Origin of the sequence: Flavobacterium sp. ALD4 (assembly GCF_002836475.1) — a bacterium.
Lineage (GTDB): Bacteria > Bacteroidota > Bacteroidia > Flavobacteriales > Flavobacteriaceae > Flavobacterium.
Genome location: NZ_PJBJ01000028.1, coordinates 115,343 through 173,013 on the forward strand (window position 1 = coordinate 115,343; position 57,671 = coordinate 173,013).

The 57,671-nt window shown below is 32.8% G+C and carries 56 protein-coding genes (2 of these 56 running past the window's edge); 54 read left to right on the top strand and 2 right to left on the bottom strand.

The genetic code is table 11. The features are described from left to right. From CXF59_RS06930 to CXF59_RS06955, 5 genes are all read left to right on the top strand, one after another. Nucleotides 1-910, top strand: partial view of a polysaccharide biosynthesis tyrosine autokinase gene (locus CXF59_RS06930; RefSeq protein ID WP_101137102.1) — the final stretch only. 1,559 nt of this gene lie to the left of the window's left edge; 910 of the gene's 2,469 nt are visible here — the last part of the coding sequence; the start codon falls outside the window, past its left edge; the stop codon is at nt 908-910. 25 nt (nt 911-935) lie between these two features. Beyond that, nucleotides 936-1,919 (top strand): SDR family oxidoreductase, encoded by a 984-nt coding sequence (locus CXF59_RS06935; RefSeq protein ID WP_101137103.1) that lies wholly within the window; start codon nt 936-938, stop codon nt 1,917-1,919. Between the two features lie 206 nt (nt 1,920-2,125). Further along, nucleotides 2,126-2,500 (top strand): four helix bundle protein, encoded by a 375-nt coding sequence (locus CXF59_RS06945; RefSeq protein WP_101137105.1) that lies wholly within the window; start codon nt 2,126-2,128, stop codon nt 2,498-2,500. Nucleotides 2,501-2,629: 129 nt separating this feature from the next. Further along, nucleotides 2,630-4,021, top strand: a complete 1,392-nt coding sequence (locus tag CXF59_RS06950) for a UDP-glucose 6-dehydrogenase (RefSeq protein WP_101137240.1) — start codon at nt 2,630-2,632, stop codon at nt 4,019-4,021. Between the two features lie 400 nt (nt 4,022-4,421). Then, a complete protein-coding gene (locus tag CXF59_RS06955; RefSeq protein ID WP_101137106.1) occupies nt 4,422-4,886 on the top strand; it encodes a UpxY family transcription antiterminator in 465 nt (154 codons plus the stop codon). A 1,254-nt stretch (nt 4,887-6,140) separates the two neighbouring features. On the opposite strand, the gene CXF59_RS14930 is transcribed toward CXF59_RS06955, so the two are convergent. Further along, nucleotides 6,141-6,347: a hypothetical protein gene (locus CXF59_RS14930; RefSeq protein WP_157824541.1), complete on the bottom strand. Its 207-nt coding sequence runs from the start codon at nt 6,345-6,347 to the stop codon at nt 6,141-6,143. A gap of 359 nt (nt 6,348-6,706) precedes the next feature. Here CXF59_RS14930 and CXF59_RS06970 point away from each other — a divergent pair, with 359 nt between their 5' ends. The 26 genes from CXF59_RS06970 to CXF59_RS07095 all read left to right on the top strand — a co-directional run bounded on the left by CXF59_RS06970 (nt 6,707) and on the right by CXF59_RS07095 (nt 33,408). Next, a complete protein-coding gene (locus tag CXF59_RS06970) occupies nt 6,707-7,990 on the top strand; it encodes a nucleotide sugar dehydrogenase (protein WP_198554646.1) in 1,284 nt (427 codons plus the stop codon). A 31-nt stretch (nt 7,991-8,021) separates the two neighbouring features. Continuing rightward, nucleotides 8,022-8,486 (top strand): adenylyltransferase/cytidyltransferase family protein, encoded by a 465-nt coding sequence (locus tag CXF59_RS06975; RefSeq protein WP_101137107.1) that lies wholly within the window; start codon nt 8,022-8,024, stop codon nt 8,484-8,486. Then, nucleotides 8,476-9,483 carry a mannose-1-phosphate guanylyltransferase gene (locus tag CXF59_RS06980; RefSeq protein ID WP_101137108.1) on the top strand — a complete coding sequence of 336 codons (1,008 nt, stop codon included), beginning with the start codon at nt 8,476-8,478 and terminating at the stop codon, nt 9,481-9,483. The genes CXF59_RS06975 and CXF59_RS06980 overlap by 11 nt, the downstream gene beginning before the upstream one ends. Before the next feature lie 208 nt (nt 9,484-9,691). Beyond that, complete coding sequence (locus CXF59_RS06985) at nt 9,692-12,115, top strand: SLBB domain-containing protein (RefSeq protein WP_101137109.1); 2,424 nt, start codon at nt 9,692-9,694, stop codon at nt 12,113-12,115. A 100-nt stretch (nt 12,116-12,215) separates the two neighbouring features. Beyond that, on the top strand, nt 12,216-13,280 hold the full coding sequence (locus tag CXF59_RS06990; RefSeq protein ID WP_101137110.1) for a Wzz/FepE/Etk N-terminal domain-containing protein: 1,065 nt from the start codon (nt 12,216-12,218) through the stop codon (nt 13,278-13,280). A gap of 25 nt (nt 13,281-13,305) precedes the next feature. Continuing rightward, on the top strand, nt 13,306-13,725 hold the full coding sequence (locus CXF59_RS06995; RefSeq protein WP_101137242.1) for an adenylyltransferase/cytidyltransferase family protein: 420 nt from the start codon (nt 13,306-13,308) through the stop codon (nt 13,723-13,725). Between the two features lie 125 nt (nt 13,726-13,850). Then, nucleotides 13,851-14,867 (top strand): NAD-dependent epimerase, encoded by a 1,017-nt coding sequence (locus tag CXF59_RS07000; RefSeq protein ID WP_101137111.1) that lies wholly within the window; start codon nt 13,851-13,853, stop codon nt 14,865-14,867. Beyond that, entirely contained in the window at nt 14,857-16,131 is a 1,275-nt protein-coding gene (locus tag CXF59_RS07005) for a flippase (protein ID WP_101137112.1), read from the top strand. The genes CXF59_RS07000 and CXF59_RS07005 overlap by 11 nt, the downstream gene beginning before the upstream one ends. After that, entirely contained in the window at nt 16,101-17,213 is a 1,113-nt protein-coding gene (glf, locus tag CXF59_RS07010; RefSeq protein ID WP_101137113.1) for a UDP-galactopyranose mutase, read from the top strand. The genes CXF59_RS07005 and glf overlap by 31 nt, the downstream gene beginning before the upstream one ends. A gap of 4 nt (nt 17,214-17,217) precedes the next feature. Further along, complete coding sequence (locus tag CXF59_RS07015; protein ID WP_157824542.1) at nt 17,218-18,198, top strand: glycosyltransferase; 981 nt, start codon at nt 17,218-17,220, stop codon at nt 18,196-18,198. Between the two features lie 11 nt (nt 18,199-18,209). Next, nucleotides 18,210-19,346, top strand: a complete 1,137-nt coding sequence (locus tag CXF59_RS07020; protein ID WP_101137115.1) for a hypothetical protein — start codon at nt 18,210-18,212, stop codon at nt 19,344-19,346. Then, entirely contained in the window at nt 19,328-20,296 is a 969-nt protein-coding gene (locus CXF59_RS07025; protein WP_101137116.1) for a glycosyltransferase, read from the top strand. The genes CXF59_RS07020 and CXF59_RS07025 overlap by 19 nt, the downstream gene beginning before the upstream one ends. 353 nt (nt 20,297-20,649) lie before the next feature. After that, nucleotides 20,650-21,594 (top strand): hypothetical protein, encoded by a 945-nt coding sequence (locus CXF59_RS07030; RefSeq protein WP_157824544.1) that lies wholly within the window; start codon nt 20,650-20,652, stop codon nt 21,592-21,594. Nucleotides 21,595-21,597: 3 nt separating this feature from the next. Beyond that, nucleotides 21,598-22,734 (top strand): glycosyltransferase, encoded by a 1,137-nt coding sequence (locus CXF59_RS07035; protein WP_101137118.1) that lies wholly within the window; start codon nt 21,598-21,600, stop codon nt 22,732-22,734. After that, entirely contained in the window at nt 22,724-23,320 is a 597-nt protein-coding gene (locus tag CXF59_RS07040) for an acetyltransferase (RefSeq protein WP_101137119.1), read from the top strand. The genes CXF59_RS07035 and CXF59_RS07040 overlap by 11 nt, the downstream gene beginning before the upstream one ends. Before the next feature lie 110 nt (nt 23,321-23,430). Continuing rightward, the gene (locus CXF59_RS07045) at nt 23,431-24,255 is read left to right on the top strand and encodes a glycosyltransferase (RefSeq protein WP_101137120.1); all 825 of its coding nucleotides are present in this window, start codon (nt 23,431-23,433) and stop codon (nt 24,253-24,255) included. Between the two features lie 9 nt (nt 24,256-24,264). Next, nucleotides 24,265-24,816: a dTDP-4-dehydrorhamnose 3,5-epimerase gene (gene rfbC / locus CXF59_RS07050; protein ID WP_101137121.1), complete on the top strand. Its 552-nt coding sequence runs from the start codon at nt 24,265-24,267 to the stop codon at nt 24,814-24,816. Then, entirely contained in the window at nt 24,809-25,681 is an 873-nt protein-coding gene (rfbD, locus tag CXF59_RS07055; RefSeq protein ID WP_101137122.1) for a dTDP-4-dehydrorhamnose reductase, read from the top strand. The genes rfbC and rfbD overlap by 8 nt, the downstream gene beginning before the upstream one ends. Before the next feature lie 463 nt (nt 25,682-26,144). Further along, nucleotides 26,145-26,540, top strand: a complete 396-nt coding sequence (locus tag CXF59_RS07060; RefSeq protein WP_232758729.1) for an endonuclease domain-containing protein — start codon at nt 26,145-26,147, stop codon at nt 26,538-26,540. Nucleotides 26,541-26,657: 117 nt separating this feature from the next. Beyond that, nucleotides 26,658-27,704 (top strand): dTDP-glucose 4,6-dehydratase, encoded by a 1,047-nt coding sequence (rfbB, locus tag CXF59_RS07065; protein WP_101137123.1) that lies wholly within the window; start codon nt 26,658-26,660, stop codon nt 27,702-27,704. A 6-nt stretch (nt 27,705-27,710) separates the two neighbouring features. Beyond that, complete coding sequence (rfbA, locus tag CXF59_RS07070; RefSeq protein ID WP_101137124.1) at nt 27,711-28,580, top strand: glucose-1-phosphate thymidylyltransferase RfbA; 870 nt, start codon at nt 27,711-27,713, stop codon at nt 28,578-28,580. A 70-nt stretch (nt 28,581-28,650) separates the two neighbouring features. After that, nucleotides 28,651-29,595 (top strand): UDP-GlcNAc--UDP-phosphate GlcNAc-1-phosphate transferase, encoded by a 945-nt coding sequence (locus CXF59_RS07075; protein ID WP_101137125.1) that lies wholly within the window; start codon nt 28,651-28,653, stop codon nt 29,593-29,595. 283 nt (nt 29,596-29,878) lie between these two features. Beyond that, complete coding sequence (locus CXF59_RS15715) at nt 29,879-29,965, top strand: hypothetical protein (protein WP_369828542.1); 87 nt, start codon at nt 29,879-29,881, stop codon at nt 29,963-29,965. A gap of 4 nt (nt 29,966-29,969) precedes the next feature. After that, nucleotides 29,970-30,206, top strand: coding sequence for a sugar transferase (locus CXF59_RS15310; protein ID WP_157824545.1), 237 nt, complete (start codon nt 29,970-29,972; stop codon nt 30,204-30,206). Then, entirely contained in the window at nt 30,203-31,354 is a 1,152-nt protein-coding gene (locus CXF59_RS07090; RefSeq protein ID WP_101137127.1) for a DegT/DnrJ/EryC1/StrS family aminotransferase, read from the top strand. Before CXF59_RS15310 ends, CXF59_RS07090 begins: the two co-directional genes overlap by 4 nt. Nucleotides 31,355-31,554: 200 nt before the next feature. Beyond that, a complete protein-coding gene (locus CXF59_RS07095; RefSeq protein WP_232758731.1) occupies nt 31,555-33,408 on the top strand; it encodes a nucleoside-diphosphate sugar epimerase/dehydratase in 1,854 nt (617 codons plus the stop codon). 210 nt (nt 33,409-33,618) lie between these two features. Here the strand turns inward: CXF59_RS07095 and CXF59_RS07100 are convergent, their stop codons facing one another. Continuing rightward, entirely contained in the window at nt 33,619-34,359 is a 741-nt protein-coding gene (locus tag CXF59_RS07100; protein WP_101137129.1) for a tyrosine-protein phosphatase, read from the bottom strand. A gap of 166 nt (nt 34,360-34,525) precedes the next feature. Between CXF59_RS07100 and CXF59_RS07105 the strand changes: the two genes are divergently transcribed. From CXF59_RS07105 to CXF59_RS07215, 23 genes are all read left to right on the top strand, one after another. Next, the gene (locus CXF59_RS07105; RefSeq protein WP_101137130.1) at nt 34,526-35,395 is read left to right on the top strand and encodes an ABC transporter permease; all 870 of its coding nucleotides are present in this window, start codon (nt 34,526-34,528) and stop codon (nt 35,393-35,395) included. Nucleotides 35,396-35,676: 281 nt separating this feature from the next. Beyond that, complete coding sequence (locus CXF59_RS07110; RefSeq protein ID WP_101137131.1) at nt 35,677-36,954, top strand: ABC transporter ATP-binding protein; 1,278 nt, start codon at nt 35,677-35,679, stop codon at nt 36,952-36,954. A gap of 14 nt (nt 36,955-36,968) precedes the next feature. Then, on the top strand, nt 36,969-37,760 hold the full coding sequence (locus CXF59_RS07115; RefSeq protein ID WP_101137132.1) for an FkbM family methyltransferase: 792 nt from the start codon (nt 36,969-36,971) through the stop codon (nt 37,758-37,760). A gap of 72 nt (nt 37,761-37,832) precedes the next feature. After that, nucleotides 37,833-38,639, top strand: coding sequence for a hypothetical protein (locus tag CXF59_RS07120; RefSeq protein WP_198554648.1), 807 nt, complete (start codon nt 37,833-37,835; stop codon nt 38,637-38,639). Continuing rightward, complete coding sequence (locus CXF59_RS07125; RefSeq protein WP_101137133.1) at nt 38,636-39,493, top strand: hypothetical protein; 858 nt, start codon at nt 38,636-38,638, stop codon at nt 39,491-39,493. The genes CXF59_RS07120 and CXF59_RS07125 overlap by 4 nt, the downstream gene beginning before the upstream one ends. Beyond that, the gene (locus tag CXF59_RS07130; protein ID WP_101137134.1) at nt 39,494-40,426 is read left to right on the top strand and encodes a glycosyltransferase; all 933 of its coding nucleotides are present in this window, start codon (nt 39,494-39,496) and stop codon (nt 40,424-40,426) included. It abuts the gene before it with no gap. Further along, nucleotides 40,404-41,453 (top strand): hypothetical protein, encoded by a 1,050-nt coding sequence (locus tag CXF59_RS07135; RefSeq protein WP_101137135.1) that lies wholly within the window; start codon nt 40,404-40,406, stop codon nt 41,451-41,453. Before CXF59_RS07130 ends, CXF59_RS07135 begins: the two co-directional genes overlap by 23 nt. A 4-nt stretch (nt 41,454-41,457) precedes the next feature. Continuing rightward, nucleotides 41,458-42,375: a glycosyltransferase family 2 protein gene (locus CXF59_RS07140; RefSeq protein ID WP_101137136.1), complete on the top strand. Its 918-nt coding sequence runs from the start codon at nt 41,458-41,460 to the stop codon at nt 42,373-42,375. Then, nucleotides 42,375-43,298, top strand: coding sequence for a glycosyltransferase family 2 protein (locus CXF59_RS07145; protein WP_101137137.1), 924 nt, complete (start codon nt 42,375-42,377; stop codon nt 43,296-43,298). The genes CXF59_RS07140 and CXF59_RS07145 overlap by 1 nt, the downstream gene beginning before the upstream one ends. Then, a complete protein-coding gene (locus CXF59_RS07150) occupies nt 43,295-44,158 on the top strand; it encodes a glycosyltransferase family 2 protein (RefSeq protein WP_101137138.1) in 864 nt (287 codons plus the stop codon). The genes CXF59_RS07145 and CXF59_RS07150 overlap by 4 nt, the downstream gene beginning before the upstream one ends. Before the next feature lie 303 nt (nt 44,159-44,461). Next, nucleotides 44,462-45,193, top strand: coding sequence for an FkbM family methyltransferase (locus CXF59_RS07155; RefSeq protein WP_101137139.1), 732 nt, complete (start codon nt 44,462-44,464; stop codon nt 45,191-45,193). Beyond that, nucleotides 45,190-45,999: a glycosyltransferase family 32 protein gene (locus tag CXF59_RS07160; protein ID WP_101137140.1), complete on the top strand. Its 810-nt coding sequence runs from the start codon at nt 45,190-45,192 to the stop codon at nt 45,997-45,999. The genes CXF59_RS07155 and CXF59_RS07160 overlap by 4 nt, the downstream gene beginning before the upstream one ends. A gap of 243 nt (nt 46,000-46,242) precedes the next feature. Then, nucleotides 46,243-47,184, top strand: a complete 942-nt coding sequence (locus tag CXF59_RS07165) for a beta-1,6-N-acetylglucosaminyltransferase (RefSeq protein ID WP_101137141.1) — start codon at nt 46,243-46,245, stop codon at nt 47,182-47,184. Nucleotides 47,185-47,188: 4 nt separating this feature from the next. Then, entirely contained in the window at nt 47,189-48,205 is a 1,017-nt protein-coding gene (locus CXF59_RS07170; protein ID WP_101137142.1) for a glycosyltransferase family A protein, read from the top strand. Continuing rightward, nucleotides 48,206-48,838, top strand: coding sequence for a CatB-related O-acetyltransferase (locus CXF59_RS07175; RefSeq protein WP_101137143.1), 633 nt, complete (start codon nt 48,206-48,208; stop codon nt 48,836-48,838). Continuing rightward, nucleotides 48,831-49,499, top strand: coding sequence for a cytidylyltransferase domain-containing protein (locus CXF59_RS07180; RefSeq protein ID WP_101137144.1), 669 nt, complete (start codon nt 48,831-48,833; stop codon nt 49,497-49,499). The genes CXF59_RS07175 and CXF59_RS07180 overlap by 8 nt, the downstream gene beginning before the upstream one ends. Before the next feature lie 8 nt (nt 49,500-49,507). After that, entirely contained in the window at nt 49,508-50,548 is a 1,041-nt protein-coding gene (locus tag CXF59_RS07185) for an N-acetylneuraminate synthase family protein (protein ID WP_101137145.1), read from the top strand. Continuing rightward, nucleotides 50,541-51,671 carry a UDP-N-acetylglucosamine 2-epimerase gene (neuC, locus tag CXF59_RS07190; protein ID WP_369828541.1) on the top strand — a complete coding sequence of 377 codons (1,131 nt, stop codon included), beginning with the start codon at nt 50,541-50,543 and terminating at the stop codon, nt 51,669-51,671. The genes CXF59_RS07185 and neuC overlap by 8 nt, the downstream gene beginning before the upstream one ends. A gap of 642 nt (nt 51,672-52,313) precedes the next feature. Then, complete coding sequence (locus CXF59_RS07195; RefSeq protein ID WP_101137147.1) at nt 52,314-53,138, top strand: glycosyltransferase family 2 protein; 825 nt, start codon at nt 52,314-52,316, stop codon at nt 53,136-53,138. Further along, entirely contained in the window at nt 53,128-54,537 is a 1,410-nt protein-coding gene (locus CXF59_RS07200; protein ID WP_101137148.1) for a hypothetical protein, read from the top strand. Before CXF59_RS07195 ends, CXF59_RS07200 begins: the two co-directional genes overlap by 11 nt. Before the next feature lies 1 nt (nt 54,538). After that, nucleotides 54,539-55,600: a hypothetical protein gene (locus CXF59_RS07205; RefSeq protein WP_101137149.1), complete on the top strand. Its 1,062-nt coding sequence runs from the start codon at nt 54,539-54,541 to the stop codon at nt 55,598-55,600. Continuing rightward, on the top strand, nt 55,578-56,537 hold the full coding sequence (locus CXF59_RS07210; protein ID WP_101137150.1) for a hypothetical protein: 960 nt from the start codon (nt 55,578-55,580) through the stop codon (nt 56,535-56,537). Before CXF59_RS07205 ends, CXF59_RS07210 begins: the two co-directional genes overlap by 23 nt. 7 nt (nt 56,538-56,544) lie before the next feature. After that, a protein-coding gene (locus CXF59_RS07215) for a glycosyltransferase family 4 protein (protein WP_101137151.1) crosses the window boundary here: on the top strand, nt 56,545-57,671 show its 5' portion. The gene runs 22 nt beyond the window's last position; the window shows 1,127 of its 1,149 coding nt (coding positions 1-1,127); its start codon is at nt 56,545-56,547; its stop codon lies beyond the right edge, outside the window.

The window sequence follows — 57,671 nt, forward strand, 5'->3', positions numbered from 1 at the left end:
TTTAGGAATTCTGTTCCCGTTGTTGTTTGTGTTTTTTATTTTTTTTATTAATAATTCCATTCAAAACACGGACGAAATTGGAAAACTGACAAAAATTCCTTTAATCGGAGTGGTAGGTTTAAATAAAGAAATTTCGGACTTGGCTGTTTATGACAGGCCTAAATCAGCATTGTCCGAGTCCTTTAGGGCGATACGTTCTTCGCTTCAGTATTTGTATAAAAAGCAAAATGTAGGCGGTGCCAAAACATTGATGATAACATCATCTGTCAGTGGGGAAGGAAAGACATTCTGTTCCATAAATATCGCGACTGTTTTTGCGCTTAGCGAAAAAAAGACAGTTATTATAGGTTGTGATTTAAGGAAACCCAAATTATTTGACGAGTTTAATTTGTCTAATGAAGTGGGGATTGTCAACTATTTAATCAAGCAAAAAAGTTTGGAAGAAATTATCAATCATACTCAGATCCCTTATCTTGACGTGATCCTTTCCGGCCCTGTTCCTCCTAATCCGTCAGAAATGATTATGAGTGATGGAATGGGAGAATTGATTGAAGAATTAAAGAAAACGTACGATTATATCATTTTGGATACGCCTCCGGTGGGATTGGTTTCCGATGCTTTGGAACTATCCCAATATTCGGATGTTACTTTATACATTGTAAGGCAAAATTTTTCTAAAAAGGAAATGATCACTTTGCTGAACAATAGGGTAAGACGAGGGGAGCTAGACAATGCTAGTATTATTTTCAATGGTTTTGAAAATAAGGCTAAATATGGTGCCGGATATGGCTATGGTTACGGCTATGGTTACGGTTATGGCCCGTATTCAAACGGGTATACTGATGAGGATAAACCAAGAAATTTCTTTGATGCAATCAGTAGAAAATTGGGTGTTAAAAGGAAAAAATAACAGCAGGTTTTTTAAATTACTATAAATGAAAGAGGGAGTAAAAAGTAGAATATTAATTACAGGAGGAGCTGGATTTATTGGATCTAATCTTTGTGAGTATTTTTTATCTAAAGGACATGAAGTACTATGCCTGGATAATTTTGCTACGGGACACAGGCATAATTTAAAAGATTTTATTAATAATCCACATTTTAGGCTTATTGAAGGAGATATACGAAATTCTGTTGATTGCCAAAATGCGGTAAAAGACGTCGATTATGTTTTGCATCAGGCGGCGTTGGGTTCCGTGCCGCGTTCTATTAATGATCCGGTTACGACTAATGACGTAAATGTATCCGGTTTTTTGAATATGCTGGTAGCGTCTACGGATGCCAAAGTGAAGCGATTTGTGTATGCAGCTAGCTCTTCTACCTATGGAGATTCAGCTGGATTGCCAAAAGTGGAGGATGTGATTGGGAAACCGCTCTCTCCTTATGCGATAACAAAATATGTAAACGAACTGTATGCTGATATTTTTAGTAAAACATACGGCCTGGAAACAATAGGGTTGCGTTATTTTAATGTTTTTGGTCGAAAACAGGATCCTAATGGAGCCTATGCAGCGGTTATTCCAAAATTTGTGATGCAATTGATGAATCATAAAACGATTACCATCAACGGAGACGGAAATTATTCACGCGATTTCACTTACATTGAAAATGTCATTCAGATGAACGAATTAGCAATGACTACAGAAAACCCGTCGGCGGTAAATACGGTGTATAATACTGCTTTTGGAGATAGAAATACCTTAAATGATTTGGTGAATTATTTGAAAGAAGATTTAGCAAAATATGATCCTGCGATAGCGGATGCTGAAGTGTCCTATGGTCCAAATAGAGCAGGAGATATTCCGCATTCTTTGGCCAGTATTGCTAAAGCAAAAGAGTTGTTGGGCTATAATCCGCAATTTTCCTTACAGCAAGGATTGAAAGTAGCGATTGATTGGTATTGGAGTAATTTAAAGTAGATCGTTGTTGGTTAACTGTTATGATTTATGTTTGGTCAGTTATGGGTTATCCGTTAGTATATGTTGAGTTAAAGGATGGAGAATTATTTCCATTAGAGCAAAGATAACAAGGCACAAAGTGCCGAAAACCGAAAACCGAAAACCGAAAACCGAAAACCGAAAACCGAAAACCGAAAACCGAAAACCGAAAACCGAAAACTGAAAATATGAAAAGTTACAAAGATTTAGATATATACACGTTAGCGTTATCTTTATTTTTCAGAACGCATCATGTTTCATTAAGGTTGCCAAAGTATGAATTATACGAATTAGGGAGCCAAATTAGGAGGTCTTCTGATTCTGTGGTAACTAATATTGTAGAGGGATACGGAAGAAAACGATATAAGATGGACTTTATCAAGTTTTTAACGTATTCTCATGCGAGTAATTTGGAAACAATTTGCCATATAGAAAAATTAATAGTGCTTTACCCAGACCTATTGAGTGAAATGATTGTTCTTCAAAAAGAGTACGATATCTTGGGTGCAAAATTGTTTTCTTTTTTACGTTATGTTGAAAATAATTGGAATAAATTTGAATAGAGAGTTTTCTTTTGATTGTTATGAGTTATTTATAGATAAGCTATAGGATTGACTTTTACCTCTAACCGACAACAGAAAACCGACAACAGAAAACCGACAGCAGAGAACAGAAAACAGAAAATAAAAGAAATGAAAATTACAAAAATTTGTTGCATTGGAGCAGGATATGTAGGTGGACCTACAATGGCCGTTATAGCACAAAAATGCCCAAAGATCGAAGTTACAGTTGTTGACTTAAATGCAGAACGAATTGCCGCTTGGAACGATGAGGATTTGGATAATATTCCTATTTACGAACCGGGATTGGATAAAATTGTTGGAGAAGCAAGGGGAAGAAACTTATTCTTTTCTACCGATGTTGAAAAAGCAATTGACGAGGCCCAAGTTATTTTTATCTCAGTTAATACGCCCACCAAAACGTATGGGAAAGGAAAAGGTATGGCAGCCGATTTAAAGTACATCGAATTATGCGCCAGGCAAATTGCCAAGATTGCCAAAGACGATAAAATTGTAGTTGAAAAATCAACGCTACCGGTGCGAACTGCAGAGGCCATCAAAAGTATTTTAGATAATACTGGTAATGGGGTGCAGTTTCAGATTCTTTCTAACCCAGAATTTTTGGCTGAAGGAACTGCGGTGCAAGATTTGTTAAACCCGGATCGAATATTAATTGGAGGGGATGCTACTGAGGAAGGACAAAAAGCAATACAAGCACTTGTTGACGTGTATGCCAATTGGGTGCCTTTGGATAAAATATTAACTACAAACGTTTGGTCATCAGAATTGTCAAAATTGACCGCCAATGCATTTTTGGCACAAAGAATCTCTTCCGTAAATGCAATGTCAGAACTTTGTGAGAAAACGGGCGCCGATGTGAATGAAGTGGCAAAAGCCATTGGTATGGACAGCAGGATAGGGGCTAAATTCCTTAAAGCTTCTGTTGGTTTTGGAGGCTCTTGTTTTCAAAAAGATATTCTGAATTTGGTTTATATTGCAAAATCCTATGGATTGCAAGAAGTGGCTGATTATTGGGAACAGGTGATTATTATGAACGACCACCAAAAAAGACGTTTTTCCAATAAAATAGTGCAAACCTTATATAATACGGTAGCTGACAAAAAAATTGCTTTTTTGGGATGGGCTTTCAAAAAAGACACCAACGACACCAGAGAATCAGCAGCGATTTATGTTGCAGATGATTTGATCAATGAGCAGGCGCAAATTGCTGTGTATGACCCCAAAGTGTCTGCCAAAAAAGTTTTAGCCGACCTAGATAATCTCGAAACCCGAACCACAGAAAAAAACAGGGCTTGCTTGACTTCGTTTGCCGATCCATATGAAGCCTGCGCAAATGCGCATGCCATAGCCGTGCTGACCGAATGGGATGAGTTCGTGCAGTACGATTGGCAAAAAATATATGATTCCATGCAGAAGCCAGCTTTTGTTTTTGACGGAAGAAATATTTTAGATCGTTCTCAAATGGAAGCTATCGGGTTTGTATATCAGGCCATAGGTTCTTAGATTTAATGCTAACTTCCCTCTTGAAAGGGGTAGGGGGTGTGTTTTTTTTTAGCACTGCTTTTCAGTACATTAATAAAAAAGTCAATGTTAGTTGAATAATGATTTGCGTTGGAAAATCATGGAGAAGTATCGAGATCAGTTGGGTGCGTAAGAGGTTCTCTATACAATTATAGGTTATTAAAACTAGCGTTTGAATAACCTATAATCACTCGAAGTGACGCGGGAGAAAAAATGTATTGAGAACCATTTTTGATTTTAGTTTTTAAGTATTCAAGATAATTCGCCGCGGCGAATTACCCGAACTGACCAAAAACTAATTAGACCCAAAGCATTAAATTAATACAGCCAACTGGCTAACAATAGTAACGGGATTTATTATTCCAAAAAATAAAATTGCGAAATGAACTGGTATGTAGTTTACACAAAACCGAAATGGGAAAAAAAAGTAGCCGAGCAGTTAACTCAGTTCGGTGTTGAATGTTATTGTCCGCTGATCACAGTAGTGCGTCAATGGTCAGACCGAAAGAAAAAAGTGGAAGTGCCTCTTTTTAATTCCTATGTATTCGTTCAGCTGGAAGAAAAGGATAGAAACTTGGTGTTTCAATCGGCAGGAGCGGTGCGTTATTTATTTTGGTTGGGGAAACCTGCCATTGTTCGTGATGAAGAAATCAATACTATTAAAGACTGGCTTAGCACGCCAGATCAATGCGATGTTTCATTAGCTGCCTTTCAAATCGGGGATAAAATCATATTGGAATCTGGGCCCTTCATAGCGCAGGAGGCTACTGTGCAAGAAATCAAAAACACCCATTATGTTCTAGTTTTGGAATCAATGGGCTGTACCTTAAAAATGAATTTTAAATAATCTTCTCTGTTCTTTTCTTGAAAAGCTGCTTGTTAATCTATTTACCCACAAACTCCCGATTTGCGTCAGTTCGAGTTGAGCAATGATTTGCGCTAGAAAATCATTGCGAAGTATCGAGAACAGTTGAGTACTTAAAACTTCTCGATACAATTATACGATATTAAAACTAACGTTTAAATAGGTGTAACCACTCGAAGTGACGGCAGTTGTTGCGATGTTTTATTAGAGCCTTTTCAAATCGGGGACAAAATCACCTTGGAATCTGGGCCCTTCATTTCGCAGGAGGCTACTGTGCAAGAAATCAAAAACACCAATTATGTTCTGGTTTTGGAATCAATGGGCTGTACCTTAAAAATGAATTTTAAATAATCTTCTCTATTCTTTTCTTGAAAAGCTGCTTGTTAATCTATTTACCCACAAAGTCCCGATTTGCGTCAGTTCGAGTTGAGCAATGATTTGTGCTAGAAAATCATTGCGAAGTATCGAGAACAGTTGAGTACTTAAAACTTCTCGATACAATTATAAGATATTAAAACTAACGTTTAAATAGGTATAACCACTCGAAGTGACGGCAGTTGTTGCGATGTTTCATTAGAGGCTTTTCAAATCGGGGATAAAATCAACTTGGAACCGGGCCCTTCATTTCGCAGGATGCTACCGTACAAGAAATCAAAAACACCCATTATGTTCTGGTTTTGGAATCAATGGGCTGTACCTTAAAAATGAATTTTAAATAATCTTCTCTGTTCTTTTCTTGAAAAGCTGCTTGTTAATCTATTTGCCCATAAACTCTCGATTTGTGTCAGTTCGAGTTGAGCAATGATTTGTGCTAGAAAATCATTGCGAAGTATCGAGAACCTTTGAGTACTTAAAACTTCTCGATACAGTTATACGATATTAAAACTAACGTTTAAATCGGTATAACCACTCGAAGTGACGGCAGTTGTTGCGATGTTTCATTAGAGGCTTTTCAAATCGGGACAAAATCATTCTGGAATCTGGGCCCTTCATTGCTCAGCAGGCTACTGTACAAGAAATCAAAAACACCTATTATGTTCTAGTTGTGGAATCAATGGGCTGTACCTTAAAAATGAATTTTAAATAATCTTCTCTGTTCTTTTCTTGAAGTGCCAGTTATTAACTATTTGGGCACAAACTCCCAATTTGCGTCAGTTCGAGTTGAGCAATGATTTGCGCTAGAAAATCATTGCGAAGTATCGAGAACAGTTGAGTACTTAAAACTTCTCGATATAATTATACGATATTAAAACTAACGTTTAAATAGGTATAACCACTCGAAGTGACGGTAGTTGTTGCGATGTTTTGTGATGGTCGGTTCGATTGTGTCAGCTTGATTGCATCAGTTCGTACTGTGTAATGATTTGAACTAGAAAACCATTGCGAAGTATAATGAATGGTTCTGTACTGATTTCTGCCTCTGTCAAAAGTAATCCTTAGCATAGTGCGATCATATTTAAATTGCTAAAGAGAACAATAATTAGTACATCTTTCTTACATAATTCACTCTAACTGAAATTTAGGCCCTCACCTAATTAGGTGATATTTTTGTCTAAAAAAAACCATTAAATCGGCCGCTGTTATCTGGTAATGAACGACTTATCTTTCCTGTGTTTGGACAGTGATTTTCGGATGTTTTATAAAGTTAAAAAGTTAGTGAAAAGAATAATTTAATGTCGCTATATTTGCAAGTTCAATGTTTTCCCACTTTATATCACATTCTTGTGGGTGGGAACTGCGTAGCGGTGGCGTACATTTAACAATATGCTCATAAAAATGTGCAAAGAATTACTTGAAGATAGATGATTTCAAACATAAAAATAGCGGTTTTGGGTCTGGGTTACGTTGGTTTGCCGTTGGCGCGACTTTTTGCTACAAAACATTCCGTAATTGGGTTTGATATTAATGAATCCCGAGTGGCAGAATTGAAATCATGCTATGATACGACACTTGAAATCGATTCAGTTTCCCTGTCTAAAGTATTGGTAGAAAAAACAAGTTCCGCAGTTGGATTGTATTGTACTTCTGTTTTAGAAGAGGTAGTTGATTGTAATTATTATGTGGTTACAGTTCCCACGCCAGTTGATAAAAATAATCGTCCGGACCTGACTCCTTTATATAAGTCGTCTGAAACAGTAGGGAAACTATTGAAAAAGGGAGATATTGTAATTTATGAATCCACGGTGTATCCGGGGGTGACCGAGGACGAATGTGTGCCTGTGCTGCAAAGAGTATCCGGTCTACAATTCAATGTTGATTTTTTTGTGGGATATTCACCAGAGAGAATAAACCCCGGAGACAAGGAACATACGATAGATAAGATTTTAAAGGTCACTTCAGGTTCAACGGCTGAAACAGGCCAAAAAGTAAATAAACTTTACCAATCCGTAATTACGGCCGGTACATATCTAGCGCCATCCATCAAAGTGGCCGAGGCGGCAAAGGTAATTGAGAATTCGCAACGTGATATAAACATTGCTTTTGTAAACGAATTGGCTAAAATATTTCAATTATTAGATATCGATACCCAGTCTGTTTTAGAAGCCGCGGGGACCAAATGGAATTTCCTGCCTTTTAAGCCGGGATTAGTTGGTGGACACTGCATAGGTGTCGACCCCTATTATTTGGCGCAAAAAGCACAAGAAATGGGGTATCATCCCGAAATCATTTTGGCAGGAAGACGCTTAAATGATAGTATGGGTGAATATGTCGCTTCCCAGATCGTTAAATTAATGATTAAGAAGGGTATTTCAGTCAATGGAGCCACGCTGTTGATGCTTGGAATCACTTTCAAAGAGAATTGCCCCGATGTTCGGAACACTAAAATTGTGGATGTGATCGCTGCCTTAAGTGATTACGGTATCACTGTTGTCATATACGACCCCTTGGCCAGTCCTGAAGCAGTCAAAAGAGAATATAAATTAGTTACCTTAAAAACGGTTCCAGATAGAAAATTTGACGCAGTGGTTCTGGCTGTGGCACATGCTGAATTTTTAGACATGGATTTGTCGAAATTGCAAAACACAATAAGCCTGTTGTATGATGTAAAGGGAGTTTTAGGTGATAATGTAGACGGAAGATTGTAGTTTTTTTTATTAAATAATAATACCCTAAATTATGAAAATAGGAATAACATTTAGTGCATTCGATTTACTTCATGCCGGACATGTTAAAATGTTAGAAGAAGCAAAAAGGCAATGTGATTATTTAATTGTAGCCTTACAAACGGATCCAACCTTAGACCGACCGGAGAAGAACAGACCTATACAATCTGTAGTAGAAAGATACATTCAATTGAAGGCCTGCTCGCACGTTGACGAAATTGTTCCTTATGCAACAGAACAGGACTTAGAAGATATTTTACGCGCTTTTAAATTAGATGTACGTATTATAGGCGATGAGTACAGGGAAAAGAACTTCACAGGACGCAGTTACTGCGAAGAAAAAGGAATTGAATTGTATTTCAATGGACGGGACCATCGTTTTTCAAGCAGCAGTTTGCGTAGAGGAGTTGCCGAAAGAGAATCAGAAAAGAATAGTATAGGGGGGTTAAAGCCTTTAAAGATAGATTATGATAAATAAGAATTCAATCACCCACGTTATCCTCACAGGAGGTGTAGGAAGCCGCTTATGGCCTTTGTCACGCAAAAGTCAACCAAAACAATACCTTGACATTTTTGACGGTAAATCATTATTTGAAATGACAGTAGATCGCAATCGCAATATAGCCGATAAAGTGATGGTTGTGGGAAATATTGACAACTGTCATTTGAGCAGAAATATTTTAGAAAAAACAAATACAGAATATATCGATATCATCGAGTCGACGCCGAGAAATACAGCTGCAGCAATCGCTTTTGCCGCTTTTGCCGCTGATCCAGACGATATTTTAACTGTCACGCCATCTGATCATATTATTGATGATATGGAAGCTTATGAAGCGGCAATTGAAGAAGCGGTAGAAAAAGCATCACAGGGATACGTCGTCACTTTTGGTATAGTGCCAACGAAGCCGGAAACGGGATATGGGTACATAGAGCGCAATGGGGATGACGTAATTTCTTTTAGGGAAAAACCCAACCAGGTTTCAGCCCGGGATTTCATCGCCAAAGGAAATTTTCTTTGGAACAGCGGTATGTTTTGCTTTAAAGCTGGCGTTTTATTAGAAGAATTGAAAGCTTTTCATCCTGAAGTCTACAATAAATCAAAATTGGTTTGGGAAAGTAATACAAATGGAAATCTAGATTTGGATTTATCCATGGATATTCCTTCCATCAGCATTGATTATGCGGTGATGGAACGAAGCAAAAAAATAAAAGTGGTGTCAGCACAATTCGCCTGGTCTGATTTGGGTTCTTTCGAATCCGTTTATGATTACTTAGTGACCATTGGCCATAAGGTCGATGAAAATGGAAATATGGTGATTGGTACAAACAATTATACCGCTTTCATAGGTGTTAAAAACACTATTTTCGTATCTACGGATACGGCCAATTTAATTTTGAAAAAAGAATTGTCACAGGATGTCAAAAGTTTGTACGGTAAATTAGAAAGAGAAAATCCAGAGTTGTTAGAATAATATTTAAGAAGTTGTTTAGTAACAATTCCTCACGGAATTATGACATTTATCAAAATTCTTTATAGGTAGGATGAAAATTATAGTGCTTTGAATTACAAAAAACAAAAAATAGTCAGTAAAAACCTTAAAAAATAGGGTTTGCTGCTGCGAAAGTGTTCGTATGATTTTATCGATGCGACTGTTTAGATTTAAAAAATAATAGATGATTATGAGAAGAATAATTTTTGCTTTCGTTTTTTTTGCTGCTTTTTTGATGTCACATCATGCAGTAGCTCAAGATTTATTAAAATCTCAAGATTTAAGCACGGTTAATGTGGATTATCTTTCTGATGCTGATATAGCGAAAATCCAATCCCAACTTAAAAGCAATAATCTTACTATAGAGCAGGCTGAGCCCATGTTACTCGCTAAAGGGATGAGTGCTAGTGATTTTTCGAAATTAAAAAGTAAAATCACATCAAATACGGCACAGCCGAAACTAGAAAGTAATACTAAAAAAGATGGGATTGCAAAAGAGGATTTTGGACGTAAGCAACTGGAAGTTGTTAATGTTAAAGTGAAAGACAGTCTCAATGCCTTGGTTTTTGGATCTGAACTGTTTGATAATCCTACTCTTGATTTCGCACCTAATTTACAACTGGCTACTCCTGTTAATTATGTTCTAGGAGCAGGAGATCAATTGCAAATAAGTGTTTATGGAGTACAACAATACAATGCCAATATTCCTGTAACTGTTGAAGGAAACATTTCTCTTGACTACGTAGGACAACTTTCAATTGCTGGAATGACAATAGAGGCTGCATCACAAAAAATAAAAGCAGCTCTTTCTGGAGTTTATAGCACTGTGTCTTCGGGGCAATCAAAAGTGAGTATAACATTAAGCCAGATACGGACGATTCAAATCACCATAATTGGAGCAAAACAACCGGGTAATTATTCTGTTTCTTCTTTGGCAACAGTATACAATGCTTTGCATTTAGCAGGTGGTCCTGCCAAAAATGGTAGTTACCGGGCTATAGAATTGATTCGAAATAACAAAGTATATAAATATGTTGACATCTATGATTTCTTAGTAATAGGAGATCAATCAGCAAATGTGAATTTGAAAGACAATGATGTGATTCGTATCCCAGCTTATTCAAATCGGGTAACTGTGGAAGGGGCAGTGAAGCGGCCAGGTATTTTTGAAATGAAAACAGGAGAGAGTTTTAGTTCTCTTTTATTATTTGCTTCTGGCTTCAATGAATCCGCGTACACAGCTGCAGTTAATGTGATACAAAAAACAGCTAAAGAATTTAAAGTAAAAGATATCAAGCAAGATGAATTTAATAGCTACTTACCACAATCAGGAGATTTGTTTAGAGTCGCCAAGATATTAAATCGATTTGAAAACCGAATCAAAATTGACGGGGCCGTTTTTAGACCGGATACCTACTCCTTTTATGAAGGCATGCGTGTTTCTGATTTGATTGCCAAAGCGGAAGGTTTAAAAGAAGATGCCTATAGCAAAAGAGCGAGAATCATCCGGCTGAAATCTGATTTGACAATAGAAATTGTTAACATCAATCTGGAGAAAGTCTCAAGAGGAGATCTCGAAGCGGATATTCCATTGAATAAAGAAGACGTAGTAACGGTTTATTCCATTTTGGATTTTGTGGAGGAATATAAAATTACGATAGATGGTGAAATTAAAAATCCGGGAGTATATGTATATTATGAGGGTTTGACCTTGAATGACTTGTTCGTTCAGGCAGGTGGTTTGACCGGTTCTGCCTCAAAAAGGGTGGAAGTGGCCAGGATGATCATGTCTGAAGATATTGACGAGGCCAATCCGAATAAGGCTGAATTGTTCAATATTGAAATCACTCCTGATAATAATGAACAATCGAAGAATTTTTCATTGTTTCCATTTGATGTGATAAATATCCGAAAGATGGCGGTGTATGAAAAACCAGAGATGGTGACAATTAGTGGTGCAGTAAATTATGCCGGAAAATATGTTTTGGCCAGCAAGAAAGCGAAAGTTTTTGACATTGTGAAAAGAGCAGGAGGTTTGACTTCAGTAGCAAATTTAGAAGGTGTTAAGATAAAAAGACCGATAAAATTGAAACAAATTGAAGATGTTGAAAGTATAGATTTGAATTTGGGTACAAATGATAGTATTCAAAATAAATTGGAGAAAAAATTAAAAGAAAAGTTGAAATTTGCGATTATACCTGTGGATTGGAAGTCTATTGTTAATGGCCATGATAGTAATACCAACGTAACTCTTTTGCCTGGTGATGAGATTGAAGTGGCGACTTTCAATGAAGGGGTTAAAGTAACAGGGAATGTTTTGTTGACTTCGGAGATTCCTTATGATAAAGGCAAAGGGTTTACATATTATTTGGATGCCGTTGGAGGCATTGATGCCAAAGGCTGGAAGAAAAAAGCGTACATTATTTACCCCAATGGTAAGGCGGATGTGACTAAATCATTCTTATTTTTTAGGAATTATCCAAGAGTTACTGCAGGTTCGCAAATTATTGTTCCCGAAAAACCTGAAGTTAAAAAGATGAGTACGGGAGAATTTGTTAGTATTGCAGGAGTTTTGGCAAGTTTAGCAGGTGTTATTATCGCGATACTGAGGTAAAGTAGTGAATAGTGAGGAGTTTTTATAATCCGGTAACCTATTTTCGTAGATGTCGAAAAATGAATTTAGTTTTCCGAACGAAGAATGAACATATAAGAATATGAATGAACAGAGCCCAAATGACGAAATATCTCTAAAAGAGTTAGTCGAAAAAGGAAAAGAATGGTATTCATACCTGCTAGCGCAATGGAAAGCCATTTTATTGGCAGGAATAATAGGAGCCGCTTTAGGATTGACTTATTCTTTTAGTAAAAAACCGGTTTATACGGCTACTTTGTCTTTTGCATTGGAAGACGAAAAATCTGGAGGATTAGGTGGCGCTTTGGGTCTCGCCAGTTCGTTTGGGATAGACCTTGGCGGTGGTGGTGGAGGAAGTATCTTTACCGGAAGCAATTTGACGGAACTGTTTAAATCGCGTTCGATGGTGGAACAAACTTTATTAAGCCCCGTTGTTGTGCATGGAAAAACAGTTTCTTTGGCCGAAATGTATATTCTAAATAAAGAGTGGCGTGAAAGCTGGAATGATATTCCTAAATACAAAAGCATTCAGTTTTTGCCCAATGCGGATCGAAAAAGCTTTACAAGAGTTCATGACAGTATATTGGGCGTGATCTATACGGACTTATCAAAAAATGGTTTAGCAGTTGGTCAAAAAGACAAGAAAGTGGCTGTTATTAGTATTGACGTAGCGTCTACAAACGAACTGTTTTCTAAATATTTTACCGAAGCCTTGGTTAAAGAAGTGTCTGATTTTTATGTTGAAACAAAAAGCAAGAAGTCGCGGGAGAACATGAATATCCTTAAGCGTCAGACAGATTCGATTAGAAAAGAATTAAACGGAGCTATTACTGGAGTAGCAGTAGCCAATGATAATACGTTTAGTTTGAATCCCGCACTCAATGTACGTCGCACGCCTTCAGCCAGAAGACAAGTTGATGTGCAAGCGAATACCGCGATTTTGACTGAATTAGTAAAGCAAACGGAATTAGCCAAAGTCACTTTACGTAAGGAAACGCCATTAATTCAGATTATCGATAGACCTATTTTACCTTTGAAGAAAGACCAATTAGGAATGGTAAAAGGGATTGTGTTAGGTGGGTTTTTAATGGGGTTTTTGATGTTGGTAATTGTGGTGATTAGACGGTTTTTTAAACAAATTATTTAATAGGATTAGAGGTATGGATAATAATATAAAAACAGGAATTACTTTTAGTGCTTTTGATTTATTGCACGCAGGACATATCAAAATGTTAGAAGAAGCCAAACGGCACTGTGATTACTTGATTGTGGGTTTACAAACAGACCCAACTTTAGATCGTCCAGAAAAGAATAAACCTACACAATCAGTGGTAGAACGCTATATTCAGCTAAAAGCCTGTATTCATATCGATGAAATTGTGCCTTATGCAACAGAACAGGATTTGGAAGACATTTTGCGTTCCTTTAAGCTAGATGTTCGTATTGTAGGAGACGAATACAAAGAGAGTAATTTTACGGGTAGATTGTACTGTGAAGAAAAAGGAATTGAATTGTATTTTAATAAAAGAGATCATCGGTTTTCGAGTAGCGCTTTGAGGAAAGAAGTTGCGATAAAAGAATTAAAAAAATAATATTTTCTGTTTTCATGTTATTGTTTTTCGAGAACTTTAGAAAATAAAACTATATTCTAATTATCAATTAATAATATAGTTTTTTTGGTATATAATACTGTTAATTATTTAATTAGAAAGAAAGTATGAAAATATTAGTTACGGGCGCTGCGGGATTTATTGGCTTCCATTTAGTTGAATCTTTAATAAGAAATGGGAATGATGTAGTAGGGATTGACAACATTAATGATTATTATGATGTTAATTTAAAATATTCGCGTTTAGAAGAGTCTGGGATTAATCGTGGTCTAATTTCGGAAAATAAAGAGCTTGTGCAGAGTGATATTTACCCTAAATATCGTTTTGCAAAAATAGATATTACTGATTTAGAACGGTTAGTGAAGTTGTTTGAAAAAGAAAAATTTACTCATGTTGTGAATTTAGCTGCTCAGGCTGGTGTTCGCTATTCGTTGCTGAACCCTCATGCTTATGTTCTATCTAATATAGTAGGTTTTGTTAATTTATTAGAATGTTGTCGTCATAATAAAATAGAGCATTTTTTGTATGCTTCTAGTTCTTCTGTTTATGGAGCTAATGCGAAAATTCCCTTTTCAGAAGAAGATAGAGTTGATCACCCAGTTAGTTTATACGCTGCTACTAAAAAAAGTAATGAATTAATGGCCTATTCTTATAGTCATTTATATGATTTGCCTACTACAGGCTTGCGTTTTTTTACCGTTTATGGTCCGTGGGGAAGACCGGATATGGCTCCCATGCTTTTTGCTGATGCAATACTAAAAGGGGAAGCAATTAAGATTTTTAATAATGGAGAGATGCAACGGGACTTTACATATATAGATGATATAGTGGAAGGAATTGTACGTAGCTTGACTGTATTGTCCGTAAAAACACCAAAAGCAGCTATTTTTAACATAGGTAATTCTAAACCAGTTCCATTAATGGATTTTATCTCAATTATGGAAGATTGTTTGGGTAAAAAAGCAATAAAGCAGTATTTGCCAATGCAAGATGGCGATGTGAAAATCACTTATGCGGATACTTCGAATCTATCAAAAAGTATAAACTATCAGCCTCGCGTAGATTTATTAGAAGGTGTAACCAAGTTTTCTAATTGGTTCCTAAATTATCTTGATGATAAATAAAATTAAGAAAGCAATAGAGCAACAAAAAACATTAATTGCAAATTTTTCTTATTTGGCAATTCTTAATGTTTTTAATATGGTTTTGCCATTAATTACTTATCCTTATTTAATTAGAGTTTTAGGAAAGGAAACCTATGGTTTAGTTGTATTTGTTCAAGCTATTATTGCTTATTTATTGATAATTGTTAGTTTTGGATTTAATATTTCAGCAACTAAAGAAGTTAGTATTCATAGAGATAATAAAGAGAAGCTATCTGAAATTGTAAGTAGTATAATGATTATAAAATGTTGTTTATTTTTAATGACATTAGTAATTCTTTATTTTAGCATGTATTTTATTCCCCAGGCTAAAGATTATAAACTTCTATTTTATCTTTCAATGTGGATTTGTGTATATGAATTACTCTTTCCTATTTGGTATTTTCAGGGAATTGAAAAAATGAAGTATATTACGTATATAACCCTAATAAGTAGATTAATTTTCTTAGGATTAATTTTTGCTTTTATTCACACAGAAAATGATTATTTATATTTGCCTATAATTAATGGGATAGGGGCTATATTAGCAGGAGTTGTCTCTTTGTATATCATTTTTGTTAACCATCACATCTCATTCAAATTGCAACATATTTCTGTATTGAAATTTTACGTTAAAGAATCAATTCCAATTTTTTTATCCAATGTTTCTATTAAACTATATGTTAGTACAAACAAAGTGCTAGTAGGTGCTTTTTTAGGAATGAGTGAGGTTGCATATTATGATTTAGCGGAAAAAATTGTATCTGTATTAAAAGTCCCTCAAGTTATTTTGGGGCAAGCACTATTTCCGAAGATAAATAAGGATAAAGATGTTATTTTTGTTAGGAAAATTTTCTTCATTTCTGTAGGTGTAAACATTTTAATTTATATTGTCCTGTTGTTTTTCGCTGACTTTTTTATTTTGTTTTTGGGAGGGACGCAGATGATGCCAGCTAAGGTAGTATTGTTTATAATGGGATCTTCAATTCCAATTGTTGCCATTAGTAATATTTTTGGTATTCAATTGCTTGTTCCATTTGGTTTTATAAAAGAATTTAGTAAAGTGATTATTTCGTCAGGGATATTCTATTTTATTCAATTACTAATTTTATGGAATAGTTTTGGGTTTACTATAGAGTCGATATCAATTATTACTGTTACAACAGAACTGTTTGTAACATGTTATATGTATTTTTATTGTTTAAAATTTGAGTTATGGAAAAAAAATATGATTACCTCATCGTAGGATCAGGTCTTTACGGGAGTGTGTTTGCACACGAAATGACCAAGAAAGGTAAAAGATGTTTAGTTATAGACAAAAGAAGTCATTTGGGAGGAAATATCTACTGTGAAGAAAAAGAAGGTATAAATGTACATAAATATGGCGCTCATATTTTTCATACTAATGATAAAAATATTTGGGATTATGTAAATTCTTTTGTAGAATTTAATCGTTTCACAAACAGTCCAATGGCAAACTATAAAGGGAAATTGTATAATTTACCCTTTAATATGAACACATTTTATCAATTGTGGGGTACTAAAACGCCGGAAGAAGCACAAGCTAAAATTCAAGAACAAATAAAGGACTTAAATATCGTTGAGCCAAAGAATTTAGAGGAACAAGCACTATCATTGGTTGGGACTGATATTTATTATAAGTTAATTAAGGGGTATACCGAAAAGCAATGGGGTAGAAAAGCTACTGAACTTCCTGCATTTATTATCAAACGTCTACCGGTTCGTTTCACATTTGATAATAATTATTTTAAGGATAAATATCAGGGTATTCCAGAAGGAGGGTATAATAAATTGATTGATGGTTTATTAGAGGGAATCGAGACAATTACTGATGTAGATTATTTTAAAGACAAGCAAAGTTGGGATGACAAAGCTGAAAAAGTTGTGTTTACTGGCAGGATAGATGAGTACTATGGCTTTACTTTTGGAAAATTAAACTATAGAAGTTTAAATTTTGAACACACTACACTTGCTGTTGAAAATTATCAAGGAAATGCGGTTGTTAATTATAATGAATCGGAAGTTCCATACACTCGTATCATAGAGCACAAACATTTTGAATTTGGAACTCAAAAAAAGACTATTATTACTAAAGAATATCCTCAGGAATGGGATGAAAATAAAGAGCCATATTATCCAGTAAATGATGAAAAAAACGATACTATATTTAAGAATTATAAACATTTAGCTGAGAATGAAGAAAATGTGATTTTTGGTGGACGATTGGCAGAATATAGATATTATGATATGCACCAAGTTATAGCTTCTGCATTAAAAAGAGTTAATGTTGAATTTAATGAAGTATAGGAATATGGAAAAAATTGTAGCTATAGTTGTTACTTTTAATAAAAAAGAATTACTTGTTAATGCCATAAATGGTATTCTTTCTCAAGATTTATTACCAGATAAATTAGTTATTGTAGATAATAATTCAGATGATGGTACGCCTATCGTTTTATTAGAAAATGGATGGATTGACGTATTGCCACAAGTGTCTGCGAATAAAGATATTATTTATTCAAAAAAATATGCTGAAATAGAAATTGATTATATAAGAAAGTTCGAAAATGATGGGGGAGCAGGTGGATTCTATAGAGGTATGGTTCATTCTTATGAATTAGGATATGATTGGTTGTGGATGATGGATGATGATGGAGTACCAGAAAAACAATGTTTGAAGTTTTTATATGAATCTAGAGACTTAAATATTGTGTCGGGCCCATTAGTAATTGATATTGAGAATAAGGAAACCGCAAGCTTTATATATGATAAAAAAACATCTAATAAATTTGCTCTTGTAAAAGACCTGGTAAAGGAGGAAATACTGAAAAATGTATTAAATGCATTTAATGGGACCTTTATACCTCGTGAAATAATCAAAGAAATTGGTTTTGTAAAAAAAGAAATGTTTATTTGGGGTGATGAAAATGAATATATGTTTAGAATTATAAAGAATAATTTTTCTGTACAAACAATTACTAAAGCATTGCATTTTCATCCTTTATCAAAACAAACTTACAAATACAGAAGTACTGTTTTTAAGTTTACAATATATGAAATTGCAAATCCTAAATTCATGTATATACGTTGTAGAAACGCCATTTATTTAGAAAAAATAAAAGAAAATAAAGTTTTATTCGGAGTGAATATACCTCTTTTTCGAGTAGTGTACGAAGCAATTGTTAATAGTATTTATAATTTTGCAATAGGAGAGTTTTATAAATCTAAATTGTGTCTTTCTGCAATACCAAATGGATTGAGGGGTGATTTTAGTATGAGTAAATTTAAATAAATTTTTGATATATGAAAAATTTAAAAGCTCTATTTAAAGGAGTATTATCTTTTTTTTATTTTTTTTTTAAAAATAAAAATAATTTTGAAATTATTGATAATCTTAAGTACTCAAATTTATTTTTTGGTTATTATGATGTTTCCTCTTTTGATAAATCAGAAGATTTCTTGGCCTTACATGGGCAAAAGAGCGAAGAGGAATTAGATATATTGATTTATAATATTAAGAATAAAACTTTTGAAGTAATAGATTCGACTACAGCTTGGAATTACCAACAAGGATCGCGTTTAATGTGGTTTGGAGACAATGAGGTTATCTACAATAAATATGATAGAGAAATCAAAGCATATTATTCTGTAGTAAAAAATATTGAAAATGGAAAGGAGAATAGGATTCCTTATCCTTTACAATCACTTTACAATCAAAAATACCTTTTATCTATAAATTACTCCCATTTAACTAAAATGGGAACAGAGTATGGATATAAATCAGAAGATGATTCTATAACTTTAGATAGTCTTATTTATGTTGATTTGGAAAATGAAAACAAGGCAGAAACACTTTTTAAAATTAAAGATTGTTTTGATTTCTTAAAAGGAATTTATAATAATGCTGAAAAGCTACATTTTAATCACTTTTTAATCTCGCCTGATGGTACTTACTTTATTTTTATTTTTAGATTTTATTCTAATGGATTGAGAAAAGATAATTTGTTTGGATTTTCTTTCGTTGATGAAAAGTTAGAGTTATTAATTGAAGATGAGTTGATTAGCCACTGCGCGTGGAGGGGTAAAGATGAATTTATTTTATGGGGAATAGTAAATAATGTTTCAGGTTATTATTTGTATAATGTTAGAACGAGATTAATTACGCTTAAATTAAATATAAAGGATGATGGTCATCCTACATTTGTTAGTAAAGATATAATTATAACAGATACTTATCCTAATCGGGTCCTTTGTGAAACTTTATCATTAGTAAATATTGAAAGTGGACAGACGTCGGTTTTGTTAAAAGTTAGACATCCAGCTTTTTATAATTTGAATGAGAGATGTGATTTGCATCCAAGTATTTCAGCTTCTAAAACAAAATATCAAATAGATTTTATTAATAAAGGTAAAAGAAATGTATGTATAGGGGATTTGTAGCTAATAAAGTTTCGGTTATAATGGCAATTTATAACGAACCCATAGAATGGATAGAGTTAGCTGTGGATTCAATTTTAAAACAAACTTATGCTGATTTTGAATTTATTATCGTGAATGATAAACCAGATCGTAAACAAAATTTAGACTTGCTAAGTAAGTATTCTGCATTAGATACTCGCATAACCATAATTGATAATGGTGAAAATTTTGGTTTAACCAAAAGTTTAAACAAAGGATTAAGGCTTGCTAATGGTTATTATATTGCACGTATGGATGCCGATGATATTGCTATGCCAACTAGATTTGAAAAACAAGTTGAGTTTCTTAACAAAAATGAGGAATACTCAGCTTGTGGTACGAGAGCAATTTCAATTGATGAATCGGGAAAAAAAAATAAAATTTTAAGGAAGCCTATTCATAATGATGAAATTAGGTTAAATTTAATTATTGGAAATCCTATGATTCACCCTACAATGATGATTAGGAGCAGTATAATGAGGGACAATGGTTTGATGTATGATGAAACTTTAAGATTTGCCCAAGATTATGATATGGTAAGGAATTTAATTGTTTTAGGTAAATTACATAATTTATCAGAAAAGTTGCTTTATTATAGAAAAAGTAAAAAACAAATTACAAGTGTTAATTTAGAAGGGCAAAATTTCTGTGCAAATCAGACTAGAGAACGTTTAATTCTTCAGCAATTAAAGACAATGGATATTTCGTTAAAAACGAAGGATTCTTTTTTTGATGAGAATGCTACAAAATTATTAAATGAAATAAAAGGAAATAAAAATATACGAGCGAATCCATTTCTTAGAGACGTTAATATTGCTTTATTATTGAATTCTGAAAAAAAGCAAGCTATCAAAATGATTTTGGAAGTTCTTTTGACTAATAAAACTTCTATAAAGAACAAATTAAGATTAATTATTCATATATTTAAGTAATCATGTATAGTTTGATTTTTAGACTTGAAAAAGTAATTTATACAATTCTTTTTTTGTTGATACTGCTTTTTACATCATCGCAAATCCTGCAATCAAAATTATTAGTTGTCTTTATGTTTTTAATTAATGGTAGATTAATTTTTCATTATAGAAAAGTGATTCCTATCCTGATTTTTTTTATTTTTTGTATTAGTTATATTTCCCCATTTTACGATCATTTTTTTTCAGGCGTTAGTGTCACTTTACATGAATCATTTAATACCTCTTATTATTTAGGGCACGTAGTTGTCATTTTTGGATTATTTTTACTGTCTGTATTTGTTTTTACAGAATCTCGTATTAATTATGTTTTTTTGAGTCACAGATTGAATTTTATAAATTCGAGCAAAGCCTTTTACTCTTTATTGTTCATCGTATTATTGTTAGCCATGTTTGCTTTACGAGGTCAAAGTATGTTAAGTGGCAATTCTTATGGAGATCTTGATGTAGAAAAATCTCCTCTTTTTGAATATTCCTTAGTTTTTTTTGCACTTGCTGTTTGTTTTTATGATCAGAGTAAGATTAAAATGAGCTTGATATTATTTTTAGTTTCTTTTATTTTGATAAAGGACTTACTTTATGGGGGGAGAATAACAAGCATTATGTTGTTGTTATTTACTTATAGTATGTATTTTGAGGATAAGATAGCTAAAAAGTATGTTTTTATTCTTTTTGGTCTTTCTATATTTGCTTTGATTTCATTTCAGTTCATTAGGACTCATCCTTTTTTATTTTTAAGTGGTAATATTTCGTTTTCGGATATTTTTAATAGTGTAGTAGAACCCAACACTAATGAAACATTGGCCTCTAACCAAGGTGATATTGCGCAGTCATCTGCCAGATTATATGGTTTTGTGGATAAGGGAATTTTACCTTTTGAAGATCGTATATCTTCGTTTTATTATTTTCTAGTATCTATATTTACGCCAGGAATAAGTTTTTCGGAATTAGGGAGTTTAGCTCAGTATAAAAAGGATGAATATTCTGCGGGCGGAGGTGGTTTGTTACCTGTTTTTTTTTATGTATGGCTATCGTATCCAGGTGTAGTTCTTTCAGGATACCTGGTGTCTAGATTTAACAAATTATATGTAAATGCTAAAAAAAATTATATGATAATTTTTTCGGGCTTACTTTTGGCTACTTTTCCTAGGTGGTTTGTTTATTCTCCGATAATTATTTTTAAATTATGTGCCTATGTAATTCCATTTTATTTAATATTCGTGAATGTTTTTTTTAAAAAAAGTCAAGAACTAGATTAGAGTATGAAATTATTAGTAAATACAACTACTTTGAGTGGCAGCGGGGTAACACAGGTGGCTGTTTCTTTTTTACGGGAATGTATCGAATTCAAAGATAATGAATATCACGTCTTATTGGGGAAAGCTGTAGAAAGCCAAATTGATAAAAGTACGTTTCCCGATAATTTTGTGTTCTATCCCATAAGTTCTCATCCTTTGTATGGAATTCAAGGCTTTAAAGTTAGAAATATTGTGAAAAATATAGAAAGATTAATCCAGCCAGATTGTGTTTTTAGCATTTTTGGGCCCTCATGGTGGACCCCGAAAAAGCCACATTTAATGGGATATGCCTACCCACACTATGTCTATCCAGATTCACCATTATTTGAAAAATTAAACACAGCTCAAAGGCTGAAAGTTTCTTTAATGAAGATGGTACATATTTTTTTCCTGCGGACAAATGGTAAGTATTATGTTTCCGAAACTTTGGATGTTACTAATAGATTGAAGCCTCTTTTAGGAAATGATAAAAATTTTTTTACAGTGACTAATACCTATAATACTTGTTTTAGTAATTTTTTCCCGAGTGACGAATTTATTTTGCCTTCAAAGGAAGCTGGTGAGTTTCGGTTTTTAAGTCTATGTACTTTTGCGATCCATAAAAATTTAATAATTTTAAATCAGGTCATCCCACTTCTAAATTCGATTATTCCAAATAACAAAATTAAATTTGTTCTTACCATTGATGATGTTCTTTTTGAAAATAATTTTAATGAAGAATCTAAAGCTTCAATTATTAATATTGGCAGAATTGATGTTGTTAAATGTCCTCAGTTGTATTATGAATGTGATGCTTTATTTTTGCCCACCACCCTTGAATGCTTTTCGGCGAATTATCCTGAGGCGATGAAAATGAGACGTCCCATTATCACTTCTAATCTAACTTTTGCAACCTCAGTTTGTGAAGATGCAGCATTGTATTTTAATCCTTTTGATCAAAAAGAGATAGTAAATGTAATAGTTCAATTAGTAAGTAATAAACAATTGGCTAATGAGTTAGTTCTTCATGGAGAAAAAAGATTAAACAGTTTTTTGACACCGAAACAAAGGACTATGGAATATTTAAAAATTTGTAAAAGTATAATTGAGGATGATAAATAGATATGGTTTAAGAGGTCTTTTAAAATTAATTGTGTCATTTGTTTTTACGAAATTATTTTACAATAATGCGCGGTTGATAAGATTGCCTTTTGATATTAGAAATAAAAAAAATATTCAAATAGGTGATGGTTTTACTACTGGTTTCGGCTGTAGAATTGAAGTTCATCCACAAAAAAAGACCGATGAGAAGCTATTAATCTTTGGCAAGAACATTGAAATTAATGACTATGTCCATATAGCAGCAGGTGAAAAAATCACCATAGGGAATAATGTGTTAATTGCCAGTAAAGTTTTTATCTCAGACCTTAATCACGGAAACTATAAAGGAGTTAATCAGGATAGTCCACTTTCGACTCCAAATAGTAGAAAGCTATCTACAAACCCAATTATAATTAAGGATAATGTTTGGATTGGAGAAGGAGTGTGTATTATGCCAGGAGTAACTATTGGGTTAGGTTGTGTTATAGGTGCTTTATCTGTGGTTACAAAAAACATTCCCGATTATTCAATTGCAGTAGGTTCTCCGGCCAAAGTAGTTAAACAATTCGATTTAAAAAAACAAGAATGGATTGCTTTAATTTATTAAATAAGTTATCTGATTAGATAAAGATTAAATATCATAATTAATTATCATGTAAATGAGGCTTTAATGAAATGAAAAATTGGTCATTTTACTAAATGCTTAAAATAAATAATATGTTCGACATAGTATGTAGTTTAGTAATCTATAAAAACGATAGAAAGCAACTTTTGGATGCTATCGGAAGTTTTCTTAATACAGAATTAAAAGTAAGGCTAGTCTTAATAGATAATTCACCTACGGATGAATTAAAGGATATTGTAAGTGACTCTAGAACAGAATACATTCATAATCCATCAAATCCAGGTTATGGGGTTACACATAATATAGCAATAAGAAAGTATTCATATAAAACAAAGTACCATCTTATTTTAAATCCAGACATTTATTATTCTAAAGGAGTTATTGAGGATATTATTTCTTTTATGGAGAATGACGTAGATATTGGTTTAATAATGCCTAAAGTTTTGTATCCTAATGGTCAAATCCAGTATTTAGCAAAATTAATCCCAAGTCCTTTTGTGTTTTTTGCGAGGAGGTTTTTGCCATTTGCGAATCTAAAGAAACAAATTTCTGAAAAATTTGAATTGCGATTCAGTGGGTATGATACTATAATGGAAGTCCCATATTTATCAGGTTGCTTTATGGTTTTCAGAACGGAGGCATTAATAAAAATTAATGGCTTTGACGAGAACATTTTTATGCACATGGAAGATTTGGATATCACCAGAAGATGTTATGATGCTGGTTTTAAAACTGTGTTTTATCCAAATCAAATTGTTTACCACGATCATTTATTTAAATCATTTTTAACTATGGCAAATTTAAAAATGTATTTCACTTCTGCTTTTTACTATTATAATAAGTGGGGATGGTTTTTTGATAAAAAACGAAGAATGATAAACAAAAAAACAATTAATAATATAAAATCAAATAAATAATAGTCAAAGATGACCATTGAAAAAACAACAATACAAGATTTAGTAATCATTACTCCCAGAGTTTTTGAGGACTCTAGGGGATTCTTTTTTGAAGCCTATAATCAAGCTAAATTCAACGAGAATGGAATTATGTATCCTTTTGTACAAGACAATCAGTCTTTCTCAAAAAGAGGAGTGATTAGGGGTTTACACTTGCAAATTAATCCTTTTGCACAAGCAAAATTAGTACGAGTTTTGCAAGGGGAAATTCTGGATGTAGCGGTAGATTTACGAAAAAATTCAGCCACTTATGGACAGCATTTCAGTGTGGTATTAAGTGCGGAGAATAAAAAGCAGTTGATGGTGCCCCACGGTTTTGCACATGGTTTTTCGGTTCTAAGTGAAACGGCTTCTGTGATGTATAAGGTGGATCAGTTGTATCATAAGGAAAGTGAAAGAGGGATTCGTTATGATGATCCTACTTTGGCTATTGATTGGAAAGTAGATGCAAATGAAGTAATCGTTTCAGAAAAAGATATTATTTTGCCAAGTTTTAACGAAATAGATTGGAGTTTTGAATAAATTAGAAAAACTACTTGTTACTGGTGCAACCGGACAATTGGGTTCGGAATTGAAAGTATTGTCTAAGAATTATCCTCAATTCGAATGGGTTTTTGCGGATAGAACGCAAGTGTCTTTGGATAATTTAGCTGTGTTGAAAGTACAATTAGAAAGTATTCAGCCTGATGTTATACTGAATTGTGGTGCTTATACTGCAGTGGATAAAGCAGAGTCGGAATCGGAATTGGTGGACATTGTCAATCATCAGTCGGTTAAGAGAATTGCCCAATATTCAAAAGATAATCAGGTTAAATTAATCCATATCTCTACTGATTATGTTTTTGATGGAACGTCAGATGTCGCCCTGACAGAAGAGGCAATTACAAAGCCCATTAATGTGTATGGTGCCACTAAAAGAGCAGGAGAGCTTGCTTGTCTTGAGGTAAATCCTGATACCATTATCATCAGAACTTCATGGGTTTACAGCAGCTTTGGAAACAATTTTGTAAAAACGATGCAACGCCTGCTGCAGGAACGGGATACGATAAGTGTAGTTAATGACCAGATTGGATCACCTACTTATGCGGCTGATTTAGCGCAAGCGATGATGGACATATTAAACAATGATAAATGGATTCCAGGAATTTATAATTATTCGAATGAAGGAGAAATCAGTTGGTATGAATTTGTGCTAGCTATCCAGGAAATCGGCGGATATACTTGTGAAGTGAAGGGTGTTCCTTCGTCATCGTATCCCACTCCGGCAAAGCGTCCCGCCTTTTCTTTATTGGATAAAGCTAAGATTAAAAGAATTTATGGGGTTAATGTGCCGGATTATAAGGATAGTTTAGAAAAATGTTTGGAGTTAGTGAAAAGTGAGTTATGAGTAGCGAGAAGGGTAAAATTTTCGGTTTGCCCCGTCCCTAAAGGGTGCCGAAAATTAAGAACATGATTTTGTCTCGACAATAAATGAAGCTGAAAACTTAGAGCGAAATTTTATATAAAGTCTGTTGCTGGAAATGGATTTTGTGTTTCTTTTTTGCTCCCTTTAGGGTTAGGGGAAAAACAAAAAAGAAACTTACTAAAACTTATTTTTCACCAGTTTTGTTATAGAAATAATAGAAAGAGCATATAAAATTTTCGGTTTGCCCCGTCCCTAAATGGTACTGAAAATTAAGAACATGATTTTGTCTCGACACTAAATGGAGCTGAAAACTTAGAATGTAATTTTAGATAAAGTCTGTTGCTGAAAATGGATTTTGTGTTTCTTTTTCGTCCCTTTAGGGTTAGGGAAAAAACAAAAAAGAAACTTCTCAGATCTTTTTGTAAATTCTAAAAAGCAAATTCGTATGAAAAAGAATCCATTACTTTCGGATAATATGTGGAAAGATGCTTCGGGAATTATTTTTTCAAATGCTAAAAAATTAAGAGAAAATCCTACGGAAGCTGAAGAAGTAATGTGGTTGTCATTGAGAAATAACCAATTGGATGGTTATAAGTTTAGAAGACAACATCCATTATTAAATTATGTAGCCGATTTTTACTGTCATCAATTAAAATTAGTCATAGAAATAGATGGAGAATACCATCAAACTGTAGAGCAAAAGAAATTAGATAATGAACGAACAGAAAATATTGAATTTCAAGGTTTGAAGTTGATACGATTCACTAACGAAGAAGTGATTTCTAATATTTCTGCTGTTTTAAATAAAATTAAAGAATTTATAAAAATAGAAGAATATTGAGTTCATAAAATTTTTGGTTTCCCCCGTCCCTAAAACGTGCCGAAAATCAAGAACTTGTATTCCATGCGATATCGATTTAGGGGACATGTTAAAATAAGTTGAAAATATAAAATAGAAATGAAAAAAATATTAATCACAGGTGGCGCAGGGTTTATCGGTTCCCACGTAGTACGACTTTTTGTGAAAAAATATCCACAATATCAAATATTCAATTTGGATGCATTGACTTATGCAGGGAATTTGGAGAATATAGTGGATATAGAAAAAGAACCAAATTATACTTTCATAAAAGGGGATATTGTAGACGCTCCATTTATTGACGCTTTGTTTGCAGAACATCAGTTTGATGGCGTTTTGCATCTCGCTGCCGAATCGCATGTGGATCGTTCCATTACGGATCCGTTATCGTTTGTGAAAACAAATGTAATTGGGACAATGAATCTATTGAATGCGGCCAAAACGATTTGGAATGGTAACTATGATGGAAAACGTTTTTACCACATCAGCACTGATGAGGTGTATGGAAGTTTAGGTGCCGAAGGCTTGTTTACAGAGACCACGGCTTATGATCCTAATTCACCTTATTCCGCTTCAAAAGCCAGTTCGGATCATTTTGTTCGCGCTTATGGTGAAACCTACGGTTTGCCTTATGTTTTGACCAACTGTTCCAATAATTACGGACCTTTTCATTTTCCTGAAAAATTGATTCCTTTGTTTATCAATAATATCATTCAAAACAAACCTTTACCTGTTTATGGTGATGGAAAATATACACGGGATTGGTTATTTGTAGAAGATCATGCCGTTGCTATTGATTTGGTTTTTCATGAAGGTGCAAACCATGATACCTATAATATTGGTGGATTTAATGAATGGCAAAATATTGATTTGGTCAAATTGCTTTGTAAAATCATGGATGAAAAGTTAGGTCGTGAAACAGGTACATCAGAACAGTTAATTTCTTATGTAAAAGACCGTCCAGGTCACGATTTACGTTATGCTATTGATGCTAACAAAATCAATAAAGAATTAGGGTGGAAGCCTTCGGTTACTTTTGAACAAGGACTAGAGAAAACAGTGAATTGGTATTTGGAAAACCAGACTTGGTTAAATAATATTACTTCGGGGGAATACGCAACCTACTACGATAAACAATATAATTAAAGAGATATGAAAGGAATTATATTAGCCGGAGGTTCTGGCACCCGTTTGCATCCACTTACATTGGCGATGAGTAAACAAATGATGCCGGTTTATGATAAACCGATGATTTATTATCCATTATCGACTTTGATGACTGCGGGGATAAATGAAATATTGATTATTTCAACACCTCATGATTTGCCAAACTTCAAAAAATTATTGGGTGATGGTTCTGCCATTGGTTGTCAGTTCAGTTATGAGGAACAGGCTTTGCCTAATGGTTTGGCACAAGCTTTCGTAATTGGGGAAGAATTTATAGGGGGTGATAGTGTGGCTTTGGTACTGGGAGATAATATTTTCTTTGGTTCCAATATGGATGAATTATTACAATCCAATAAAAACCCTGAGGGGGGAGTTGTTTTTGCTTATCATGTTTCGGATCCGGAACGATATGGGGTGGTGGAATTTGATAAGGATTTAAACGCATTGTCAATAGAAGAAAAGCCATTGGAACCAAAATCAAATTATGCTGTACCGGGTTTGTATTTTTATGATAATTCTGTAGTGGAAATTGCCAAAAATATCAAACCGAGTGCAAGAGGTGAATATGAAATCACTGATGTGAATAAAGTATACTTAGAAAAAGGGAATTTAAAGGTTGGTATTTTAAGCAGGGGAACCGCTTGGTTGGATACGGGGACTTTTAACAGCCTGATGCAAGCGGGACAGTTCGTTCAGGTTATTGAAGAGCGTCAGGGATTGAAAGTGGGTTGCATCGAAGAAATAGCTTGGAGACAAGGTTTCATAACAGAACAACAATTAAGAGAAATAGCCGAACCATTAAAGAAATCGGGTTATGGTGAGTATCTTTTAGGATTGCTGAAGCATAAGTGGTAAGGGTTTTAGAGAATAGTGTTCAGTATTAGGTTTTAAGTAATTAGTTTATCGGTTACATATATTTTAAAATATGATTTATATTGCATTAATTGTTTTATTGGTTGGGATTGAGCTTATTTATTTCAAAATTGCCGACAAATACAATATTATTGATAAACCTAATAGTAGGTCGTCACATACTTCGATTACCCTAAGAGGCGGTGGGATTATTTTTCCCATTGCGATAATAATTGCATTTGGTTTGGGATACGCTTCTTGGGCATTGACTTTAGCCGTAGTTTTAGTCGCAGCAGTAAGTTTTATAGATGATATTAAACCGCTGTCGCAAATGCCGCGATTTGCATCGCATATCATTGCCGTGGGTTTGGTTTTTCAAGATTTACAGCTGTTTGCAGAGTCATTATGGTTACTCCCGATCGTATTCGTATTGCTGATTGGTTGGGTGAATGCCTTTAACTTTATGGATGGTATAAACGGAATAACGGTTTTGTATGCGTTAACGGCCATTGTGAGTTTTTCTTTTCTGTCAATTAATGAGTCCAGTTTGCCGCTGTTGATCACCATGGGCTTGTCTTGCCTTGTTTTTGGACTTTTTAATGTTAGAAAAAAAGCGAAGACCTTCGCAGGAGATGTGGGCAGCATAAGTATGGCAGTTTTTTTGGGTTATTTTATGACAAAGACCATTATAGAAACGGGACAGTTAGGATATATTCTTTTCTTTTCGGTTTACGGCATTGATGCCATCATCACTATAGTTGTTCGATTAAAAAATAAAGAAAACATTTTCCAGCCACATCGGTCGCATTTATACCAATATATGGCAAATGAAATGGGGTATTCCCATATTTTTGTTTCATCTATTTACGCAGGGATTCAATTACTAATAAATGGGCTCGTTGTTTATATGGTTATGAAAGGCGAACTAAGCTATTTCTTTACAATGTTGACTTTACTGACATTAACCCTTATTTATTTATGGACAAGAAGATTGGTTTTGCGTAAGATGATTCGGTAAGACATATAATTTAATTCCTCTTGTTGATCTTAATTGATTTAAAAAAAATATGGCAAAGCGACTTTTGATGCTGTTTTTGCCCTATTTACGATCCTTCTGTTTTCTTGTTTTCTACTGATTTTGTGGTTGATCGCGATAGTTGACACTCGTACAAATGGTATTTAGATACAAGAAAGAATTGGTCAATTTGGAAAAAAAATAAAATATACAAATTGCGGACGATTCAAAAATTCGAATCAGAAGACGTTTTTCCAAAACAGGTCAATTCCTGCGTAAATATAAGCTGGACAAATTGCCACAGCTGTTCGACGTTATGAAAGTAGAAATGAACATTGTGGAACCGCGGGCCGGATTTGCCCAGTTATTATGATGTGTTGGAAGGAGAAAATCGAAAAATTTTAGAATTAAAATCGGGGTTAACAAGTCTTGCAGCTATAAAATATTATAACGAAGAGAAACTGCTGGCGCAGCAACAAGACCCTTTGTGGTTTAATGGGCAGGTTATTTTTCCAGATAAAGTGCAACTGAATCTATATTATTTTTACAATCACAGTTTCTGGGGAGATATAAAAATTATTATGAAAACTGTTAGTTTTATTTTCAATAAATGAACAAAGATAAAATTTGGCTCTCATCACCTCATATGGGGGGTAGTGAACAAGAATACATACAGGAAGCATTTGATACTAATTATATCGCTCCCGTTGGTGCAAATATTGATGCTTTCGAGCTGGATTTGGAAAATTACTTAGGCGATGGTCATGTTACCGCATTAAATTCAGGCACGGCCGCAATACATCTGGGATTAATTCTGTTAGGAGTTAAGGCTGGTGATGAGGTATTGTGCCAAAGCATGACTTTTTCAGCTTCTGCAAATCCTATTTTGTATCAAGGTGCAACCCCAATTTTTATTGACAGTGAACTCGATACCTGGAATTTGTGTCCAAGGGCACTTGAAGATGCTATTGTTGACAGAATATCCAAAGGCGCAACCCCTAAAGCAATAATAGCTATTGAACTTTATGGAGTTCCGTATAAGATTGAAGAAATAAGAATAATTGCTGATAAGTACGTGATCCCAATCCTTGAAGATAGTGCAGAAGCCTTGGGTAGCAGTTATAAAGGAAAGCGTTGTGGCACTTTTGGCGAAGTAAGCACTTTGTCATTCAACGGGAGTAAAATTATTACCACTTCTGGCGGAGGTGCAATTATTACTGCCACAAAAACGTTAAAAGAAAGAGCTGTTTTTTTGGCCACACAAGCCAAGGAGAATGCAGCACATTATCAACATAGTGAACTAGGGTATAATTATAGAATGAGTAATGTTTTGGCTGGTATAGGTCGGGGCCAAATGGAAGTAGTAGATGAACGTGTGGGTGCGAGAAGAAAGATGCATGAATTTTATGTGGATTTATTCAAGGAGATTAATGGAGTGTCTGTCTATACGGTACCAAATGAGGATTATTACGCAAATTATTGGTTGACTGCGATTTTGATAGATTCAGCACAAACCGCAGGAATAACGAATGAAACAATAAGATTAAAGCTCCTCGAAGAAAACATAGAGTCCCGCCCGCTATGGAAACCGATGCACTTACAGCCTATTTATCGTAACTACCCGTATTATGGGAATAATATTGCCGAAACACTCTTTAATAAAGGGCTTTGCTTGCCTTCCGGTTCCAATCTTTCGAATGAAGATAGAGTTAGGATAAAATTTGTTTTCTTAAACTTATTTAGAGTGCAAAAAAATATTTGATTTTTTAACGTGAAAGGGCTGAAATAGTTCCTTTATTTCTTATTTTTGATATCGTGATTATAGTAACATTAATGTAAATATATATTTTGAGTAACAGCACAAAACCTTTTAAAACAGATTTTAGACCTAGTTTTTTTTCCAGAGAAAATTTAAGGTTTAATATTCATAATTTAAGTTATTTGCCTCGGTGGATAATTGTTATGATAGATTTTGCGGTTTTACTACTAACTTTTTTCTTCACTTTTCTATTGTTCAGGGGAACGGGATTAGATTATGTTACAACTTCACACAGCATCATTTTCATTAGTTTGTTGTTTAGCGTGAATATATTTTTCTTTTGGTTATTTCGAACCTATTCCGGTATTATCCGACACTCTTCCTATATTGACGCTGTCAAGCTGCTGTTTTCGCAAATGTCTGTCCTGATCGTTTTTCTAATTTTGAATTTTTTATTTCAAGTCTTTTCTGGATCCAAGGCATTCTTAAATACAGCGCTTTTTATCAACATGGTGCTGTCTTTCTGCGGTTTGTTTTTATACCGGGTGATTGTGAAACAAACTTTCGAACATTATCTTAAGGAAAAAAGTGAAGCTAAATTGATTAGAGTCATAATTTATGGAACGGATGCTAATGCTATTTCGGTAGCCAAAGCCTTAAAATTGGAAACACCAAGCCGCTTTAAAATAGTTGGGTTTGTAGATAGAAATAGCCAAAACGAGTCCAAACGGATGTTGGATTTACCTATAATGGTACTAAAGAAAAAATTGCCTACCCTTATACGATCTGTAGGAGCGGAAGGGGTTATTATAGCGGATAAAAGTTTATCAAAAGAGGAACGCTTAATTATTGTTGACCAATGCCTGGAATTCGATTATAAAGTTTATATCGTTCCCGTGATTACGGATTGGGAGAATCAAAAGGAAATTTCTCGAAAAGTAAAGAACTTACAAATTGAAGACTTGCTGGAAAGAAAAGCTATAGTGTTGGACAATAAATCTATTTCCAAGCAATTGAAAGGCAAAACCGTATTAATTACCGGTGCTGCAGGGTCTATAGGAAGTGAAATAGTTAGGCAGGTATTGGGTTTTAACCCGAAAAACATCATTATATTAGATCAGGCTGAAACTCCTTTACACCATCTTAGTTTAGAGACGGAAAGTATCGTTTCCAGTGCTAAAATATGGAACGTAGTAGCGGATATTAGAAATAGAGAGGCACTGAATAGAGTCTTTAAACTGCACAAGCCCGACGTGGTCTTTCACGCTGCCGCATACAAGCACGTACCTCTAATGGAAGAAAACCCTGCGCAGGCCATTCTGACCAATATTGAAGGAACAAAAAATCTGGCCGATTTGGCTTGCGAACATAATGTAGTGAAATTTGTCATGGTTTCCACGGATAAGGCAGTCAACCCAAGTAACGTGATGGGGGCCAGTAAACGGATAGCCGAAAAATATGTGCAATCCTTGCAATTAAAAAGTCAAAAAGAGAATAACTTGCAAGCCACTAAGTTCATTACGACCCGTTTCGGAAATGTTTTGGGTTCTAATGGTTCTGTAGTGCCTTTGTTCAGTAAACAAATAGCCAGTGGAGGTCCGCTAACGATTACGCATCCCGACATCATCAGGTATTTTATGACCATTCCCGAGGCCTGCCAATTGGTTCTCGAAGCCGGTGCCATGGGTAATGGAGGTGAAATCTACATTTTTGATATGGGCAAGCCGGTTAAAATCATAGATTTGGCAAGAAAGATGATCAAATTGGCCGGATTTATGCCCGATAAGGACATCATGATAAAGATTGTGGGACTGCGACCTGGAGAAAAGTTATACGAAGAATTGCTTAATGACACTTCGAAAACCATCCCTACGTATCACGATAAAATTATGATTGCTGAGGAAATTCAGGACGAATATGAAACCCTCCATGCCGATATTGAGGAACTGATAGGAATCGCCAATTTTTATGAAAATGAGGATATAGTTGCAAAGATGAAGAAAATTGTTCCCGAATTTAAAAGCATGAATTCCACTTATGCAGTCTTGGATAAGTAGCGGTAATAGATTTGATTTCAATAAAAAAAAGTTTACATAGGAGATAATCAGTGTAAACTTTTTTTTTGTTTAAATGTGATCGAAATACTACTCAGATTACGTTTTGGGAACGAGAAATTCAAGATTATTTAGTTACTAAATAGAGCTCTTTTTCGCAATTCTTATACTTTGGTGTATAGGTGCTAATTTTTTTTGCAACGGTATTATAACCTACTCGATCTTAAAAAACTGATTGTTGACTATCGTCTCTTTTAAAGGCACTAAATCTTTCATTTTTACTTTTTGTTCAAAGGCGGCGATATGTTTGTCATGATGTACATCAGATCCCACATAGCTGTACATTCCTTTCGCAAGTAATTGCTCCGCTATTTTTGTGATTCCATCACCATAATAACCAACAACTGCCAGAAGATTCAGCTGAAACAGGCAGCCCGCTCTTTTTAGCTTCACATACTCATTGAAATTTTTGTGATAAAACAAATAGCGCTCCGGATGGGCCAAAACCGGAATATATCCTGCCACCTGCAAGTCAAAGAGGATTAAATACAGTTGTATGGGAGCATTGATGTAAGACATTTCAACTAGGACGTAATTGTCTTTGAGCGTCAATAGATCGTGTGATTGAAAAAGCCGTACAAACTGATCGTTCATCAAGTACTCCGCGGCGGCCTGAAAAGGCAAGTTGACATTGTTTTTTTTTAACTCAAGCGCAGTAGTATTTTTATTGGAAACGATTTGTTCATGGGTGTTGTCCCAGACATGTTGGATGATATGCGGTGTAGTGATAATCTCTGTCATGCCAAAGTCTTGAAGCGCTCGCGTAAGTCGCAAGCTGTCTTGAAATGTTTGGGCACCGTCATCAATACCCGGCAATAGATGCGAGTGGATGTCTATATGACCATCTGGAATCAGATCCTTTAAAACCGGCTTATTTGTAGAGAAAAAAAACACTATTTTGTATTTATAATTGAGATAGCAAAGAAAAGGAATATTTACTGATTTGTATTCTTAAATAAAATACAATATTTTGTGCAAATTGTTATATTTGTATACTAATGCTTCTACTAATACGTACATAAAGTGTTGAAAACAAAGATTAGAAGCGTAGATGTAATACATGAACAACCAAGAAAATAATACCACGGACTGGCTGTTTGAGATAACACCCAAAAACAATTTCTTTTCGCTGAATCTCAAGGAAGTGTGGCAGTATCGTGATTTGCTGATGCTTTTCGTGAAGAGGGACGTTGTGACGGTATACAAACAAACGGTTTTAGGGCCGCTTTGGTATTTGATCCAACCCTTATTTACCTCCATCACGTTCACGATTATTTTTAATAATTTGGCAGGAATAAGTACAGGAAATGTGCCTCCGTTTTTGTTTAATTTGGCAGGAATCACGGTTTGGAATTACTTTACGGCCTGTCTTACGGGGACCTCGAATACTTTTGGTGCCAATGCCGGAATTTTTGGTAAAGTGTATTTTCCCAGGTTGATTGTACCTATTTCTATTGTGATTTCTAATTTGATTAAATTTGGAATCCAGTTCCTCATCTTCATCGCTTTTTACATTTATTATTACGCTCAAGGAGCTGCTATAAGTTTGAATGCCGCTGCGGTGCTCTTTCCTTTACTTATTGTTTTGATGGGTGTTTTAGGGTTGGGAATGGGAATGTTTATTTCGTCTTTGGTAACCAAATACAGGGATTTTAGTTATCTAATCAGCTTTGGGGTGCAGTTGCTGATGTATTTGTCTGCCGTGATGTATCCTATGGCTTTGATTAAGGAAAAAATCCCCAGTTATGGGTGGCTAGTTCAATATAATCCCTTAGCTTACGTTATAGAAACAGCGCGTTATATGTTATTGAACGTGGGAAATATTTCCATTTGGGGATTGGGCTATACAGTTGCGGTGACTGTTGTCGTATTTTTAGTAGGGGTATTAATTTTTAATAAGACGGAGAAGAGTTTTATAGACACGGTATAACCCTCCCAACTCGTGATAGCTAGAAGGTACGTTATGATTGAGATGGATTTAAGACTAAGGCTTTGAAATAACTGATACTCATAGCAAAGAACTCTAATCAGTTAAATCCAGTTTCTGTATTTCAATAATTATTGTGATTCAGAACGCGAAGCGGTAGCTAAGTTTTAGATAATTCTGTTTTTGCGAGGAGTGCTAAGGTAGTTTTTCAAAAGTGTGAAACGTGGGGTGAATAAGCTATTTACGGGTAACGATTTGCGAAAGTAGAACAACGAATAAATAAAATGAGTAAAGACATTATACTAAAAGCCGAAAATATCTCCAAGCAATACCGCTTAGGTCAAGTAGGTACAGGTACGTTAAGTCACGACCTGAACCGCTGGTGGCATCAAGTGCGTGGCAAGGAAAATCCATATTTAAGAATTGGTGATACCAATGACCGCGCTACAAAAGGCGAAAGCGATTACGTTTGGGCATTGCAAGACATTAATTTCGAGGTGGAACGTGGTGAAGTTTTAGGGATTATAGGGAAGAATGGCGCGGGGAAATCTACTTTGCTCAAGATATTGTCACGGGTAACGGCACCCACTACCGGAAGCATCAAGTTTGGTGGTCGTGTGGCTTCTTTGCTCGAAGTAGGGACCGGATTTAACGGTGAAATGACGGGTCGTGAAAATATTTATTTGAACGGTGCCATCCTGGGAATGACCAAAAAAGAAATTACCTCGAAGATTGACGAAATCATCGATTTCTCGGGTTGTGAGCGCTATATTGATACGCCGGTAAAACGCTATAGTAGCGGTATGACGGTGAGGCTGGCTTTTGCCGTGGCTGCCTTTCTCGATCCAGAAATATTGATAATCGATGAGGTTCTCGCCGTAGGTGATGCCGAGTTCCAGAAGAAAGCTATTGGTAAAATGCAGGATATTTCCAGAACAGGAGGAAGAACCGTTTTGTTTGTGAGTCATAATATGGTCGCGGTACGCAGCTTGTGTGCAAGAGGGATTGTGCTGGAACAAGGCAAAGTAGTAATAGAAGGAAATATCGATAAAGTTTTAAACTTTTATTTAAAATCTAATCTTAATCGAAATAGTTGGGAGGGAGAAGATGGTGATAAAAGCATGAGATTATTGGAAGTTAGAATTTCTAATGAAGAGGACGTTGAAATTTTTAATAATACAGAATCGATTCAAATTGTAATGAGATTTGAACTAGGTGAAAAATTTAATGATGTTGTTGTAGGAGTAAATATATGCTCTACCAGTGGGAATCCACTTATAGGGCTTTTATATAATGACTATAATGATTACTGTGAAATAGAACCCGGTAGTTATGAAGTTTACTTTATTGTCCCTGCTTGTAGTTTGGCGATTGGTGATTATGAAATGCAATTTAACTTATCAATTCCACATGTTAAAAAATTTACCACAGAAAAATCTAATCTTAGATTCAGTATAAGTGCTGATTCTGATTATGGCAACAAATTTTTTCTTGAAAATAATCAAAATTATAATTCTGTTTTAAGACCTAATTGGTTTGATAAAATTAAAAAAATAGATTAGTACAGCCTATAAAGATGAAAAGAATAATTAAAAGATTATTTAAATATTGCAAAAATCATTTGTCGTATCTTTCTTTTGAAAGAAAGCACGTTGACTCAATAAATAAACCGGAAGGTGAAATTGTTTTATTTGAAAATAAATTTTTTTACCATCATGAGATGGCATTTTATAATACATATAAAGAGATTTTTGAAAAATGTATTTATAATTTTAAAATAAATAACTCGAGTCCTATTATTATTGATTGTGGTGCAAATATGGGTTTGAGTGTTTTATATTTTTCAAAAAAATACCCTAATGCTGAAATTATTGCTTTTGAACCGGATGAATCCGTATTGCCATTCCTAGAAAAAAATATCCTATCACAAGATTTAAAGAATGTAGTATTGAATAAAAAAGCTGTATGGATAGAAGAAACAGAATTAAAGTTTTATACGGATAATGGCCTTGGGGGAAGAGTTGAAAGAGTATTTGAGAACCAAAATCCCAAAATTGTAGAAACAGTCAGATTAAGAAACCTTCTATGTAAACCTATTGAAATGTTGAAAATTGATATTGAGGGCCCTGAATATATCATACTCAAGGATTGCGAAGATTTATTGTTTAATGTAAACCACATATTTGTCGAATACCATAGTTTTTTTGATGAAGAACAGCATCTTGATGATCTTTTATCTATTTTAAAAAGGCAAGGGTTTAGATATCATCTCAAAGAATCGTTTTCGCGACAAAGACCATTTATTGATAATGTTCTTGTAAATGAAAAATTTGATATGGCAATTAATGTTTTCGCTTATAAAGGTTAAATACATAGGGTAATGTTTTGTTGAATTTTAGATATGTCTATATCAAATTCATTTATATAATAAATTTTTTAAATGGGAAATATTAATTCTAATTGTCGTGTAACTTTTGAAATTAAAGTCTATGAAAATGATTGGAAGTATATTTTGATGGGAGATTTTCTTGAAAAAATAATATCCAATTGCAATCATTTTTTTTTTAAGAAAGTAGTATATATTAATAATGTTAATAATCTAAAAGAAGTACTTAAATACGCAAAAATAAAAGTCGATGAAGGCGTAATTGATGAATTTTATATAGTAGATGATTATGCAGAAAGTGCATTAAAACATTTTGATTTAGATGAAAACTCTTTTAATGGGGGGTATAATTATTCTATTTCAGAATTAGTTGGCATATATTTATGCGAAACTGATTTTCTTTTGCATTTTTCAAGTGATTCGTTTATGCTTAATTCAGATTTTGATTGGATATCTGATTCAGTTAATATGCTAAGTTTAAATGAAGAATACCTTGTTGCAAATCCTATCTGGAATGGAAAAATTGAAGAAGTGGAAGCAGAGTCTTTTTTTGAAAGCGATAATTTTTTTGTTAGTTTTGGCTTTTCAGATCAATGTTATCTAATTAAGGTAAAGCAATTCAAAGATAAAATTTATAATCAAACTAATAAAGATTCTGAAAGATACCCCGAGTATGGAGGTGAATTATTTGAGAAAAAAGTTGATAGTTTTATGAGAAATAATAATTTATTTAGAATTATTCCTAAATACGTATCTTATTTTCATATTAATTATCCTAGAAATTTATTTTTATATAGTTTCAATGCATATGTTTATTATATTGTTAAAAAAAGACTAAATATTAAAGGAATGAATAAATGATTAATGTAGGTTATTTATTGTCATATGATTATAATATGTTTTTGACATCAGTAAAACAGTTATATAACTATGTAGATATGATTGTTGTAGGGATTGATGTAGAGCGAAATACATGGAGTGGAAATCAATTTGAAATTCCTGATTCTTTTTTTGATGAAATTAAGGCTTTTGATCGAAGAAATATTATTAAATTTTATTTTGATAATTTTTATATACCCTCTTTAACTCCCATGGAATGTGAATCAAGGGAAAGAAATATGGTTTTAAAAAAACTAGGATATGGTTGGAAAATCCAATTGGATGTTGATGAATATATATACGATTTTAAAGTAGTCGCTAAATTTTTAAACAAATATTGGTATTTAAATTTATTTCCTAAAATTACACCAATTTGTATTCAAGGGAGATGGATTACCCTATACAAAGAAGTGTCAAATGGTTATTTATTTATTGATAATAAAGAGTTTTTCCCTTTTATTACAAATCAATCCTATAATGTACATACTAGAAGTAATAAGGAAATTAGGAATCATTTTTCAAATATAAATGTGATTCATCAATCATGGGCAAGATCTGAAGATCAAATTCAAGATAAAATTACAAATTGGGGACATAGAGATGATTTTGATACTCAAAATTATTTTGAGTTTTGGAAGTCATTATCGGCGTCTAATTACTCTACAGTTAAAAACATTCACCCAATTACCCCAGAAGAATGGAATGAATTGTCTTTTTTACCAAGTGATTCCATTAATGATTTTATTGCTAAGTATAGTTTAAATCATTCACAAAACATTATCAATATTGATTCTAAGAAGATGTATAAAGCATTACTAAATAAATTCATTAAATAAATGTTAGCAATAGTTATTCCTTACTATAAAAGTACTTTTTTTGAGGAAACTTTAGCATCTTTAGCTAAGCAAACTAATAAGCATTTTAAAGTTTATATTGGTGATGATGCTAGTCCGGATAGTCCTGTTTTTGTGTTAGATAAATATAAAGAAAAATTTGATTGTGCGTACCATCGTTTTGAGGTTAATTTTGGTGGAATATCTTTAACCCAACAATGGGAGCGTTGCATAGATTTGTCTGAAGATGAAGAGTGGCTTATGATTTTAGGTGATGATGATGTACTGGGAGAAAATGTAGTTGAAGAGTTTAATGCTTTTATACAAGACAATAAAAGGGATGTCGATTTAATCCGGTTTAATCTTAGGGTTATAGATAGCGATGGGAAATTTCAAAGTGATAATTTTGAGCATAGGATTAATGAATCTGCAAATGATTTATTAGAAAGAATGTTTTTATTAAAAGAAACTATTACAGCGAGTGAATTTGTGTTTAGTAGAGCTATTTATAGTCAGAACAATGGTTTTGTCGATTTTCCACTAGCTTGGTTTTCGGATTATGCAACGTGGTTAGTTTTTAGCGAAAAAAAGGGTTTTTGTAATATTAAACAGGCTACCGTTTATTGGAGGCTAAGTGGTATTAATATATCTTCTCAATCATCTAATTTGAGTGAAATTAAATTAAAAGTAAAAAGTTTGTTTTTGTTTATTCATTTTTTGCAAGTTCATTTTCGGATTGATTCAAATAAGTTAAAAAAATTTACTCATGCTAAATTACATGATCTTTTGTGTAATATTCCTTTTTTTCAAAGTGCAAGGATTTTAAATGGAGAATTTTTTAAGTTTAAATTCAATAAAATAATTGTATTTGAATTTATTTTTAAAAAAATTAAAAGAAAAACAGTAAAAACTTATGAAGGTATTTGTGCCACATAAAAAAGATAGAAATGTTTATTTTGATGAAATTATTTCAAATTCTAATTGTAATTTCATCTTTGGGAATTTAAAAGAATATAATACGAAATATGATATTGTAAATATACAGTTTCCAGAATCTATTTTTGATTGGATTTTACCAAATGAGCACCAATTAAAGGACTTTGAGAAAGTATTAGTATTGTGGAAGCAACATTCAAAAGTAGTTTTGACATTGAATGATTATGAATCCCATTATGATAAAAAGAATGAATTTATAGGCTTATTTAAGTTGATACAAGAATATGTTGATGGTGTTATTCATTTAGGGAACTATTCATTAGAAAAATATAAACATCTTTTTTCTACTCATTGTAAACATACCGTAATATATCACCCATTGTATGAAAGCCTAATTTATGATTGTAAAACTGCGGATTTTCAAGGTAGATTTCAATTAAATTTTCAGGATAAATATGTTGTTGCAGTTATAGGTTGTATCAGATCTATTGAAGAAGTAAAATTAATTTTTAAAATTTTCAAGAAAATTCCTGTAAAAAATAAATTATTAATAATTCCCAATATGTTTCAATTTGTAAACATGCCTACTTTTTTTCCTTATCGTTTTAGGAAAACGTATAATAAAGTGGCAGAGAAAATATTTTGCTATCCTCTGCATAAGAGCCAGTATTTTTTCGGCTATAAGTTTTTAGATTATAGCTATATGGTAGATTTAGTGAAAAAATCGTCATTGATGATAATACCACGAATAAAAAACCTGAACTCAGGAAATCTATTTTTGGGGTTAACTTTTGATAAACCAATGATAATACCTAAAATAGGAAATTTAACAGAAGTTGCAGATTATTTCAATTTTCCAGTGTTGGATATCGAAGAAAAGAATTATGATGAGTTGTTTAGTAGGTTATTAGATTTGAAAAAGAAGAAATATTTTAATTCAAAAATTTATTTTGAGAAGAAAAAAAAATTTAATGCTAATGTGATAGCACATGAATATGATGTTTTTTTTAAAGTAGTAAATAACTAAATAAATGTATCCATTAGTTTCAATCATCATTCCGTGCTATAAACAGGTGCAATACTTGGACGAGGCATTGCAATCTGTTTTGAATCAAACTTATGAAAAGTGGGAGTGCTTGATTATTAATGACGGAAGTCCTGATAAAACAGAGGAAGTAGCTATAAAATGGGCAGACAAGGATTCACGTTTTATTTATTTATATAAAGAAAACGGAGGTGTAAGTAGCGCCAGAAATTTAGGGATTGAAAAAGCCAAAGGGGAGTACCTTCAGTTTTTGGATTCTGACGATGTCTTAGATGACAAAAAATTAGAGTTATCATTGCATCAAATGGAATCGCATAAAAATGATAATGTAAAAATAGTTATTTCTAACTTCAGAATGATTGCAGATAGTCCAAGTGTTTCATCACCGCCATTTTGCGTTTTAGATAAAGATTTTTTCAATCTCGAAGGGTTCTTGTTTCAGTGGAATGTTTCTTTTTCGCTTCAAATACAATGTGGTTTTTTTGATGCTGTATTATTTGAAAATATTCGTTTTCCTGAGGATCTTTCAGCGCAGGAAGATTGGGTAGTTTGGGTTAGTTTTTTTAAAACTGGATGTAATGCGAGATACATCGATAAACCTTTAGCTTATTATAGGATTAACCCCAATAGTAGAATGTCAACTATTGGCATTGATGATAATAAACTAAAAGTATTAGGGAGCTTTAAGAAGATACTTAATTATGATGAATATTATAAATTTTCTTTTAATTTGATTTCAAGAGTTTATGAGTCAAATGAGGATTTTAGAACAAAATTAAAACAGACTCGTAAATCTAATAGTTATCAGGCTGGTTTAATGGTTAAAAAGATATTGAAAAAAATGATGTTACTAAAGTTATCAAAATCGTTCTTTAAAAGACTACTTCGATTTAAAGGAAAATAATGGCAAAACTATCTGTAATTATACCAAGCTACAACCATGCTGAATTTCTCATGGAGCGTTTAGAAAGTATTTATAATCAAACTTACAAAGATTGGGAAGCGATTATTATAGATGATCAATCGATAGATAATAGTGTAGAATTTATAACAAAATTTATAGATAAAAATCCAAAATTTAAAGTAAAACACTTTATTGTTAACGATAAAAATTCGGGAAGTGGATACTATTCTTGGCATAAAGGAATTGAACTAGCAGAAACAAAATACATTTGGATTGCAGAAACCGATGATTATTCTGAACCAACTTTTCTCGAAGAATTAGTGTGTATTTTAGATCAAAACGATAAAATAGCTCTTGCGTTCTGCGGAAATAATTACGTTGAAAAGGATGAAATTATTTATGATTCAACTAACAGAATAAAAGATTTAAATGTTGAAACAGGAGAGTGTAAAGTTATTGATAATAAAGTTTTTTTAAATCGAATGCCTTTCAATACTTATATAACAAATGGAAGCAGTGTGGTTTTTAGAAAACCTAAATTCGAAATCCCTAAAGAATTATTTACAAATAGATTATGTTCCGACATTTTTCTCTGGTCTTACTTGTTGCAAAGCAGTTCAGTTGTATTTCTAAATAAAAATTTAAATTTTTTTAGGAGACATGAGGGATCCACGTCTTCCTATTTGCAAAAGAATAAATTAGAAACTATCTATTATGAAAAAGCGAAATATTTAAATTATTTTGCTCAAACCGAAAAGTACGACCAATTTATTGATCATTATCTAAAACACTATATTTGGAATCATAAAAAAGAGTTTCTAAATACTTCAAGTATTCAAAAGATTCAAACTGACAAAAATTTAAAAGTTCAATATTTTTATAGATTGATTTTGTTTCTTGTTTTTAAACTCTTGAAAAAATGATTTCACCACTAGTCTCAGCTATTATACCCACATATAATCGAAAAGAATATCTCGGAAAAGCTATTCAATCTGTGGTTGATCAATCCTATGAGCATATTGAAATAATAGTAATTGATGATGGTTCTTACAATAATTATGCAGAATCAATTTGTGCTCAATTTTCAAATTGCAACTATTTTTATAAAGAAAATGGGGGGTTATCATCCGCCAGAAATTATGGAGTGAATTTGGCAAAGGGTGAATATATAGGTTTTTTGGATGATGATGATTTATGGGAAAGTTCAAAAATTGAAAAGCAGGTAAAAGTGTTGCTTGAAAACCCTTCAATTGACTGTGTCCACTCTTCCGCAGCCGTAGTTGATAAAAACGGGAGTCCAACAGGTGATATTATAGGTGCAACACAAAATAAAGTACATAAACGTTCTGGTTATGTCTTTTGGAATGCACTTGGAACTTGGGTCGTAAAGTCACCAACTCCTTTAGTCAGGAAGAAAGTGTTTCAGCCCGATTTACTCTTTGATGAAACCATTAAAGTAGGTGAAGATGTAGATTTTTATCAGCGGATGTTTTACAGGCATAAAGTGTGTTATATCAATGAACCTTTAGCATTTTATAGAGAATATAATAATAAAGAAAGACTTTCGGTACAAAGAGAGAAATATGTTGGGATAGAAAAAAAGATGTATGCTAATTTTAAAAGAATGAAAATAAAAAATCCGTTTATTTTATATTTAATCGCAGTTAAACTTTTAGAAAAAGCAATCAAAAAGAATAATTCTTTATATTTTGTTGAAAAAAAAACAATCTCAAGAATAAATATTTATTTTCGACCTCGTTATTTTTTGAATCGGTATTTTTGATACTTACTAAGCTAATTAGATTGACAAGTAAATTTGTAATTATTGCATTTTACTATGAAGTTTATGTTAAAATAGTCTTACTATACTTGATATATAGAGTGTGAAAAGTAATTAAAAATCCCCAATAATTTTGTAATACATACTAATAAAACCAGAGTTTTTTTTTATATTAAAAATCAAAAGCCGCATTGTAGAATAATTAATATAGAAATAATTATAAATAGGATGCCTATCAACATTGTTGTAGAAAATGTTTTTAATTTAGGAAAGTTATATTATTCGCAAAAAGCAAACTAAAACCATATGATTTTTTTTAAAAATGTTTGCATTTTCATTCTGTTGAATGTTATGCGCAAATTAGGCAGAGGAAAATACCTTACAAGAAAGGCATTTTCAAGTAGAAGAATGTTAGAAAGAAATTTTCCGAAATCCACAAATTTTAATTTTATTCAAGTTGGAGCTAATGATGGGGTCAGTTTTGATTTTTTATATGAAATAGTTGTTAATAGAAAATCGAGTGGTCTAGTAATCGAACCTATAAAAGAATATTTCGATGTATTAGTTCTTAATTATATAGAATTTGAAAATATTGTTAAAGAAAATAAGGCTGTTCATCCAACACAAAAGGAGTTTTCCATCTATAAGGTAAAAAAGGAAGCATATGATAAATATCCTGATTGGGCAAAAGGGATAGCCTCTTTTAATCCGAGCCATCATGAAGCATTGAATATTAAAACTTCAGATATATGTGAAGTCTTAGTGGCGTGTGATCACTTAATGAATATAATTAATAAAAATGATAAAAATAAAGAAATAGATTATTTTCAGGTAGATACAGAAGGGTTTGATTATGAGGTTATAAAAATGATAGACTTTAAAATAATTAAGCCTAAAATTTTAAAATTTGAAAGTGTTAGTTTATCTGTGGAGGATATTAATTCGGTGTGTAATCTGTTGAAAAAGCAAAATTATTATATTTTTAATGAAGATAATGACACTGTTGCAGTCGATTTGAAGAAAATTAGATTACTATGATTAATAAAATTATTCATTACTGTTGGTTTGGAGGAAAAAGAAAACCAGAATTGGTTAGAGATTGTATTAAATCTTGGAAAAAACATTTACCGGAGTATAAAATTATTGAGTGGAATGAAAAGAATGCAGACTTGTCCCATCCATTCGTTCAACATGCCTATAAAATGAAAAAATGGGCTTTTGTAGCCGATTATGTTAGACTTACAGTTTTGTATGAAAATGGAGGATTGTATTTAGATACTGATATGTTGGTTTTGAAGCCACTTGATTCTTTTTTAATAAATGATTGTTTCTTTGGAGCAGAAGATAATAATTACATAAATTGTGCGATAATTGGAGCAATTAAAAACAATAATCTTATTAAGAAATGTCTTTTAAAATATGATTCAGTCGAAATTAATAAAGAAATTAATTGGTTCGAACTTGTAATACCAATAATTATCACTAATATTTTTAGGTCTGAATACGGGTATAATAATGGTTTTGATATTGATATCGTTAAAATTAATAATGTTGTAATTTATCCAACGATTTATTTTTATCCTTTTCCGTTTAATTGTAAAAACGATATAGCTAATTTTAAAAAATATATCCGCTTAGAAAGTCATAGTGTTCATTTATGGGTTGGCTCATGGTTTCCGTACAATGAGTTTCATTATATAAGGACTAGAGAATATTCAAAAGGGTTAGGACTTGTATTCAATAATTTATTATTAGGTAAACTAAATCTAAAATATATGAGAAAGTTAGCTTCGTCAGTAAAACAATCATTTACTATAAAATCCATTGACACAACTTTTTCATAAATAATCACATCTCTTGATCAGAAAAAAGTTTTGCCACAGACTTATTGTTTGTTGAAAATATTTGAGAGGGAGAAGGTGCGTATTTTTTATGCAAGTGAAACTTTTGAGAAAAGCACTTAAAAAAATAATTGTTTTTATCAATGTGTTAAAAAACTATCTCAGCATAAGTACGTGTTTTCATTCCTGATATTATTTGAATCACTAAAATTATTGAATGAAATTAAAAACACATAAAGAAATTTTATGAAAATCTGTTATATAATATTAACACACAGATATCCGAATCAGGTGAAAAAATTGATTCAGAAACTGACAAGCCCTGATGTTTTTTTTTATGTGCATATCGATAAAAATGTTTTAATCGATACTTTTTTTGAAGAATTAATTGATTTGCCAAATGTAAGCTTTGTTACTGAGCGTAAAGAGGGAATTTGGGGAGATTTAGGAATTGTTGTTGCGACTTTAAATGCCTTAAAGCAAATTTTAAGAGATAAAAGGAGTGGTTATTGCGTGCTGTTAAGCGGTCAGGATTATCCTATTAAATCTAATGATGATATTAATCTGTATTTTAAAACAAATATTGGGAAAGATTTTATAGACATTTTTCCTCTGCCAACAAAGTATTGGTCAATAGATAGAGTTACAAGATATAAATTTAATCTCTCTGGCAAAAAGGAAGATTTTGTACAAATTGGTTCTATTCTGGAATCTGATTTTTTTGCAAAAAAGACTTTTAAGAAAATTTATAGATTGATAAAAGCGGGTCGATTTGATTTTATTTTAAAAATTTTAAAGAAAAGAGAATTTCCTACATATATTAAACCTTATGGAGGAAGCCAATGGTGGGCTTTGACAACACAAACGACTGAAAAAGTTATCGACTTTGTTGTGAAAAATCCTGATTATGTCGACTATCATGTATATTCATTATTACCAGATGAAATGTTTTTTCAGTCAATTATTATGTATTTAGTGGAGAAGAAAAATGATATTAAAATCATGCCATTTCTTTCGTATGCTAACTGGGAAAAAAAGAATTGTGCTTTGCCAGTTACATTTACTTCTGCAGATTTTGAAGAATTAAGTTCTCAACCTAGTTCGAAATTGTTTGCAAGGAAATTTGATATTAGCATTGATGAGGAGATTTTAGATAAAATAGATACCTTTCATTCTCAAAGACATTAAAAAAATGCGAGTAGGATTCAACCCCAATAAAGATAAGATCCAAGAGCCTAATGAGTTTTTTCACCAGGTAATTGTACCTGTTTATATCCCCAATCAAGAGGAGTATTTTAAGGACAGTTTCATTATTTTGCAGTATTGCTTAAATTCCCTTTTTAAAACGAGCCATACCAAAACCTATTTTACAATAGTTAATAATGGAAGTTGTGATAAGGTTGTGGGCTATTTAAACCAATTGTATGAAGAAAATAAAATTGATGAACTTATTCACACCACCAATATAGGTAAATTAAATGCTATTTTGAAAGGTGTTACAGGGCAACACTTTCCTTTAATAACAATTTCTGATGCCGATGTATTGTTTTTGAATGATTGGCAAAAGGCGACCTATGAGGTGTTTGAAGCATTTCCTAAAACTGGGGTAGTGAGTACAACTCCTTCATCAAGAGTTTTAAAACAAGATACAGCTAATGTGTTGGTTGCTCAATTATTTTCATCTAAACTAGGCTTTACAAATGTACTTCATCCAAATGCTATGGCATTATTTGCCAAAAGTATTGGTAATATAAAATTTTATAACGCTACGCATTTAAAGAAATACTTAACAATTTCTAATGGTACAACAAAAGCAGTAATAGGAGCAGGACATTTTGTGGCTACATACAGGGGAACAGTTTTCGATTTATTAGAAAACAAATACAGTTCGTTTGCATTAGGAGGCAGTAGTGAATCTTTATTTTTAGATCAGCCTGTCAATGATCTAGGATATTGGAGGTTGTCAACACAAGGAAATTATACGTGCCATATGGGCAACGTTTTGGAGCCTTGGATGGAAAGTATGTTGAAAAATAATAAAGATTCAAGAATTCCATTTGGAGAACCAACCTTTTTGTCAAATACAAAAGCTTCGGTATATTTTGTTGATTGGAAAAAAAATATTTTTAAATTACTGACTTATAAACCCATTTGGAAATTGTTTTTACAATATAAAGGATTAACCAAAGAAGAAGCTCAAGACTATTAAATGAGAAATTTTATAAAAAAAATACTGCTCTATTTTTTAAATACCGTTGATAAGAAAGATGGGGTAACACTTTCGGGCTTCTCAAGAGGCCTTCAAAATGTTACTTTCGGTGGTAAAAATGCAGTGCCTGACCGTTGCAATTTTTCGGGAATTATAAAAATAGGTTATGCAACTACCTTAGGATATAATAATTTATTGGGAGGCGATATTACAATAGGTAAGTACTGCCAATTAGGTGCGGATGTAGCTTTGCATGCCACCAATCATCCTATCTCATTTATGAGCACTTATATTAACTCTAATTTGTTTAATGGTGAATTAAAACAATTAAAAGAGAATAATAAAATTGTTATCGGTAATGATGTTTGGATTGGTCATGGTGTAATTATTGTAGGCAACGTGACTGTGGGTAATGGTGCTATTTTAGCGGCAGGAGCTGTAGTCTCAAAAGACGTTTTGCCTTATTCAATAGTTGCGGGCGTTCCTGCAAGAGTTATCAGAAAGCGATTTTCAGATGCCATTATAACCGAAATTGAAGCTTTAAATTGGTGGGATAAATCAGAGAAAGAATTAGCAGAAATAAAGCCCTTATTTTTGAAAGATTTTACAAATAGATGTAGTATTTATGAGTAAAACAATAGTTATTATCCCCGCTCGTGGCGGATCGAAGCGATTACCAAATAAGAATGTGATGCAGTTTGGAGAAATTCCCTTACTCGCACATTCTATTTTATATGCGCAAAAGAACCCCGCTATTGTGGACGAAATTTATGTTTCGACAGACAATGCATCTATAAAAGAAGTGGCATTACGTTATGGAGCAAAAGTTATTGATAGACCTGAAACACTTTCTGATGATCACGAACCTACAATCTCAGCATTGAAACATGTTTTAGAATCTATTGAAACTGCTGTTGAAACTGTCATTTTGCTACAACCTACAAATCCTTTACGACCAGATAATTTGTTGAAAGAAGCCTATGAATATTATGAAAATAATAATTGTGATAGTTTGTTTACCGTTACCCGAAATCACCAGAAATTAGGAAGAATAGACCACCAGACTTTTATACCTTATAATTATGAATTGGGGCAACGCAGTCAGGATTTGGAGCCATTGTATTATGAAAATGGATTGTTGTATATCACTAAAGCAAAAGCCATTTTAGAACATAAAATTATAACAGAAAACGCGTTTCCTTTCGAAGTAAATCATATTTTTGCGACTGTTGACATCGATACCCAAGCGGATTTAGATTACGCAGCGTATCTTTTTAAAAACCATAATTCTTAACTCAATTGATGAATCCATACATAGAAATTGCCGGACGAAAAATAGGATTAGATTATCCTCCTTTAGTCATTGCCGAAATAGGAATTAATCACGAAGGGTCTTTGCGAATAGCAAAGGAGATGGTTGATGCAGCCCATCAAGCAGGAGTAGAAATGATTAAACACCAAACGCATATTGTTGAAGATGAAATGAGTGGTGCGGCTAAAAAAGTGATTCCAGGAAATTCGGATGTTTCCATATATGAAATTATGGAACGTTGCTCTTTAAATGAAGTAGACGAACTAGCTCTAAAGCAGTATGTAGAAAGTAAAAAAATGATTTTTATATCAACCCCTTTTTCAAGAGCTGCGGCAGATAGACTTAATAAATTCGGCGTCCCCGCTTACAAAATTGGTTCCGGCGAATGTAATAATTATCCGTTGTTAGAACACATTGCTTGTTTTGGGAAACCAGTTATTTTGAGTACTGGGATGAATACTATTGCAAGTATAACCAAAGCATTAGCGATATTTAATAAGTACAATGTTCCAGTAGCCTTGTTGCATACAACTAATTTATATCCTACACCAATACATTTGGTTCGATTAGGGGCTATGATGGAAATGCATAATGCTTTTCCGAATAAAGTTTTCGGTTTATCGGATCATACACTAAATAATAATGCTTGTTTAGGGGCAGTAGCCTTAGGAGCTTCTATTTTAGAACGTCATTTTACCGATCATATGAAGCGAACTGGACCAGATATTATTTGTAGTATGGATGAACAAGCAACTCGTGAACTGATTGTCAATAGTGCTGAATTGGCGCAGATGCGTGGCGGGATTAAAGAACCAGTGATAGAAGAGCAGGTAACGATTGATTTTGCTTTTGCAACGGTTTGTAGCATAAAAGCAGTTGGAAAAGGAGAAGTTTTGACTAAAGATAATATATGGGTAAAACGCCCGGGGACAGGTAAAATTCTGGCGGAACATTTTAATTACGTAATTGGTAAAGTGGCTGTAAGGAATATTGGAAATGATGAGCAACTTGATTTTATAGATTTTGAATAAGCCTAAAAACATTCTTTTTTTAACTGGTACACGGGCTGATTTTGGTAAGATAAAATCACTAATAACAGCTCTTGAGGAGGACGATGCTTTTTTCGTTCATGTTTTTGTCACTGGAATGCATTTACAACAAGAATACGGCTATACAGTGATTGAAATTGAAAGATGTAATTATAAAAACGTATATACATTTGAAAATCATACCCATGAGACGACTATGGACTTGACTTTAGCCAAAACTATCGAAGGGTTATCCAGTTATGTAAAAGAATGTGAGCCAGATATGATTATCATACACGGAGATCGTGTGGAAGCCTTGGCTGGAGCTATAGTTGGTTCTTTAAATAATATTTTAGTAGCACACATTGAGGGAGGTGAGGTTTCGGGTACAATTGATGAGCTAATACGTCATTCTACAAGTAAGATGAGCCATGTGCATTTTGTTTCTAACGAGATGGCAAAAAACAGATTAATTCAAATGGGAGAATTAGCAGATTCGATTTTTACAATAGGTTCACCTGATTTCGATATTATGTTTTCATCGGATTTGCCAGACATTAAAAAAGTTAAGAAATATTATGAAATTGAATTTGAAAAGTACGGAATAGTAATGTTTCACCCTGTGACTACCGAAGCTCAATACATAGAGAAATACGTTGCTGATTTTGTGGATTCTTTATTAGAGGATCATCATAATTATATTGTGATTTTTCCTAACAATGATTTGGGAAGTACTGCTATTATCAAAGCGTATGAAAAATTGAAAAGTAACAAAAGATTTCGAGTTTTTCCTTCCTTACGATTTGAATATTTTTTAACATTGCTTAAAAAAGCACAATTTATTATAGGAAATAGTAGTGCAGGAATACGAGAGGCACCTCATTATGGTATACCTGTTATTAACATTGGAACAAGACAACTAAATCGTTCTACAAGTGAGACTATTTTAAATGTAGGTTATGATAAAAAAAGTATTTTAAAAGTATTAAGTAGTATTGATTTATATGAAGTAGTGTCTTTTAAAGAAAATTATGGCAATGGAAAAAGTGCTCAACTATTTTTACAAACACTAAAGAATAGTAATATTTGGCAATTCAATCACCAAAAACAGTTTAGAGATATTTAATTAGAATCGTTTTGTAAATGCAAATATCAAAATAATTTTAAAAATGTTGCTTAACTTATACTGCGCGTGTTATTTGCATATCTAGTCCTAAAAAAGCCAACAAAGCTATTGGAACATTTAGGATATTATCCATTGGGTAAAACCCGAATGCGAATATGAAAAAGGACTTAACAAATTAAAACCGTTGCATATTAAATACTACTACGAAATAAAGCATCTTTGCAAAGCAAATCACATAAAAGTGATGGTTGTTATGACACCCATGTGGACGAACACAAAAAAGGTTCGATTATTTTGATAAAGCACATCAAATTTATCCCGAAATTTACAATTATAAAATGCAGTAGAAGGGGATCAGTTTTTTTCTTCTTGCGGAAATATGAATGATGCTGGTGACCGGTCGTTTGCAGCAAGAATTTTGAATAACTTTTTTAAATTATAAGATAATAGGTAAAAAAACAGATTACATATATAGTATTTTAGCGAGTTTTTTTTAATTCCTTATAAAAATATTTATAAAAGAATCAAGTTAAAGGGTCAGTTATGAATAACTTACTATGTTTATAGAATCTCTTGCTTATAAATTAGGTTTTTTTAATGCTTCGCAGAAAAAGATATAATTCACTTAGATAAAAATTAGTAATGAAAAAGAATAAAAAACTAATTAGTTTTCTAATAACACATTACAATAGGCCATTAGATTTAATGGAGTGTTTAGAAGGAATAGAAAAAATTCAAATTTCAGATTATGAAATTGTTGTAAGCGACGATGGGAGTGAAGTTGAAAATATTAAGTTACTACAAGGATATAAAATAAATAAGTTGATTTTATCTAAGACTAATCAAGGATTGGCTGCAAATATAAATAAGGGTATTGAGGCCTGTGAGGGTAAATATATTATTTATTGTCAGGAAGATTTTATTTTAAATTCTGATATATGCACAATTTTGCCAGAATGTTTTGCACTGTTGAACAATCAAAAAGCAGATATGATTCGGTTTAGTGCTAGTTATAGTTTTAAGAAATTAATTGGGATTTCTGAAAATATTTTTTTAATTCCAAAGTTTTCTTTTCGAAACTTTTTATTAAATGCGAATCAGTATAGTGATCATCCATTTATAACGACTAAGAAATTTTATGATACGTTCGGATATTATCTTGAGAATACTTCAGGAGATTATGGCGAAACTGAATATGCAATTAGAATATTTAATTCTAAAGCAAAAATTGCGATTTTAGCTAATAAATTCGTGAAACAAGTAGAAGGAAGTCAATCTGTTATGGGTAGAGAATTGGATTTGAATAGTGTTAAACTAAAATTGAATAAATCTTTGTATAAATTTGCTCGCGCTTTTAGACTACATTTTGAATTTTTGTTTTATAATCAAGCATCTAGAGGACTAATTACGTATAAAAACTATAGAGATAAATCAAAAGTTAATAATACGGGTAGCAATGAGGATTAATCCAAATAAAATTCTTTTTTTAGTGCCCGATGGCGTTGGGGTACGTAATTTTTTGTATTCGGATATTATTAAAAATCTAAAGAAAAAAACAGCTGTTTGTGTATGGTCATCTCTTCCTAAAGAAGCATTTGAATCAGTCGAAAAGTTACATGACATAACTATTGAATATCAATTCTCCCCCTTAAAAAGGCAAAGTGTAGGTACTAAGATAACTACTGAAGCGGCAACCTATGCACGATTGTTGCGAAATTCTAAATTAGTAGACAATCCTACAATTTTAACTAATTGGAATGTTAAAAGTAATAACTTTAAACAAGCAATTCAGAAAAAGGTTTCACAAACTATAGGGTTTTGGGCTTCAAAAAAGTACAATAGGATTCTCTGGTTAGAAAAAACAAGTATTTCTTTTTTGAGTTCAAGTGTTCTACACAGGTATAGGGTACAATTGAAAGCACTACAGCCCGATGTTGTTTTTATAACACATCAACGAGTAACTGCATTGATGCCAATTTGTATCGCCGCTAAAAATTTAAATATTAAAGTGGTAACGGCTATTTATTCTTGGGACAATCTTCCTAAGGCACGATTGGCTGTGGATGCGGATTACTATTTAGTATGGTCGGAGTATATGAAAAAAGAAATGAGGCTATTTTATCCCGAAATACCCCCAGAAAAATGCATAGTTACAGGATCACCGCAATTTGAATTTTATACTAAAAAAGAAAGGATTATTAGTCGGGAAGCTTTTGCGGCGCGTTATAACTTGGATATTTCTAAAAAATGGATTTGTTTCAGTGGGGACGATACTATCACATCCCCGTACGATCAGCTGTATCTTAAAGATGTAGTTGAAAGCATCACTCAAAGCGACTTTAATAATGTAGCGCAAGTAATTTTTAGGAGAAGTCCAGCTGATTTTTCAAATCGTTACGATGAAGTTTTAAACACGAATCCTATTTTGATAAAAGCTATTGACCCTATTTGGAAAAATTACGGTACAGGTTGGGGAAGTAATTTTCCACAATTGGGAGATGTAGACCTATTGGTCAATTTAGCGTTTCATTGTGATGTAGTGTTGAATTTAGGATCGACTATGGCACATGATTTTGCAGTTTTTGATAAACCTTGTTTGTATTTTAAATACAATCATTTTAATTCAGATCAGTGGAATGTAGAGACAATTTATAAGTTTCAACATTTTAAGTCTATGGGGGATTTAGATGCAGTTGTATGGATTACTTCTAAAGATTGTATTCTAAAGCAGTTAAAACTTGCGCTTCAAGAACCAAATGAGGTGGCGAAGGATAGAAAAGAATGGTTGCGAATTGTAGTGCAACATCCACTGGAATTGAGTTGTGAGCAAATAGCAGCAGTGTTGTTAACGGCAAAAATCAACTAGGATGATAAAATTGTATACAGGCAACGTTTACGATGCTTTACAGGACACCAGTTATACTCACCCTTTATTGCAGTTTTTATTTCAGGGATTTAAAAAGTTAACTCCACTTTATGAATTAAAAGATAGTTTAGAAAATGCTGATATAGCGATTTTACCCTTAGCAGTTGAGTATTTTCAAACAAGAGACCAGAAGAATTATCTTAAGTCGTTTATTTCATCAGCTTTAGAAAATAATAAACCAGTTTTGCTTTTTTCTACTGGTGATTTTGGAACAACAATTAAAAGGAAGAACTTATTTACATTACGATTAGGAGGTTTTGATAGTAAGCTAGATGGTCAAACCGAAATTATGTCTCCTTTTTTTGAAGATCCATTATTGTTTTTAAATAAGGAATTTAAAGTCCTTTCTAAAACAGTATCACCTCGTATTGGATTTGTAGGTCATGCCAATGGAGGGGCATTAAAATTTATAAAAGAGTTTGTGTTATTTGTTAGAGGAAACGCGATAAGAGTTATTGGGAATGATTCTACTGATTATCAACATTTTTATCCATCGAGTTATTATCGGCAGTTTTATTTGAAAAGGATTCAGAGTAATAAAGAAATAGTTGCTAATTTTATATTCAGAAAAAAGTATCGAGCAGGTGTAGTGACAGAACAGGATAAAAGAGTAACTTCTATTGCTTTTTATGATAATATTTATGAAAACCAATATGTTTTTTGCATGCGTGGGAATGGTAATTTCTCAGTGCGTTTTTACGAAACCTTAGCAATGGGGAGAATTCCTATAGTAATTAATACGGATTGTAGATTACCCTTTACTAGCCAAATAAATTGGAAGGAACATTGTTTAATCATAGAAAAGCATGAAATAGGTATTGTTGTAGAAAAAATAATGGAGTTTCATAATGCATTGACAGATGACCACTTCGAACTACTGCAGAAAAGAAATAGGTTGTTATGGCAAGATTATTTTACAAAAGAAAGTTATTTTGTGCACTATGCCAAAATAATACAAGAACAGTGTCTAACTGATAGGGATGATAAAAAAAATAAAAAATAAAGGCCGAGTAATAGTTAATAAAAGTCGAATAGGATTTCGCTATTTGTCAGTTTTTAAAAAACCGATAGTAACTCCCAAGCCAAGAATTATTTTTTTTTGTGATGGTTTGTTTTCACATGGAGGGCTATTGGATCGGATTAAAGGGATCATTTCATTTTATGAAGCAGCTAAAATTTTGGAATACGACTTTTTTATTTATTTCAACCATCCCTTTGAGCTCAATGAGTTTTTACTGCCAAATGAGGTTTCTTGGAATATAGATAAGAGAGAAATGAATTTTAGTGTTTTTGACTCTAAAGTTATCTATGGGATGAATGATTTTAATTTTAATCCCTTGGATGAAATAAAAAAATCAAAAGTTCAAAATTATCTAGTGTATGCTAATATAGATTATTTACCTACTCTTTATAAAAATAACACTCAAAAGGAGAATGAAAGATTGTGGAGGACTAATTTTACTGAATTATTTGTCAAAAGTATAGTTTTAGAAAATGAATTAATAACTTTACCTTCTCTTAAAAGACTAGTGTTTCATCTACGTTTTACAAGTTTGATGGGAGATTTTAAAGACACGACTCAAAACATTCTTAATTTAGAAGAAAGAATCCTTTTGATAGGGGAGATTATGCTACAAATAAATGAAAAGGTAGGAGATTGCCCTAGCGAGTTAGTTTATGTAGTTTCGGATAGTAGTTTTTTTTTAGATTACATAAAAGAGTATACAAAATTTAATGTTTTACCCGGAAAACCAATACATGTAGATTTTAGCAATAATGACGTTATTAGTAATCAATCTCATTTAAAAACATTTTTAGACTTTTTTTTCATTTCAGAATGCGATTGTATTGTTATGATACGCTTAGATTTGATGTATTACAGTAGCTTTTCGAGGTATGCGGCCATTTTAGGAGACAAACCATTTTCAATTATTCAATAAAATAGATATGCATATTTGTTATTTGACGGATGAATACCCTAAAGCAGGATATCCACATGGAGGTATAGGTAGTTTTGTTAAAACAATAGCTGGTGCGTTAGTAGAGTTTGGGTATCAAGTAAGTGTTATCGGTATTAATTATACGGAAGTTGACGAGGAAGTTATAGAAGAAGGAGTTAAAATTTATCGATTAAAGAGGGAACAAAAGAAAGGTTTAACTTGGTGGCATAATTTTAGTAGAATCAATAAAAAAATTAATCAAATTCACAAATTACAACCAATTCAAATTATTGAAACTTCCGAGCTTGGACTTGCTTTTTTAGAAAAAAGAAAAGAGATTAAGTATGTGATTCGCTTGCATGGCGGCCATCATTTTTTTTCGGAATCAGAAAATCGTAAAGTTGATGTTTGGAAAGGTTGGCAAGAAAAAAGATCTTTTAAAAAAACAGACGCTTTTATTGCTGTTTCCAACTATGTAAAGACTCACACTGAGAAATATTTAAGTTATGGAAACAAAAGGGTAGCGTTGATTTCATATCCTATCAATACGAATTTGTTTCAACCAATGGCAACTGATATTGTACAGCATCAAATCGTTTTTGCAGGTACAGTTTGTAAAAAGAAAGGTATAGTGGAACTTGTTCGAGCATTTGCAATTGTAAAAGAACAATTTCCTAAGGCTAGTTTGGTTATTTACGGTAGAGATTGGTTTTTTCCTAATGGAGAATCTTTTATTGAAATGCTAAAAGAAAAAGAACTTTGTAAATTGGGGTCAATTGCGGACTCTATTGCTTTTTTCGGACCAGTTGGGTACGAAAATATTCCGCTCAAATATGCTCAGGCTGAAGTTTGTGTTTTTCCATCCCATATGGAAACACAAGGGCTTGTTGCTCCTGAAGCAATGGCTATGGGTAAAACGGTTGTTTTTACAAAGTTAGGACCAGGGAAAGAAACTATTGTAGATTTTGAAACGGGTTTGCTTTGTGATCCACACGTTCCCGAGGATATAGCTAAAAAAATAATTTGGACTTTTGAAAATAATTTGCAATCACTTGAGATTGGGAATAGCGCAAAAGATTTTGTAATTAAAAAATATGGGCTAGAAACAATCATACAAAAGAATATAAATTTTTA

Coding starts and splice junctions, on each gene's coding strand:
- CXF59_RS07195 (WP_101137147.1), top strand. CDS start 52,314: ATGAAAAAGAATAAAAAACTAATTAGTTTTCTAATAACACATTACAAT.
- CXF59_RS06955 (WP_101137106.1), top strand. CDS start 4,422: ATGAACTGGTATGTAGTTTACACAAAACCGAAATGGGAAAAAAAAGTA.
- CXF59_RS07150 (WP_101137138.1), top strand. CDS start 43,295: ATGATTTCACCACTAGTCTCAGCTATTATACCCACATATAATCGAAAA.
- CXF59_RS06950 (WP_101137240.1), top strand. CDS start 2,630: ATGAAAATTACAAAAATTTGTTGCATTGGAGCAGGATATGTAGGTGGA.
- CXF59_RS07040 (WP_101137119.1), top strand. CDS start 22,724: ATGATAAATAGATATGGTTTAAGAGGTCTTTTAAAATTAATTGTGTCA.
- CXF59_RS06945 (WP_101137105.1), top strand. CDS start 2,126: ATGAAAAGTTACAAAGATTTAGATATATACACGTTAGCGTTATCTTTA.
- rfbA (WP_101137124.1), top strand. CDS start 27,711: ATGAAAGGAATTATATTAGCCGGAGGTTCTGGCACCCGTTTGCATCCA.
- CXF59_RS07005 (WP_101137112.1), top strand. CDS start 14,857: ATGATAAATAAAATTAAGAAAGCAATAGAGCAACAAAAAACATTAATT.
- CXF59_RS07020 (WP_101137115.1), top strand. CDS start 18,210: ATGAAAAATTTAAAAGCTCTATTTAAAGGAGTATTATCTTTTTTTTAT.
- CXF59_RS07200 (WP_101137148.1), top strand. CDS start 53,128: ATGAGGATTAATCCAAATAAAATTCTTTTTTTAGTGCCCGATGGCGTT.
- CXF59_RS07170 (WP_101137142.1), top strand. CDS start 47,189: ATGCGAGTAGGATTCAACCCCAATAAAGATAAGATCCAAGAGCCTAAT.
- CXF59_RS07105 (WP_101137130.1), top strand. CDS start 34,526: ATGAACAACCAAGAAAATAATACCACGGACTGGCTGTTTGAGATAACA.
- glf (WP_101137113.1), top strand. CDS start 16,101: ATGGAAAAAAAATATGATTACCTCATCGTAGGATCAGGTCTTTACGGG.
- CXF59_RS07000 (WP_101137111.1), top strand. CDS start 13,851: ATGAAAATATTAGTTACGGGCGCTGCGGGATTTATTGGCTTCCATTTA.
- CXF59_RS07120 (WP_198554648.1), top strand. CDS start 37,833: ATGGGAAATATTAATTCTAATTGTCGTGTAACTTTTGAAATTAAAGTC.
- CXF59_RS07205 (WP_101137149.1), top strand. CDS start 54,539: ATGATAAAATTGTATACAGGCAACGTTTACGATGCTTTACAGGACACC.
- CXF59_RS07160 (WP_101137140.1), top strand. CDS start 45,190: ATGATTAATAAAATTATTCATTACTGTTGGTTTGGAGGAAAAAGAAAA.
- CXF59_RS06985 (WP_101137109.1), top strand. CDS start 9,692: ATGAGAAGAATAATTTTTGCTTTCGTTTTTTTTGCTGCTTTTTTGATG.
- CXF59_RS07075 (WP_101137125.1), top strand. CDS start 28,651: ATGATTTATATTGCATTAATTGTTTTATTGGTTGGGATTGAGCTTATT.
- CXF59_RS07110 (WP_101137131.1), top strand. CDS start 35,677: ATGAGTAAAGACATTATACTAAAAGCCGAAAATATCTCCAAGCAATAC.
- CXF59_RS07175 (WP_101137143.1), top strand. CDS start 48,206: ATGAGAAATTTTATAAAAAAAATACTGCTCTATTTTTTAAATACCGTT.
- CXF59_RS06935 (WP_101137103.1), top strand. CDS start 936: ATGAAAGAGGGAGTAAAAAGTAGAATATTAATTACAGGAGGAGCTGGA.
- CXF59_RS07025 (WP_101137116.1), top strand. CDS start 19,328: ATGTATAGGGGATTTGTAGCTAATAAAGTTTCGGTTATAATGGCAATT.
- CXF59_RS07045 (WP_101137120.1), top strand. CDS start 23,431: ATGTTCGACATAGTATGTAGTTTAGTAATCTATAAAAACGATAGAAAG.
- rfbC (WP_101137121.1), top strand. CDS start 24,265: ATGACCATTGAAAAAACAACAATACAAGATTTAGTAATCATTACTCCC.
- rfbB (WP_101137123.1), top strand. CDS start 26,658: ATGAAAAAAATATTAATCACAGGTGGCGCAGGGTTTATCGGTTCCCAC.
- CXF59_RS07035 (WP_101137118.1), top strand. CDS start 21,598: ATGAAATTATTAGTAAATACAACTACTTTGAGTGGCAGCGGGGTAACA.
- CXF59_RS07095 (WP_232758731.1), top strand. CDS start 31,555: ATGATAGATTTTGCGGTTTTACTACTAACTTTTTTCTTCACTTTTCTA.
- CXF59_RS07130 (WP_101137134.1), top strand. CDS start 39,494: ATGTTAGCAATAGTTATTCCTTACTATAAAAGTACTTTTTTTGAGGAA.
- CXF59_RS07135 (WP_101137135.1), top strand. CDS start 40,404: ATGAAGGTATTTGTGCCACATAAAAAAGATAGAAATGTTTATTTTGAT.
- CXF59_RS06975 (WP_101137107.1), top strand. CDS start 8,022: ATGAAAATAGGAATAACATTTAGTGCATTCGATTTACTTCATGCCGGA.
- CXF59_RS07015 (WP_157824542.1), top strand. CDS start 17,218: ATGGAAAAAATTGTAGCTATAGTTGTTACTTTTAATAAAAAAGAATTA.
- CXF59_RS07180 (WP_101137144.1), top strand. CDS start 48,831: ATGAGTAAAACAATAGTTATTATCCCCGCTCGTGGCGGATCGAAGCGA.
- CXF59_RS07060 (WP_232758729.1), top strand. CDS start 26,145: ATGAAAAAGAATCCATTACTTTCGGATAATATGTGGAAAGATGCTTCG.
- CXF59_RS07145 (WP_101137137.1), top strand. CDS start 42,375: ATGGCAAAACTATCTGTAATTATACCAAGCTACAACCATGCTGAATTT.
- CXF59_RS07185 (WP_101137145.1), top strand. CDS start 49,508: ATGAATCCATACATAGAAATTGCCGGACGAAAAATAGGATTAGATTAT.
- CXF59_RS07210 (WP_101137150.1), top strand. CDS start 55,578: ATGATAAAAAAAATAAAAAATAAAGGCCGAGTAATAGTTAATAAAAGT.
- CXF59_RS07115 (WP_101137132.1), top strand. CDS start 36,969: ATGAAAAGAATAATTAAAAGATTATTTAAATATTGCAAAAATCATTTG.
- CXF59_RS07165 (WP_101137141.1), top strand. CDS start 46,243: ATGAAAATCTGTTATATAATATTAACACACAGATATCCGAATCAGGTG.
- CXF59_RS07140 (WP_101137136.1), top strand. CDS start 41,458: ATGTATCCATTAGTTTCAATCATCATTCCGTGCTATAAACAGGTGCAA.
- CXF59_RS07090 (WP_101137127.1), top strand. CDS start 30,203: ATGAACAAAGATAAAATTTGGCTCTCATCACCTCATATGGGGGGTAGT.
- CXF59_RS07125 (WP_101137133.1), top strand. CDS start 38,636: ATGATTAATGTAGGTTATTTATTGTCATATGATTATAATATGTTTTTG.
- CXF59_RS07155 (WP_101137139.1), top strand. CDS start 44,462: ATGATTTTTTTTAAAAATGTTTGCATTTTCATTCTGTTGAATGTTATG.
- CXF59_RS06980 (WP_101137108.1), top strand. CDS start 8,476: ATGATAAATAAGAATTCAATCACCCACGTTATCCTCACAGGAGGTGTA.
- CXF59_RS06970 (WP_198554646.1), top strand. CDS start 6,707: ATGATTTCAAACATAAAAATAGCGGTTTTGGGTCTGGGTTACGTTGGT.
- CXF59_RS14930 (WP_157824541.1), bottom strand. CDS start 6,347: ATGCTAAGGATTACTTTTGACAGAGGCAGAAATCAGTACAGAACCATT.
- CXF59_RS06990 (WP_101137110.1), top strand. CDS start 12,216: ATGAATGAACAGAGCCCAAATGACGAAATATCTCTAAAAGAGTTAGTC.